Origin of the sequence: Neptunomonas antarctica (assembly GCF_001305295.1) — a bacterium.
Taxonomy (GTDB): domain Bacteria; phylum Pseudomonadota; class Gammaproteobacteria; order Pseudomonadales; family Balneatricaceae; genus Neptunomonas; species Neptunomonas antarctica.
The window spans coordinates 57,672-115,342 of the sequence record NZ_LJSI01000044.1; the positions used below are offsets into that span (position 1 = coordinate 57,672).

General features: G+C 47.0%; 48 protein-coding genes and 1 riboswitch (2 of these 49 cut by a window edge). Of the genes, 18 read left to right on the plus strand and 30 right to left on the minus strand.

Features of this window, described 5'->3' with window-relative positions:
* The 4 genes from Nant_RS11225 to Nant_RS21060 all read right to left on the minus strand — a co-directional run.
* Positions 1–58, minus strand: partial view of an ATP-dependent zinc protease family protein gene (locus tag Nant_RS11225; protein WP_054341741.1) — the start only. It extends 407 nt beyond the left edge of the window; the window shows 58 of its 465 coding nt (coding positions 1–58); it begins with the start codon at positions 56–58; its stop codon lies beyond the left edge, outside the window.
* Between the two features lie 239 nt (positions 59–297).
* Positions 298–1,023 carry a substrate-binding periplasmic protein gene (locus Nant_RS11230; RefSeq protein WP_054341742.1) on the minus strand — a complete coding sequence of 242 codons (726 nt, stop codon included), beginning with the start codon at positions 1,021–1,023 and terminating at the stop codon, positions 298–300.
* Complete coding sequence (locus tag Nant_RS11235; protein WP_054341743.1) at positions 1,020–1,751, minus strand: HAMP domain-containing protein; 732 nt, start codon at positions 1,749–1,751, stop codon at positions 1,020–1,022. Before Nant_RS11235 ends, Nant_RS11230 begins: the two co-directional genes overlap by 4 nt.
* A gap of 139 nt (positions 1,752–1,890) precedes the next feature.
* The gene (locus Nant_RS21060; protein ID WP_076495979.1) at positions 1,891–2,163 is read right to left on the minus strand and encodes a GIY-YIG nuclease family protein; all 273 of its coding nucleotides are present in this window, start codon (positions 2,161–2,163) and stop codon (positions 1,891–1,893) included.
* A 127-nt stretch (positions 2,164–2,290) separates the two neighbouring features.
* On the opposite strand from Nant_RS21060, the gene nhaD reads away from it, so the two are divergent.
* Entirely contained in the window at positions 2,291–3,535 is a 1,245-nt protein-coding gene (nhaD, locus tag Nant_RS11240) for a sodium:proton antiporter NhaD (RefSeq protein WP_054341744.1), read from the plus strand.
* Positions 3,536–3,787: 252 nt separating this feature from the next.
* Complete coding sequence (locus Nant_RS11245) at positions 3,788–5,962, plus strand: sensor domain-containing protein (RefSeq protein ID WP_054341745.1); 2,175 nt, start codon at positions 3,788–3,790, stop codon at positions 5,960–5,962.
* A gap of 52 nt (positions 5,963–6,014) precedes the next feature.
* Here Nant_RS11245 and Nant_RS11250 read toward each other — a convergent pair whose 3' ends face one another.
* Positions 6,015–6,797, minus strand: coding sequence for a CLCA_X family protein (locus tag Nant_RS11250; RefSeq protein ID WP_054341746.1), 783 nt, complete (start codon positions 6,795–6,797; stop codon positions 6,015–6,017).
* Positions 6,798–6,825: 28 nt separating this feature from the next.
* Positions 6,826–7,716, minus strand: a complete 891-nt coding sequence (locus tag Nant_RS11255; RefSeq protein ID WP_054341747.1) for a LysR substrate-binding domain-containing protein — start codon at positions 7,714–7,716, stop codon at positions 6,826–6,828.
* A 105-nt stretch (positions 7,717–7,821) separates the two neighbouring features.
* On the opposite strand from Nant_RS11255, the gene Nant_RS11260 reads away from it, so the two are divergent.
* Positions 7,822–8,997: a TauD/TfdA family dioxygenase gene (locus Nant_RS11260; RefSeq protein WP_082400216.1), complete on the plus strand. Its 1,176-nt coding sequence runs from the start codon at positions 7,822–7,824 to the stop codon at positions 8,995–8,997.
* A 37-nt stretch (positions 8,998–9,034) separates the two neighbouring features.
* Here the strand turns inward: Nant_RS11260 and Nant_RS11265 are convergent, their stop codons facing one another.
* The 3 genes from Nant_RS11265 to Nant_RS11275 form a co-directional block, all read right to left on the minus strand.
* Entirely contained in the window at positions 9,035–9,907 is an 873-nt protein-coding gene (locus Nant_RS11265; RefSeq protein WP_054341748.1) for an urea carboxylase-associated family protein, read from the minus strand.
* Between the two features lie 82 nt (positions 9,908–9,989).
* Positions 9,990–10,850: a formyltetrahydrofolate deformylase gene (purU, locus tag Nant_RS11270; RefSeq protein ID WP_054341749.1), complete on the minus strand. Its 861-nt coding sequence runs from the start codon at positions 10,848–10,850 to the stop codon at positions 9,990–9,992.
* 70 nt (positions 10,851–10,920) lie between these two features.
* Complete coding sequence (locus tag Nant_RS11275; protein ID WP_054341750.1) at positions 10,921–13,362, minus strand: GcvT family protein; 2,442 nt, start codon at positions 13,360–13,362, stop codon at positions 10,921–10,923.
* Between the two features lie 366 nt (positions 13,363–13,728).
* On the opposite strand from Nant_RS11275, the gene Nant_RS11280 reads away from it, so the two are divergent.
* Positions 13,729–14,595 carry a LysR substrate-binding domain-containing protein gene (locus Nant_RS11280; RefSeq protein ID WP_238377128.1) on the plus strand — a complete coding sequence of 289 codons (867 nt, stop codon included), beginning with the start codon at positions 13,729–13,731 and terminating at the stop codon, positions 14,593–14,595.
* 250 nt (positions 14,596–14,845) lie between these two features.
* Here Nant_RS11280 and Nant_RS11285 read toward each other — a convergent pair whose 3' ends face one another.
* The 7 genes from Nant_RS11285 to Nant_RS11315 all read right to left on the minus strand — a co-directional run bounded on the left by Nant_RS11285 (position 14,846) and on the right by Nant_RS11315 (position 22,714).
* On the minus strand, positions 14,846–16,180 hold the full coding sequence (locus tag Nant_RS11285) for a ferredoxin reductase family protein (RefSeq protein WP_054341752.1): 1,335 nt from the start codon (positions 16,178–16,180) through the stop codon (positions 14,846–14,848).
* Positions 16,181–16,683: 503 nt separating this feature from the next.
* The gene (locus Nant_RS11290; RefSeq protein WP_054341753.1) at positions 16,684–18,426 is read right to left on the minus strand and encodes an ABC transporter substrate-binding protein; all 1,743 of its coding nucleotides are present in this window, start codon (positions 18,424–18,426) and stop codon (positions 16,684–16,686) included.
* A 70-nt stretch (positions 18,427–18,496) separates the two neighbouring features.
* Positions 18,497–18,769, minus strand: coding sequence for a DUF2160 domain-containing protein (locus Nant_RS11295; protein WP_054341754.1), 273 nt, complete (start codon positions 18,767–18,769; stop codon positions 18,497–18,499).
* A gap of 14 nt (positions 18,770–18,783) precedes the next feature.
* On the minus strand, positions 18,784–19,590 hold the full coding sequence (locus tag Nant_RS11300; protein WP_054341755.1) for a carbohydrate ABC transporter permease: 807 nt from the start codon (positions 19,588–19,590) through the stop codon (positions 18,784–18,786).
* Positions 19,591–19,657: 67 nt separating this feature from the next.
* Entirely contained in the window at positions 19,658–20,524 is an 867-nt protein-coding gene (locus Nant_RS11305; RefSeq protein ID WP_054341756.1) for a carbohydrate ABC transporter permease, read from the minus strand.
* Positions 20,521–21,621, minus strand: coding sequence for an ABC transporter ATP-binding protein (locus tag Nant_RS11310; RefSeq protein WP_054341757.1), 1,101 nt, complete (start codon positions 21,619–21,621; stop codon positions 20,521–20,523). Before Nant_RS11310 ends, Nant_RS11305 begins: the two co-directional genes overlap by 4 nt.
* A 1-nt stretch (position 21,622) precedes the next feature.
* The gene (locus Nant_RS11315; protein WP_054341758.1) at positions 21,623–22,714 is read right to left on the minus strand and encodes an ABC transporter ATP-binding protein; all 1,092 of its coding nucleotides are present in this window, start codon (positions 22,712–22,714) and stop codon (positions 21,623–21,625) included.
* 384 nt (positions 22,715–23,098) lie between these two features.
* Between Nant_RS11315 and Nant_RS11320 the strand changes: the two genes are divergently transcribed.
* Positions 23,099–25,015, plus strand: a complete 1,917-nt coding sequence (locus Nant_RS11320) for a sigma-54-dependent Fis family transcriptional regulator (RefSeq protein WP_054341759.1) — start codon at positions 23,099–23,101, stop codon at positions 25,013–25,015.
* Between the two features lie 52 nt (positions 25,016–25,067).
* On the opposite strand, the gene glpK is transcribed toward Nant_RS11320, so the two are convergent.
* Positions 25,068–26,546: a glycerol kinase GlpK gene (gene glpK, locus Nant_RS11325; RefSeq protein ID WP_054341760.1), complete on the minus strand. Its 1,479-nt coding sequence runs from the start codon at positions 26,544–26,546 to the stop codon at positions 25,068–25,070.
* A 234-nt stretch (positions 26,547–26,780) separates the two neighbouring features.
* Between glpK and Nant_RS11330 the strand changes: the two genes are divergently transcribed.
* The 5 genes from Nant_RS11330 to Nant_RS11350 all read left to right on the plus strand — a co-directional run bounded on the left by Nant_RS11330 (position 26,781) and on the right by Nant_RS11350 (position 30,226).
* Positions 26,781–27,539 carry a DeoR/GlpR family transcriptional regulator gene (locus Nant_RS11330; protein WP_054341761.1) on the plus strand — a complete coding sequence of 253 codons (759 nt, stop codon included), beginning with the start codon at positions 26,781–26,783 and terminating at the stop codon, positions 27,537–27,539.
* Positions 27,540–27,744: 205 nt separating this feature from the next.
* Entirely contained in the window at positions 27,745–29,259 is a 1,515-nt protein-coding gene (glpD, locus tag Nant_RS11335) for a glycerol-3-phosphate dehydrogenase (protein ID WP_054341762.1), read from the plus strand.
* A gap of 87 nt (positions 29,260–29,346) precedes the next feature.
* Positions 29,347–29,607 (plus strand): pyruvate kinase alpha/beta domain-containing protein, encoded by a 261-nt coding sequence (locus tag Nant_RS11340; protein ID WP_054341763.1) that lies wholly within the window; start codon positions 29,347–29,349, stop codon positions 29,605–29,607.
* Between the two features lie 91 nt (positions 29,608–29,698).
* Positions 29,699–29,941, plus strand: coding sequence for a hypothetical protein (locus Nant_RS11345; protein ID WP_143773514.1), 243 nt, complete (start codon positions 29,699–29,701; stop codon positions 29,939–29,941).
* A 30-nt stretch (positions 29,942–29,971) separates the two neighbouring features.
* Positions 29,972–30,226 (plus strand): hypothetical protein, encoded by a 255-nt coding sequence (locus tag Nant_RS11350; RefSeq protein ID WP_054341765.1) that lies wholly within the window; start codon positions 29,972–29,974, stop codon positions 30,224–30,226.
* Positions 30,227–30,281: 55 nt separating this feature from the next.
* Here the strand turns inward: Nant_RS11350 and Nant_RS11355 are convergent, their stop codons facing one another.
* From Nant_RS11355 to Nant_RS11365, 3 genes are read right to left on the minus strand one after another with little or no spacing between them, the layout of a single operon-like run.
* On the minus strand, positions 30,282–33,434 hold the full coding sequence (locus Nant_RS11355; RefSeq protein ID WP_054341766.1) for an efflux RND transporter permease subunit: 3,153 nt from the start codon (positions 33,432–33,434) through the stop codon (positions 30,282–30,284).
* Complete coding sequence (locus Nant_RS11360; RefSeq protein ID WP_054341767.1) at positions 33,431–34,723, minus strand: efflux RND transporter periplasmic adaptor subunit; 1,293 nt, start codon at positions 34,721–34,723, stop codon at positions 33,431–33,433. The genes Nant_RS11355 and Nant_RS11360 overlap by 4 nt, the downstream gene beginning before the upstream one ends.
* A 36-nt stretch (positions 34,724–34,759) precedes the next feature.
* The gene (locus Nant_RS11365; RefSeq protein WP_054341768.1) at positions 34,760–36,139 is read right to left on the minus strand and encodes a TolC family protein; all 1,380 of its coding nucleotides are present in this window, start codon (positions 36,137–36,139) and stop codon (positions 34,760–34,762) included.
* Between the two features lie 153 nt (positions 36,140–36,292).
* On the opposite strand from Nant_RS11365, the gene Nant_RS11370 reads away from it, so the two are divergent.
* Entirely contained in the window at positions 36,293–36,982 is a 690-nt protein-coding gene (locus tag Nant_RS11370; RefSeq protein ID WP_054341805.1) for a response regulator transcription factor, read from the plus strand.
* Positions 36,975–38,351, plus strand: coding sequence for a sensor histidine kinase (locus tag Nant_RS11375; RefSeq protein WP_054341769.1), 1,377 nt, complete (start codon positions 36,975–36,977; stop codon positions 38,349–38,351). The genes Nant_RS11370 and Nant_RS11375 overlap by 8 nt, the downstream gene beginning before the upstream one ends.
* Positions 38,352–38,488: 137 nt before the next feature.
* Here Nant_RS11375 and Nant_RS11380 read toward each other — a convergent pair whose 3' ends face one another.
* The 9 genes from Nant_RS11380 to thiD form a co-directional block, all read right to left on the minus strand.
* A complete protein-coding gene (locus Nant_RS11380; RefSeq protein WP_162224940.1) occupies positions 38,489–39,799 on the minus strand; it encodes a sensor domain-containing diguanylate cyclase in 1,311 nt (436 codons plus the stop codon).
* 41 nt (positions 39,800–39,840) lie between these two features.
* Entirely contained in the window at positions 39,841–40,710 is an 870-nt protein-coding gene (locus Nant_RS11385; RefSeq protein ID WP_054341771.1) for a TIGR02285 family protein, read from the minus strand.
* A 464-nt stretch (positions 40,711–41,174) separates the two neighbouring features.
* On the minus strand, positions 41,175–41,804 hold the full coding sequence (thiE, locus tag Nant_RS11390; protein ID WP_179078924.1) for a thiamine phosphate synthase: 630 nt from the start codon (positions 41,802–41,804) through the stop codon (positions 41,175–41,177).
* Positions 41,805–41,812: 8 nt separating this feature from the next.
* Positions 41,813–42,616, minus strand: coding sequence for a hydroxyethylthiazole kinase (gene thiM / locus Nant_RS11395; protein ID WP_054341773.1), 804 nt, complete (start codon positions 42,614–42,616; stop codon positions 41,813–41,815).
* Entirely contained in the window at positions 42,613–43,290 is a 678-nt protein-coding gene (gene tenA / locus Nant_RS11400; RefSeq protein ID WP_054341774.1) for a thiaminase II, read from the minus strand. Before tenA ends, thiM begins: the two co-directional genes overlap by 4 nt.
* Before the next feature lie 44 nt (positions 43,291–43,334).
* Positions 43,335–44,285, minus strand: a complete 951-nt coding sequence (locus Nant_RS11405) for an ABC transporter substrate-binding protein (RefSeq protein ID WP_054341775.1) — start codon at positions 44,283–44,285, stop codon at positions 43,335–43,337.
* Between the two features lie 45 nt (positions 44,286–44,330).
* A complete protein-coding gene (locus Nant_RS11410) occupies positions 44,331–45,158 on the minus strand; it encodes an ABC transporter permease (RefSeq protein ID WP_054341776.1) in 828 nt (275 codons plus the stop codon).
* On the minus strand, positions 45,151–45,966 hold the full coding sequence (locus Nant_RS11415; protein WP_238377129.1) for an ABC transporter ATP-binding protein: 816 nt from the start codon (positions 45,964–45,966) through the stop codon (positions 45,151–45,153). Before Nant_RS11415 ends, Nant_RS11410 begins: the two co-directional genes overlap by 8 nt.
* Positions 45,956–46,816, minus strand: coding sequence for a bifunctional hydroxymethylpyrimidine kinase/phosphomethylpyrimidine kinase (gene thiD / locus Nant_RS11420; protein WP_054341777.1), 861 nt, complete (start codon positions 46,814–46,816; stop codon positions 45,956–45,958). Before thiD ends, Nant_RS11415 begins: the two co-directional genes overlap by 11 nt.
* A 76-nt stretch (positions 46,817–46,892) precedes the next feature.
* Positions 46,893–46,993: riboswitch (TPP riboswitch) on the minus strand.
* A gap of 496 nt (positions 46,994–47,489) precedes the next feature.
* Here thiD and Nant_RS11425 point away from each other — a divergent pair.
* Entirely contained in the window at positions 47,490–50,465 is a 2,976-nt protein-coding gene (locus Nant_RS11425; RefSeq protein WP_054341778.1) for a DUF3857 domain-containing protein, read from the plus strand.
* Between the two features lie 145 nt (positions 50,466–50,610).
* Here the strand turns inward: Nant_RS11425 and Nant_RS11430 are convergent, their stop codons facing one another.
* Positions 50,611–50,802: a hypothetical protein gene (locus tag Nant_RS11430; RefSeq protein WP_054341779.1), complete on the minus strand. Its 192-nt coding sequence runs from the start codon at positions 50,800–50,802 to the stop codon at positions 50,611–50,613.
* A gap of 318 nt (positions 50,803–51,120) precedes the next feature.
* On the opposite strand from Nant_RS11430, the gene Nant_RS11435 reads away from it, so the two are divergent.
* The 5 genes from Nant_RS11435 to Nant_RS11455 form a co-directional block, all read left to right on the plus strand.
* Positions 51,121–52,860, plus strand: coding sequence for a HAMP domain-containing sensor histidine kinase (locus tag Nant_RS11435; protein ID WP_162224941.1), 1,740 nt, complete (start codon positions 51,121–51,123; stop codon positions 52,858–52,860).
* Positions 52,860–54,215, plus strand: a complete 1,356-nt coding sequence (locus Nant_RS11440) for a sigma-54-dependent transcriptional regulator (protein ID WP_054341781.1) — start codon at positions 52,860–52,862, stop codon at positions 54,213–54,215. The genes Nant_RS11435 and Nant_RS11440 overlap by 1 nt, the downstream gene beginning before the upstream one ends.
* The gene (locus Nant_RS11445) at positions 54,212–55,456 is read left to right on the plus strand and encodes an ABC transporter substrate-binding protein (RefSeq protein ID WP_054341782.1); all 1,245 of its coding nucleotides are present in this window, start codon (positions 54,212–54,214) and stop codon (positions 55,454–55,456) included. The genes Nant_RS11440 and Nant_RS11445 overlap by 4 nt, the downstream gene beginning before the upstream one ends.
* 273 nt (positions 55,457–55,729) lie before the next feature.
* A complete protein-coding gene (locus Nant_RS11450) occupies positions 55,730–57,019 on the plus strand; it encodes an ABC transporter substrate-binding protein (RefSeq protein WP_054341783.1) in 1,290 nt (429 codons plus the stop codon).
* A 79-nt stretch (positions 57,020–57,098) separates the two neighbouring features.
* Positions 57,099–57,671, plus strand: the 5' portion of a protein-coding gene (locus Nant_RS11455; RefSeq protein WP_054341784.1) for a branched-chain amino acid ABC transporter permease. The gene runs 324 nt beyond the window's last position; only the first 573 of its 897 coding nucleotides appear in the window; its start codon is at positions 57,099–57,101; its stop codon lies off the right edge, out of view.

Sequence of the window (57,671 nt, forward strand, 5' to 3'; positions counted from 1 at the left end):
CCCACTCTCGCCAGCCGGCCACTAACAGTTTTTTCTGAGGCTGAAGTTTATCTTTCAATGCTGTGTCCCCAACAAGGCCATTATCCAAAAAACATAAAATTAAGTTTTACTACAAAAAAGTAAGGCGGGATGTAGATTTTCGGCGATTATAATCCCGTTACTCCACATTAAGATAGCGGTTTTAGTTAATAAAAATAATAATTTTAAAGCACGTTTTGAGCAACCTTTTTTTACTCTTAATAAGCTCAAATCAGAAGACTTTCATAGGCGTGATTATCCAGGCCTTACTCAAATCAATTATCGATACTCAGCATAAATTTTTCCGATAGTTCCGTCTTGATACATTGCTTGCAAAGACTCGTTGAGCGCATCAATCAAGGCTGACGACGTATCTGGATGAAAGGCCAGGCCCATCGTGGTTTCCTTAAATGTGAGGGATGTGACCACTCCCTCCACGCCCTGCTCTTTGGCAATATAAGCGCCTAAAAGATGCCCTGTTGCCCACAGATCAATTCGTTTGCGTGCCAGCTTTAATGCGTTCAAATCATCACGGCTTACTAAATCAAGCTTAAAACCCTGTTTCTCAAGATACAACGCAATAGCATCCCCACGATACCCACCGATGCGGTACTGTTTTGCATCTTCAAGAGAATTTAACTGGATATTCCGTGCCTTCATCGACAATAAAACCCAGTTATTAAGTGTCAGAGGGCTAACCCACTTAAACAAAGCTTCACGATCGGGAGTCCGCGTTGTAGAAAAAACACCCGTTCCCGGTACCTCTAAGGCTGCGACATAGGCACGGTTCCAAGGCAGCAGTGTTATTTCATAATCAAGACCGTTACGGGCAAACAGTTCCCGAACGATGTCTGTTGATATACCCGATACCTCTCCCGTACTCGCCATCATATTAAAGGGAGGATAAGACTCTGTTGTCAGCTGAATGGTTTCAGACCACGTCGTTTGGCTGAATAAAATTGACAAGGATAAAAATGCATACCTAATAACGTTCAGCCTCTTCATGACTGAGCATCCTTTACCTTATTGTTCTGTCGGATCTTCTTAAAGGTAACAATCAGACTTTTCTGCATACGGGTCATAGAGTCTGCCAACATACCGATCTCATCGTCACTATTCACGTCAATCACCGTGTTTAGCTTGCCCTGACTGATCTCACTCGCCTGCTCGGCCAATCTGCGAATAGGTGTAATCAGAAACTTACCCAACAACAACATCAGAATAGTGAAAATCGCAGCATTCAATAATAAAACACGTATAACTTCTTTAATGATCAGTGACTGAATCTCTTTATGCATAAAGCGGTCACTGACAAATACTTTAACTTGGCCAATAACCTGGTCACTCGTTTTGACATCGGAGACCGATGTTGCGAAAGCTCCTTTAATATTGCCTGTTGAAACCGAAACGTCCCATTTTTGGTCCCGTTCTTTAGCACTCATGACCGTTGTGCCATTTTCGTCATAAACCGTAATACCAAGCAAATGATTTTCCAGCATCTCAGCTTCTATTGCGCTGCCCACCCCTTCGCTGTCCAGATCCCAAAGAGGGGTAACCAAATGCTGCGCCAAGCGCTCTGCCGTAACCTCTGCTAAATTTCTCAGCTGATTTTTTTCATTCTCGATGACTTTAAACGTATCAAAAATACCGACAGCTACCAAGATTGCCGTCGTGCACAAAAGAGTGATCAAAATAACTTTATTACGGATAGACCCCGTATATTGCTTACTCATTGTTTTGCCTTTTGGTTTTTGATTATTCATATTGGGCAATAATACTTTCGTATCATTAATTTGACAATGCCAGTTCTGTTATCAGGACATTCAATTCGCGACCTGCATCAAGACAATCTGCATTGCGGATATCCAGAAATCATAAACCGCCGACGAGGGCGAGCTTCTTGGCGCGGGATAATTGCTTAATCGCACATTCACGCCGGCCGGCCAAAGAACGGCTCGCAACATCTTCACACCACACCATACTAACCGGGCGTCGGGTTCGCGTGTATTTCGCACCTAGGGAAGGACTATTGTTATGCTCTTTCAAACGTCTTTCACAATCAGTCGTAATACCTGTATACAAGGTACCATCTGCACAAAGCAGGATATATATATGCCATAAAGGAGACTTTTTTAATACAGGCAAGAACTCTGAACTCCTCCAAAAATTTTCAATATGAGAAATATAAAAATTAGATTAGATTAAAAAAACAATGCACGCTCAATAATCACCCCTTAGAATACGGCTTTCTTATTCTTGTGGAGTCGTGCTGATGCACACTTTTCTGATCATTCTTACAATCATTGCTTTTTTAATGATTGTACTTGAAGACGTGATACATCTGAACAAAGCGAAAACTACTCTTTTTCTGGGTACGCTGTCATGGTTGGTTCTGTTCCTTTTCCCTGCAGATGATGTAACTCCTAAGCAAATCCAGGGTATGTTAAACGAGAATCTACTCGAAATTGCCAGTTTATGGTTATTTTTAATGGCTGCGATGACCTTTGTTGCGTTTCTTAACCATAAGGGCCTGATTGAAACCCTGATCTATCAGTTCCTGCCTTCAAGAGTTGGCGAAAAAACACTCCTGTTTATGGTCGCCATTTTTTCATTTTTATTTTCGTCACTATCAGACAATATTACAGCGACATTGGTATCTGTAGCCTTGGTACTTTCGCTACGATTACCCCCTAATAAAACCTTAAAATTCGCTGTAATGGTAGTATTCGCCGTCAACTCCGGTGGCGTCTCGCTGATCACGGGTGACGTAACAACGCTGATGATATTTCTTGCAGACAAAGTCGCTATACAAAACTTACTGTGGCTTGCTCTCCCCTCTTTTATCAGTGTTATGTTTCTTGCGGGCTTACTTTCTTTTGGGCTCAAAGGAGAGCTGATCATCGACGGCGGTGAGCGAAGATATGACCGCGTAGGAATGAGCATAGCGATACTTTTTCTGTGTACGATTTTAGGGACTATCGTCCTCAACATAGTAGCCGGCATTCCACCGGTACTCACCTTCCTATTTGGTTTGTCGATCATGTTTCTGATAGGACGTTTTTTCCATACCGATGATGATCGTGAAAATATGCTCGATTATATCCGTGTTATTGAGTTTGATACGCTCTTATTCTTCCTCGGTATTTTGCTACTCGTCGGCATGCTGAAAGAGATAGGGGTGCTTGATAATCTGGTAGAAATTTACGATATTCTCCCGCCATTACAGGCAAATTATGCGATGGGCTTACTCTCATCACTGGTGGATAACGTACCTCTTACTGCCGCATTATTAAAAGCTAATCTGGATATGCCTCCCGCCAGTTGGTTATCGCTGACCTACGGTGTGGGTGTAGGCGGATCATTACTGATTATAGGTTCGGCAGCCGGTATCGTCGCGATGAGCAAAATCAAAGAAGTTACTTTTTTGAGTTACATGAAATACTCGTTCTTTCTGTTACTCGCTTATACCATGGGTTTTGCTGGAAGCTATGGTATGGGGATGGTTCTGTTCAGCTAAGATACGTCAGCTAAAAAGCTCACCTCTGGAATATAAAGCCAGCGTCAGACTTACTATATGTGGCGATCCGCCACATATAGGTTTTATCCACTGATGAGCATGTTGAGCCCCCTCATAAGAATCGATAGTTATTTCCTCTCCTCCCACCAAAATATCATTACATACCCTATACTTTCTGTATTACTCTACATTTGATCTATAAAATTCAGACACATAGCCAACAGTCAGCCCCAAAATCGGATATACGTGTAAATGAGTTTATCGTCAAAGCAGCAGCATGATCAGCAAACCATAGCCGAACTACGCAGTGAGATAGAACGACTCCGTGACTTTGCCAAATTCTCGTCTGACTGGTGTTGGGAGCAGGATAGTGAGCTGAAATTTATCGCTTTTTCCGGCGCAGGGATCGGAAAATTACACATTGATCAAGCTCACATAGTGGGTGTATGTCGTTGGGATATGCCCATCGGGCCGGCGTCTCTCAGTGATATGAAAAGACATAAAACGTGCTGCGAGCAACATGAAAACTTCTACGATTTCGAATACGACATGTTCGATAACCAAGGAGTCCTTCATCGTATTGCGATATCTGGTTCACCTATTTTCGACAACAATAGAAATTTTTGCGGGTATCGGGGTGTTGGCTCCAACATTACTGAATTACATCTGGCACGAAAAGCATTTAAAGAAACCCAACAACAGCTTTCACAAATTGTGGTGGGTAGTCCCATCCCAAGCTTTGTTATTAACGCCAAACATGTGATCACTCACTGGAATAAAGCCTGCGAGGTTCTGACAGGCATTCCTGCCACCGAAATTATCGGAACAAAAAATACCTGGTCAGGTTTTTATGATACCCCCCGACCTGTGATGGCCAATCTGGTTATGCAGGGAGGCTTTGGCGATGACTTTGAAAAGCATTATGGGAAAAAATTCAAACCATCCACGTTGATCCCCGGAGCCTTTGAAGCCCAGGATTACTTCCCCCATATGCAGGGCGGAAAGTGGCTATTCTTTACGGCAGCCCCCCTGCTGGATGAGCAAGGGCGAACGATTGGAGCGATAGAAACACTGCAAGATATTACCAGCCAGAAGGTTCAGGAAGAAAAAATCCTGCATCAGGCACATTTTGATAGCTTAACCGGACTCCCTAATAGATTTCTGGCACTGGACCGACTTAAGCTGCTGATAAAAGAAGCCAAACGGGAACAACAAAAATTGGCGGTGCTGTTCATCGACCTGGATGATTTCAAAAAGATTAATGACACCTTAGGTCACGCATTTGGTGATGAATTACTGATTCAGGCTGCCAACCGACTTCAAAAAATGATTCGCAGCAGTGATACGATTGGCCGATTAGGGGGAGATGAATTTATTGTCCTCATTAAAAATCTGGATGATGCTTATGATGTACGACCTGTTGCTGAAAAATTACTGGAAAGCTTTCGCGATATTTTCAAGGTCAAAAAACGTGAGCTGCTTATTACGACCAGCATAGGTATTGCTATTTATCCTGAAGACGGACTAACACCCAACAAGCTTTTGCGTAACGCTGATTCTGCAATGTACCACTCAAAAAATCAGGGGCGTAATGCCTATCATTTTTTTACAGAAGGGATGAATGCAGGCGTAAAGCGACGCTTAATGCTTGAAGAAAAGATGCATGGGGCCATCAGTCGTGATGAGTTCTCCCTGCACTACCAACCCGTTATAGAAGTAAACACGGGGAACATCATTGGTGCGGAAGCCCTGCTGCGCTGGAAAAACCCTTCTTTAGGCCAAGTGTCTCCTGAGGAGTTTATTCCAATTGCCGAACAAACCGGTTTAATTGTACCCATCGGCTATTACGTGCTCAACGAGGCTTTAAAGGCAACATCAACGTGGATTGTTAAATATCGAGGTCCGTTCAATATTGCAGTCAACTTATCCCCACTACAATTTAAAGACCCTAAACTTATCAACACAGTGAAGCGATTACTGGATCAATACAATCTGTCTGGAAACAGCCTTAGTCTTGAAATCACTGAAGGGGTATTACTCGGCAGCAAGCACTATATCCGCCAGGCTTTTGCAGACATCCAGAGTATGGGTATCAAAATATCAATGGATGACTTCGGCAAAGGATATTCATCACTCAACTATCTGCGCCAGCATACATTCAATACACTCAAAATAGACCGCAGCTTTATGCAGGATTTTGAGCGTGATAAAACGGCGCCAGCCTTGATAAATGCCACCATTGCCATGGCGCATGCGCTGGATGTAGAGGTCATCGCCGAAGGGGTTGAGACGCAAGCCCAAATTGATTACCTGACAGAAAATTCCTGTGATTACGCACAAGGCTATCTGTTTAGCAAACCACTGCCCCATGCAGAATTTGAACAGTTACTTTGCTTAGATGAGTTCTCCGACGTCCTGACTTCCTGACTTCCTGACTTCCTGAATAGTTAAATCAGAGTGACTGCTTACATTGTCAATTTTAACGAGAGCTCTCATTACTTAATGCAGCACCTAAGCGATAAAAGTACTCCCGAAACGCCAGATTAATACGCTCACGCTGTTCTTCCATCGGGTATAACCCTTGCCTGGCTTCAGCTGTGGCTTTCGTGCCCGATACTAAAAAATTATTACTGATACCCGCATCCTGAATAAAAGCTTCAAATGCACGGGCACATAATTCTTCAGGTTGACTGTAGTAAACATGACCCATCGCTTTATCAACCTTAGCGGATACGCGAAACAATTGACTCGGCGAGTCCCCATCGTCATCCAACATAATATTTCTGAAACAGGCGAACAACGCATCATTTAACGGATGAACAACAGGCGTTGCGTCCGATAGCCAGGCTTTCGATGCAAACATCCCTGAAGGCGCATCACTAAAAGCGGTAGCGCCCAGGTAATGATCCAGCGCATGAAACCATTCATGCGCAATGCTTCCAGGACCCGCATTCTTCGCTAATGAAAAGCATCTCATAGAGGGCTGATAATGTGCGGCCACCCCAGGACGACCGCCAATTCCGTATTGCAACGAAAGGGTCCCACGCAGCGATATTAACGTTTCCGGACTCTGTAAAATGGCCATCAGATCAGCTAATGCATCATGAAATAACCCAGCCGCACGTGCTTGTTCTTGCGGTGTCACCCAGCGACCGATTCGGATAGACCTAAAATCAAACCGCTTTCTAACGTCAACGAAGCTGACGGGCAGCCCCTCACGGAGGTCTGGGCCACGGCGATAATACTCTTTTGATAATGTCATGATATTTTAAATGGTATCCACACTACTCTCATACATATCCCAATTCACTCAGTAACCATTCGTTGAAGACGGCTGCAGACTTAGACAGAGGCCTTCCTTTTGGATAGGCCAGATAATAGTTATCTTCCGTTTCAAGACATATATCAAAAGGAGACAGTAGTTTTCGACTGTTCAGTTGATCAGTAAAGAAGTCCGGATAGCCCAGAAACACACCCAGACCCGCTTCACCCATCGACATTCCTGCAGCCAGATTATCTGTCTTGTGATAGAGAATATCGGCATTAGCCGTTTCAACCGAGGCTTGTTGAAACCACTCCTGCCATCCTTGACGGTTACCTACAATTTCAAGGAGAGGTAATGACAACAGGTCACCAGGATCACTCAACTGACTAGCGAGCCTGGGAGCGCAATAGGGTTTTAGCTCAGGAGTAAATAACGGATGGAGCTGCATTCCAGACCATTCACCATTACCATGCATTATGCTGATATCAGCAGGACTGCGATTAAATTCATTATCCCAGTTGGCGTGCACAAGCTGTAATTTCAGCCCCGGATACTGTTCGCAAAAACGGCTTAATCTGGGTGATAGCCACATCATCGAAAAGGCGATATTTACCTCTATCACCAAACGACCTTTACCCAGTGGAGAAAAAATTTCCGAGGTATTACGCTGTAAATTGCTAATTGCACTCTGTACAACGGGTAAATATGCCAGACCACTGTTCGTTAAATATACGGTGCGATGTTCCCGGATAAACAACGCCTCACCCAGATGGTGCTCCAAAAGCCGTATCTGCTGGCTTACTGCAGACTGCGTCAGATACAACTCTCTCCCCGCCGCGCTAAAATTGAGCAATCTTGCTGCTGCTTCAAATGTTTTTAGCCAATTGAGTGGCGGAAGATCAGTACGCTTTTTCATTAGATATTCTTATCAAGTAGGCCATAATTCATTGTTTGAATAAGTAATCATGGCAACTTAACATGGAGCAGCTTTTTACTCCATGTATATGCAGGGCCCGCTTAAATGAAAACGCTTCAATCAGAACCAACCTCAGATTTTTCAGCAGTAACCGATTTTTACATAGCATCCGTTGCGCAAAGTGATCGTGCCATTCAAGTCCGCTGGAGTGACGGCAGCAATACTACCTATCACAACATCTGGTTGCGTGATAATTGCCCAACAGCATTTCACCCGCACACAGGTGAGCGTTGCTTTGATCTGTTGAGCGTCTCGCAAGATATCCATCCATTATCCGTCACTTTGGATACAGGAACTCTTATTATTGAGTGGTCTGAACAGGGGCATATCAGCTGCTTCGAGCAAAGCTGGCTACGCGAATTCTGTTATTCTGGTGAATTAGCCAAAGATCATAGCAGTAGTTATCAGAGCTGGAGCTGCGAATTTATTGACCATATTCCGGTGGATAATCAGCAAGACATTTTGACCAGCGACAGGGCATTATATGAGTGGATGAGCGCTCTGGATAAGTATGGGCTAGCCATTATTAACGGTATGCCGAATGAACCTGAAGCCGTTGTACAAACGGCAAACCGGATCGATTATCTTCGCCAGACTAATTTCGGGGTTACGTTTGATGTGGTATCAGAAAAAGTGCCTATTAACCTCGCTTACACGTCTCTCTCATTACCATTACATACAGATTTGGCCAATCAGGAAATACCTCCGGGATATCAATTCTTACACTGTCTGAGCAATGAAAGCATGGGTGGCGAATCGACTTTTGTGGATGGTTTAAAAGTACTGGAAGGGCTGCGTGAAGACCAGCCTGAGTATTTTCGTCTGCTTTGTGAGTACGCCATCCCCTTCCGTTTTCACGACCAGGCACACGATATTCGCGAGCACCATCCGGTCATCAACCTGGATAATTTTGGTAATATTGTTGAGATCAAATACAACGCTCATCTCGCGGATATCTTTGATCTGCCTGGCGAAGTTATGTACGACTACTACATCGCTTACCGTGAGCTAATGGGCCGGCTAAAAGATGCTCGCTATAAAATTGAGCTTAAATTGTCTGCTGGTGAAATGGTGGTATTTGATAACCGGCGAGTACTGCACGGCCGTAATGCATTTGATGACAGTGCGGGCAAACGTCATCTCAGAGGTTGCTATGTTGACCGTTCAGAATTTAAAAGCCGTTTAAGGGTACTGGGTAAGCAACTGGCTAAAGTGATTTAATTAATTCAGAAAATCACTTCAGCCAGCAACGGAGCATTTAAATCCCATGCTTTCCGCCATAGCTATTCGCTGCAGGGGATTGCCAACCCGTCAGCGCTCCGTCTGCTGGTTTATAAATCTCCACCAAGAGTGGATAGCAAGAGGTGCTGTCATCAGAGTGGCTACTGCCACAATCACCGCCCGGACAAGCCGACAACGCGCCAAGAAGATCAATCTCGGCAAAGAATTCAATAAAGTCTCCCGGACGAACTGGACTGGCTTTCATGAAATACTGATTTGTATTACGCGTGAAACCTGTACACATAAAGACATTTAGCACGTCGTGCACATGAGGCTCAGCTTCACTTACTGCCATTGCTTTTGACGCAGCTAACGCGCGGGTCAGATTTGAATGACAGCAGTTATTATAGTCCAGACCTTTTAACATGGCATTTGTGTAAGGATCACAACGGGTACCGATAACATCGTGTACACCCGCACCATCTTCATCAAAACCGTACCAGCCCAATGTATCGTGGGTGATGGTTGCCATGGGACGCAGACTGGGAAGAGTACTCCACAAACGATCACCTGTAGTCACATGGCTGGCATGCAACTGTCGAGTCTTGCCACTGAAGAAACGCTCTGATAGGTCTGCAGCATTCCACAGGTTAAGATCACCTACTTGCGGCCCCTCAACACTTACAATACGGAAGAAATGTCCGGCGGGTACTGTAAATGAAGCTGCATCGCGGGGCGGTACTATCACTTCAGCGACTTTTTCCATGTTTTGTCTGGCGTGTTGGTAAAGTGCCTCATCATACGCTGGCAGACAATCGACGTCGTAACAGATGACAGGCCGGGCAGAGCGTCTTTTTTTTGCATCTGCAGGAGACGCTATATTTGGTGTTATCACATCAGGTCTGTTCATAGTCGAATTCCGCGTTACTCATCAAATTAATCGTTACGCTTATTCAAACACATTAGTGTAAACGCCGCATACCCTCTGTACCTTAAAAGACCACCGTGCGTAGTCCATTCTGGAATACACGCTGACCAACGTGATGCTTTACTGCACGGGCCAACGTTTGTGCTTCAATATCACGACCGACCTGAGTCAAGTGCTGCGGGTCGTGACTGTGTGAGGCGCGTTCAACCATTTGATCGATAATGGGTCCTTCATCAAGGTTCGCAGTGACATAGTGCGCGGTAGCCCCGATAAGCTTAACGCCACGCTCGTAGGCCTGAAGGTATGGCTTAGCTCCTTTGAAACCAGGCAAGAAAGAGTGATGAATATTGATGCAGCGTCCCGCCAGTTGCTCACACAAAGTGTTGGAAAGCACTTGCATGTAACGCGCCAGCACGACCAGTTCAGTATTGGTTTCTTTGACAATTTCCAGAAGCCGAACTTCCTGTTCAGGTTTATTCTCTTTGGTCACGGGTAAGTGTATATAAGGAACACCCTCGCGCTCCGCCAGATTCCGTAAGTCTTCGTGGTTGGAGACGACTGCGGTGATTTCTATATTCAATTCGCCTGTGGAGCGACGGTACAACAGATCACGCAAGCAGTGATCATACTTAGACACCATGATCAACACCTTAGCCGGTTTGTCAGCATCGCGTATTTCCCATTCCATATCGAAGCGCAACGCGGTCACTTCGAAAGCAGCCCGAAACTGATCGACACTGGGGTTCTTGTTTCCTTCAAAGACGAACTCTATGCTCGAGAAGAAACGTCCCGAGTCCAGATCATCGAACTGATGAAATTCCTTTATGAAACAACCGCGATCGGCCAGAAAATTGCCTAGCGCGGCAACGATCCCACTACGCCCGGGGCAGGAAACTTTTAGGATAAAAGCCGGTTTGCTTTTCATATTGACACCCAATTCTGATAGAGATATTAATAATGGTTTTATACTTCGCTGAGCGATGTATCGAGTGCGGTTAAATCTTCATACGACTACCAGAAGGATCGTAGAGGGCTCGCAAAGATGCTTGAGCGCTAAATCGTTGTTTGGCAACTTCAATCTCAAAATTCGCCGCCGCTATTCGATCCTTGGTCAAACCAGAAACGTCAACATAGCCCATCCCTATCGCTGCACCCACACTGTGCCCGTACATACCTGAGGTCAGATAACCTACGATGCCGCCATCCATCACAATCGGTTCGTTGTGATAAAGCAGGGGCTCAGGGTCGTTCAATTGGAACTGCACCAAGCGTCGATCGACTATGCCTGGAGCTTTAGCCAGCAGAAATGCATCACGGCCCATGAAATCACTTGCATCAGGTTTTGCCGCAAAACTGAGTCCGGCCTGGAGTAGATTATCCTCGGAGCCGATATCATGACCCCAATGGCGGAATCCTTTCTCAAGACGCAAGCTATTGAGTGCATGCATACCCACGTTTCTAAGCTCAAAGGCGGCGCCTGCTTTTTGCAGTTCCCGATAGAACCCCGTTGCTTTTGCTGCAGGCACAAAAATTTCCCAGCCAAGCTCTCCAACATAGGAAAGCCGCTGCAACCAAACGTCAACACCTGCGACTTTGGCAAAACGCCCTGTACCGAAGACAAAACCCTCCGAACTAATATCAGTGTCGGCCAGCGTTTCCAGAACCGCACGAGCATTAGGGCCCTGAAGCGATAAGCAGGCATAGTCGGCGCTGATATCGCGAAGTTGCACATCCCCCTGCAAATTCTTTTTAAGGTGCCACCAGTCCCGGTTCAAGGAACTAATTCCCGTTGTCACCATATAACGATCTGTGTCGAGCTTGGAGAGCGTGACGTCGGCTTCGATTCCTCCGCGCGGATTCAACCATTGGGTGTAAACCAGCGAACCCTGTTCGACAACAACATCTCCCGCGCAGATCCACTGCAGGGCCTTCTCGGCATCCGGGCCTGAAACCTCAAACTTACCGAAAGATGAGATGTCATAGACGCCAACATTTTCACGTATCGAACGATGCTCTGTCGCGGAAAACTCAAACCAATTCTGGCGCTTGTAGCTGTATTGATACTTAGCTTCAGCGCCATCTTGAGCGAACCAGTTCGGACGTTCAAAACCACCCACTTCGCCAAAACACGCATTTTGCGCTTCTAACACCTCATGCAGGGGCGAGCGAACCCGATCCCGGGCAGTCTCATACTGATAGAACGGCCAGTGCATGGCGTAGGTGTGACCCAATGCTTCAGGTATACGCTCCTCAATATAAGATTGCGTTCTTTGTGCAGGGTTATGACGACGCACGTCGCACTCCCAAATATCACCCGAAGGGTGGCCGTCGATAATCCAGTCGGCCATCAGCATGCCTAAACCACCACCCGCGCCAATCCCTTTAGAATTAAGGCCACAAGCCACATAAAAATTATCGACTTCTGGCGTGGGGCCTAACAAATGGAGATTGTCAGGGGTAAAACTCTCAGGGCCATTGAAGAAGGTACGAATGCCGGTTTCTTCCAGCGCAGGGAATGCTTCCATGCTACGCATCAGGTACTCTTCGATGTGGTCTATATCGCAAGGGAATTCATCAAAACAGAAATCTTCCCGGATTCGATCCATAGAGCAACCACGCGCATTGTGCTCAAACCACCCCACTAGCATCTTGCCGGCGTCTTCTTTGAAATAGACACCTTTGTCAAAGTCCCGAAGGACCGGACGCTTCGTCAACCCATCCATCTCCTCGGTAACGACATAATAATGCTCACAGGCATAAAGCGGCAGATCAACGCCAATGTTGGCTGCAATGTCCCGAGACCAAAGCCCTCCGGCCAGCACAACCTTATCCGCAACAATAGAGCCTTGCGCTGTCTTCACCCCAACAGCTTGCCCCCCTTCCACCAGAATCTCTTCAACCTTGACGTTCTCAATAACTCTGGCACCCCGCATGCGCGCGCCCTTAGCGAGCGCCATGGTGGTATCGACAGGATTGGTCTGGCCATCTTTTTCAATATACAAGGCACCGGCGATACCATCGGTATTAATACCGGGGTAGAGTTCAGCCAAGCGCTCATTATCGATCATCTCGGATTCCACGCCGAAAACCGCAGCCATCGAAGATGTCCGGCGAAGTTCCTCCAAACGCTCAGCGGAACGAGCAACAGAGAGACTGCCGATCTGCCGGTAGCCCGTGGCCTGCCCGGTCTCCTCTTCCAATGAGGCATAAAGCTCATGGCTATATTTGGCCAGACTAGTCAGGTAAGGCGTAGGCCACAGCATGCTGACCAGCCCTGCAGCGTGCCACGTAGTACCGCACGTTAACTGCTTACGCTCCAACACCACCACATCTTTTATTCCACGTTTCGCCAGATGGTAAGCGATAGAACAACCTACAATTCCACCACCAATAATGACCACGCTCGCCTTAGCCGGCAGTTGGTTTTTATTCGTCATAACTTATAACCCTTTTATGGCTAATCCCCGACCATCCGTCGCGGTAAATGCAAAAGATAACAATCCGGCCTTTACGGCCCCTAATAACAGACACAAAAGGAGCCCGGCCATCCGTGCATCCACCCATGCAAAGCTTGTAATTATGCTTTTCACATAAAGGAAGAGATATCTGACGAACGCGCCATACAAGCCACTATTCAGCAAATATTCACATCTGGCAGCACAGAGCACAATTGACATTTTTTTTCTAACCGGTAAGTTTACTTACCAACCAGACAGGCTTTTGATACTAAATAGCAGGATTATGGATAGGCAGCAGTTAAGAGTCATTCTTTTGATTTTAGAAAGCTCCCCCCGCTGAAGGCATTGAAAGGGTTTGAGAGCACGGCGCGGCTGCTTAGTTTTCGCAAAGCAGCGGAAGAACTTAACCTGACCCACCCTGCCATCAGCCACCAGATACAGACACTTGAAGAAAGCCTGGGTTGTAAATTATTTGTACGGGAAGGTCGCTATAGCGTGCTCACCGATGAGGGCACACGATTCTACCCGGTAGTTCGGGAAGCATTGGAATTATTAACTAACGGCAGCGAATCGATTCGACGTAGCGCCAGCAAACCTATTTTACGAATACAAACCTACATATCCGTTTCTATCCGCTGGCTATCGCATCGATTGCCGCGCTTCCAGGCACAGCACCCGGATCTTGAATTGCACTTGATATCCAGTATTCAGGAACAACATTTTGATGAAATCAACGCCGACATCGGCCTAATATTTTGCCGAACACCACCCGAACACCACCTGCACTGGACACCTCTGATACCATCAAAACTGTTCCCTGTCTGCAGCCCGGGCTTGATTGATAACAACCGCAAACCTCTACAACCACAGGACATACTTGACTATCCACTTTTGACCGTCACCTCAGAGGCCTGGCAGTGGCAAGACTGGTTTGATTCTGCAGGGTTAAGTGAAATACATACTGCTCACTCAATCAGCGTCGACAGTACCGCCATTGCTCTGGAAATGGCGATGGATGGGGAAGGAATCACCTTGGTTAACGGCCCTTTTGCAGAAAAAGACATAAACGCTGGCCGACTGATCCAGCCGGTGCTTCATTGCGCGGAAGGCTTGGGAGAGTGGGGGCTCGTATGCCGTAAGGACAGGCTCGATCAACAGCATGTGCGAACCTTTATCGAATGGCTGCAAAACGATATGACCCTACACAGGTAGACGTTACCCATCAACGCGGGCACACCCAAAAGGCCGGGGGTACCAAGAGCTATGCAGATACCATACTAATGGAGTCGTTCAGGTTTAAATTGGCAATCCTGACCATAATTTCGTCAAAGTCATCACGATAAAAGCTGACATGATGCTCAATATTTAGCTCGAACAGACCACTCGACGACCTGTTTAGTAGACAACGTTTAGTACAAGAAACTTAGTACAAGACGCCGAGTGAAGGAGAGATAATCTACGCTCAACGCATCTGAAAAATTTCCTGATGGTAATGCTTCGCAGACAAACCGTTGGCGATAAAGCCTTTACGTAATGAGAACCCAAACCCTTGTGGACCACAAAACCAAATGCTGGCTGACGACCATTCCGGAACGCTAGCTCGAATTGCTCTGTGATCCAGACGAGCGCCTTTGCCACTGACCATAACATGTAATTTGACCCCTGCCGCCTTAGCGTCGGCGGTCAGCTTATCGATGGCGGCCTGATTGTAATCCGCTGTGGGATGAAACAGGTCAATTGGTTTTTCTCCCGGCGTCTTCGCTAACTCTTTAAGACGGGCCACAAAAGGAGTTATACCGATACCTGCCCCTACCCAGATCTGACGTGGCTGATCATCGTTAAAATCAAAACAGCCATAAGGCCCTTCTACTGTGACAGGCATCCCTGTTTTCAGCTGTTCACGTAAGCGACCGGTATGGTCACCCAGCGCCTTAGCTATAAAGACGGTGCGTAGATCTTTCGGATCCCAGGCAGAAGCAATGGTGTAAGGATGCGCCCCTTCCTTCTTATTCGATGTCACAAAAGCAAATTGGCCGGCACGGTGACCACGCCAGCCGTCCTGTAGCACTACGCTGACCTCAAGCACGCTCAGAGAATCATAGTAAGTCAGGCTATCAATACTTCCTTTAACTTTTCGGCCTTTACCTATGCGCCCCGTCAGCGCCAGCACCGCGGCTATCGTGCCACCTAATAACAATCCCGCCATCAACCAGCCGACTGGCTGCATCCAGTATTCGAACTTAATTAACACAACGCTATGATAAGCCAGTGCCAGATAAGCAAGGGATATCAGTTGATGAATTTTAACGAACAGGTGATAGGGGAAGCGTTTAATTAAAGCGAGGACCATCAGAGCGGCGGCCGCATAAAATGCCCATTCGCCAACAGATTCCGCAAAGCCGCGCTGACTATGCAACAAATCTTCTATAAATCCGAGCGTTTCAGTGCCACGGGGGCCACGAGCAGGCTTGTCCAGCCATCCCCAGCCGACCATCCATTTAGTACCCTGTGCCATCCACCAGTGAAGCACTGTAATAATTAATGCAGTAACACCTAACCACTTATGCAGCCGGTACATCTTGTCCAAACCATCCAGATGAGGCTCCAGCCATTTAGGACGAAGCGCTAGAAACATGGCGATACTCATCACGCCGATGGCAATAACACCACTATATTGAATAAATACAGTACGAAAACTGAAGTAAGTAAACGGCTCCGGCATCAAGGTATCCGCGAATAGCCATAGCGCAGTAAAAAGTAGTAGCAAGGCGACAAAGGAAATTTTAATCTGTTTCATATTCAATATTCTTTAGCAGTTTGAGATAAGAATTCCATTCCCTATAACTCCGATATACACATCTTTATATTATCCGAAATCATTAAGCAAACAGTCCAATGGGAATACCATTAAGCAAATAACTATTCAAAATAGTGGGTATAGAGGAACCACTAATTTTCATAGTTATCAATACTATATTGTATACAGCCAGGCCAAACTGAAGAAGGTCAATTGATGTAATCTTGTGTAAAGTTTTGCAAAGAACACAATCATTGATATGAAAAACATTGCGTTGTAGCAGAGATTTTAATTTGCTCAGGCATGAGCCTTTGCCAGAACAGTTTATACTCTTTCAGACAAATAAAAATGCCGACCTTAGAAAGCGAAAGCAAAAATAATGCCGGCATAGGTCAAGAAAACCGATAACCTCTTTCATACTATTTAATCGAAAGAGGTTATCAGATCAATAATGCAGCAGCGCGTGCCCGCCCTAAATCATAGGCCGGACAGGCGTTTCATCTTTACTTAACGGCGGCATCTTTCCAGCTTTTCAGCAGGTCTTTATAAGCCACGGTTTCACCCTGCGGTTTCTCGTTAGCCAATTTTGCTTTCGGTGCACCTGGCTGACTCAGCCACTCCTGAGGATCAATTTCAGGATTCAGCTTAGGACCACACTCACCCTGTACATCGGCACGTTCCAGACGATGCATCACCTTATCCTGAGCCGCTGCCAAACCATCCAGTGCTTGCTGTGGTGTTTTCTCGCCACTCGCAGCTTCAGCAATATGCTGCCACCATAGTTGAGCCAGCTTTGGATAATCGGGTACGTTAGTACCCGTAGGCGTCCACTGTGTACGCGCCGGGCTGCGATAAAACTCAACCAGACCACCCAGTTTTGGCGCTGCTTCAGTCATGGCATCGGAGAAGATATCAGACTCACGAATAGGCGTCAGACCTACCAGAGTTTTCTTCAGAGAAACCGTTTTCGATACGGTAAACTGTGCATACAACCAGGCCGCCAGGCGACGCTCTTTCGGCGTGGACTTCATGAATGTCCATGAACCGGTATCCTGATAACCCAGCTTCATCCCCTCTTCCCAGTAAGGGCCTTTAGGAGAAGGAGCCATACGCCACTTTGGCGTTCCATCTTCGTTTACCACCGGCAAACCTTCTGATGTCATACTCGCCGTAAAGGCCGTATACCAGAAAATCTGCTGCGCAATGGCTCCCTGAGCAGGCACCGGACCCGCCTCAGAGAATGTCATACCCTGAGCTTCTGGTGGCGCATATTCACGCAGCCAGTCAACGTATTTAGTCGTTGCATATACAGCAGCAGGCCCGTTCGTTGCTCCACCACGTGAAACACTTGAACCGACAGGCTTACAACCATCGACCCGGATACCCCACTCATCAACCGGCAAGCCGTTTGGCAGACCCTTATCACCGGCCCCCGCCATTGAGAACCAGGCATCCGTGAAACGCCAGCCAAGGGAAGGGTCTTTCTTACCGTAATCCATATGACCGTAGACACGTTCGCCATCAATCTCTTTTACATGTACAGAGAAAAATTCGGCAATATCTTCATAGGCAGACCAGTTCACTGGCACACCTAATTCATAACCGTAGATATCCTTAAACTGTTTTTTCAAGTCCGCACGCTCAAACCAGTCGGCACGAAACCAGTACAGGTTGGCAAACTGCTGATCTGGCAGCTGATACAGTTTTCCATCAGGGCCCGTTGTGAAATCAAGACCAATGAAGTCCTTAAGATCAAGCGTCGGCAAAGTAACATCTTTACCATCACCCTCCATCATATCGGAGATAGGGACGACTTTACCGTAGCGAAAATGCGTACCGATCAGATCAGAATCATTAATATAGGCATCGTAGATATTTCTATCAGACTGCATCTGAGTCTGAAGTTTTTCAACAACATCACCTTCCTGCATAAGATCATGTACGATCGTAATTCCGGTTAACTCCGTGAATGCCTTAGCCAACACCTGCGACTCATACTCATGCGTCGCAATAGTTTCAGAGGCAACATTGATAGTCATACCACGGTAAGGTTTAGCAGCCTCTGCAAACCATTTCAGTTCTTCCAGCTGCTGAGCTTCAGTTAAAGTAGATGTCTGGAATTCATTACTTACCCATTTTTTTGCCGCATCACTATACTGGTCAGCCTGTACATAGGCACTCATCGTCACGGCTGAAACCGCCGCACTGAGAATCAACAGTTTTGGCCATTTATTATTTTTTTTCATATGAACCTCATATTCAAGATTGCTATTTATTGTTGCGATAACCGATCCGTCAGACCTGTCATTGCAGTCTCTACCCCCACCGTAAGACTATCGCCAGCCATACAAAGGAAATTCCTAATGCTATAAAAAGACTCATTTCTGATAAACCGACAAACACCAGGTGAATATAACCACTGGCCAGTAGACCTATAAATAAGCGGTCCCCGCGGGTTGTTTCGATGGGTAAGAAACCCTTCCTTTCAACGCAGGGCGATTTAATTTCATACACAGTCATACAGATCAAAATTACGGCAATAAAGGAGAAAAAAAGTGCCGTAGGTAGTGTCCAAGCCATCCAGTTCATAACTAATACCTCTATTACACACGTCCGAGAGCAAAACCTTTTGCTACATGATTTCGTACAAACCAGACAACCAGCAACCCTGGAATAATGGTCAGCACACCCGCCGCCGCCAACACACCCCAATCGATACCGGTTGCACCGGAGGTACGGGTCATAATGGCGGCAATAGGCTTAGCTTCTACCGATGTCAGAGTTCTGGCTAATAGCAGCTCAACCCAGGAGAACATGAAGGTAAAGAAGGCAGTAACACCGATACCTGAACCGATCATCGGTATAAAAATCTTGATAAAGAACTTGTGAAAGCTATAGCCATCAATGTAAGCCGTTTCATCAATCTCACGGGGTACTCCGGACATAAAGCCTTCCAGAATCCAGACCGCCAGCGGTACGCTGAACAGACAGTGAGCCAGCGCGACGGCAAGATGGGTGTCAAACAAACCTACTGATGAGTAAAGTTGGAAGAAAGGCAACAGAAATACGGCGGGCGGAGCCATACGGTTAGTCAAAAGCCAGAAAAACAGATGCTTATCGCCAATAAATCGATAACGGCTGAATGCATAAGCAGCAGGCAGTGCAACAACGAGTGTAATCGCCATGTTCATCATGACGTACGTCATTGAGTTCACATAGCCCATGTACCAGGTCGGGTCAGTAAAAATGACCGCATAGTTATCAAACGTGAAGCTTTCAGGCCAGAGCGTCAGCGCCCCCAGAATCTCTTCATTACTTTTGAATGACATATTCAGAAGCCAGTAAATAGGCAGCAGTACGAAGAAGAGATAAACACTGATACCCACGTTTTTCTTTGTTTGCTTATTCATACATTTCTCCTACTGGTCGTCACAGAGCCAAGTACGGATGGTCCTATTATTGAAGTCATATCCACCCCTACTTAGCTTTATCCATATGAGAAATAGTTGTAAAGAACAACCAACTAACCAGCAGCACTATCAGAAAATAGATAAGCGAGAAGGCAGCAGCAGGCCCCACATCAAACTGACCAATAGCCATCTGTGTCAGGGTCTGACTAAGGAAGGTAGTGGAGTTACCCGGACCGCCGCCGGTCAGTACGAAAGGTTCGGTATAGATCATGAAGCTATCCATAAAGCGCAGTAGCACGCCGATCACCAGCACACTTTGCAACTTAGGTAACTGGATATACCTGAAGATGGCCCAGCCAGACGCCCTGTCAATGCTAGCGGCCTGATAGTAAACATCAGGAATCGCACGCAGCCCGGAATAACACAGCAGCGCCACGAGAGATGTCCAGTGCCATACATCCATCAGCAATACAGTAAACCAGGCATCAATCGGATTTGAGGCATAGTTGTAGTCCATACCGAGATGGGTCAACGTCCAGCCAAACAGACCAATATCAGTACGTCCGAATACTTGCCAGATAGTCCCTACGACATTCAGCGGAATCAACAGAGGAATCGCCAGCAGGATCAGACATAACGATGCGCGTGCACCTTTTGTTGGCATCATCAGTGCCACGGCAATACCCAGAGGTATCTCGATCAGCAGGACAAAAAAAGAGAAGATAAACTGGCGAACCAGCGAATCCTGTAAACGCGGATTCTGTAAAATGTCACGGTACCATTCGGCACCCACAAAATACGCGTTATTTACATCGAAAATATCCTGAACGGAGTAGTTAACTACGGTCATCAATGGAATTATTGCCGAAAAGGCAACTAACACAACAACCGGCAGAACTAAAAACCAGGCCTTATTATTCACCACTTTCTTCATTCTGAATCCCCCTCTATCAGGTATTCATCGACATAAAGCTTTAGCCACTGTTTAGGAAAGCTGACGTATACTTTATGTTCAGGTATCTGTTGATCTTCATCTATACGGGCTTTTAAGGTGCGACCCTTTAAGTCCAGGGTAATTATTTTATAGGTACCTAAATCTTCAATATGCTTGATATCGCACTCAAACGAACCTTCGATTGATTCAGCACAGACATGCACAAATTCAGGACGGATACCAAGTTTCAGATTATCAGTGGGCACCTGATCAAGAATATCCTGGATGCCGGCATCCACCGGGAAGGTAATTCCAGCAAACTCAACCCCACCAGCACAGCGAGCCACTTCAATAAAGTTCATACCCGGGCTACCTATAAAATAACCAACAAACGTATGATTGGGTTTCTCAAAAAGCTCACGAGGGGTACCAAACTGGACAATATTTCCGTCATACATCAGTGCAATTTTGTCGGCAAAAGTCGCCGCTTCTAACTGATCGTGGGTCACATAAACCATGGTGATATTAAACTGCTCATGAATCTGCTTGAGCTTACGACGGAGCTTCCACTTCAGATGCGGATCAATGACTGTTAGCGGCTCATCAAAAAGAATCGCGGAAACATCATCCCGAACCAATCCCCGGCCCATGGATACTTTTTGCTTCTCGTCAGCGCTTAAGTTTTTAGCTTTATTATGTAATACGTCCTGCAACTCAAGAATTTCGGCAATTTCAAAAACCTTCTTCTTCACTTTTGATTCAGGAACTTTCATATTGCGTAGCGGAAAGGCCAGGTTATCGAACACCGTCATTGAATCGTAGATAACAGGAAACTGAAAAACCTGTGCAATATTTCGCTGTGAAGGGGTCAAATCGTTGACTCGTTCACCATCAAACAGAACTTCTCCCTCGGAAGGAGATAGCAACCCTGATATGATATTTAGCAGCGTACTCTTACCACAACCGGAAGGCCCCAACAGAGCATAAGCCCCCCCCTGTTCCCACACATGATCCATTTCCCGAATAGCGTACTCAGATGTAAACTTCGGATTAGCACTGTAACTGTGCGCCAGTTTTTTAAGATGAATTTCAGCCATATCATGCCCCCTTATGCAGGCGGCCAGGCGCCTGAAGCGTCGTGCCATTGAGACCAAACATAAACAGCTTATGGGTCGGAAGATAAACTTTAATCGGCGTATCTATGCGATATTCATGCACCCCAGACAACTGTAGAACCAGACTGCAATGGTCATTCTTCACATGCAAAAATGTTTCAGAGCCACTGATTTCAGCAACTTCCACCCGCACAGAAATTTCCAGATCATCATCAGCATGTGGTACCAGACCAATATGACTTGGACGCACACCACAAACATAAGCGCCTGGTTTGAAACCACGCAGATCCTGATTGAGGGGGAAATGTACGAATTCATCGAAAGTCATTTCAGATTCAGAGACAAAGCCAGGAATCAGGTTGATCGGAGGCTCACTAAACAGTCCGGCGGCATCAATATTGACCGGAAAGCGGAATACCTCTGATGACACACCACTTTGAATGATTCTACCTTCGTGCAAAAGTGTCGTCGTGCCACCTAGTGCCAGTGCTTCGCTGGGCTCTGTGGTGGCATATACCGCAAGAGAGTTTCGTGCTTTAAGCAGCTCACGAATCTCCTGACGCAGTTCTTCACGCAGCTTATAGTCAAGATTAACCAAAGGCTCATCGAACAGAATCAGACTCGCGTCTTTCACCAGCGCTCTGGCCATTGCCGTCCGCTGCTGCTGACCACCCGATAATTCAAGAGGGCGACGTTGCAAAAAGTCCTCTATATGCAGCATTTCAGCTGTTTCATGGACGCGTCTTATAATTTCAGATTCAGCAAGCTTTTCCAATCGTAACGGAGAGGCGATATTTTCGAAAACAGTCCAACTTGGATAATTAATGAACTGCTGATAAACCATAGAAATATTTCGTTTCTGTACGGACACTCCTGTTACATCAACGCCATTCATCATAACGCGGCCTTCGGTGGGCTTATCAAGGCCCGCCATCAGACGCATTAGCGAAGTTTTACCGGCAAGGGTACGACCCAATAGAACGTTAAAAGAACCTGACTCAAGCGTCAGATTCGCATTATCAATGTAGTATTCGCTATCGGCAATCAGCGATACATTTTGAAGAGAAAGAGACATTATGTTGTCCTTTATTATTTTTATTCTTATTCAGTTTTCTCACCGGCAATAACACTTACTCAATACCGGATGCAAATTCGAAACGTGGAACCTAGAAGCTAGGACATGGAACCCGAAAACTAGATATTCGATAACGAACTTACATAATGACAGAACACTGATGGAAATAAAGAAAAAAACAATAAAATTATCAAGCTATTGTTATATAAGAACTTATACAGATACCAAAGATTCTTTTCCGCACAAGGAAGTTTCTTTTTCGAACATACATGTTCATAATATTTAAAAGACTGAACAGTTTTGAACACTTTACATGAACAACAATCACTATAAAGTGAGTCATTAATCCACTAGACTCTGCATAAAAGAAAATAAAGAACCCGCATGAATAATAATAAGAATACGTCCACAGAGCATATTCAGGTTGTCAACTCATCATGGCAACGCTGCGACCTCTATGGCCTTAATCACACGTCAGAAGCAGACTATTCAACGATGCCAACAGGTGAAATTAAAGACCTGCAGGCAGAGCACCGGTACCTGCTCGGCACTACTGACCGGGAAGTACTTCCGTATTATGAAAACATTCTTGCCAACTCAAGCTGCCTGATAATGCTTACCGATCAACGCGGGCAGGTATTGAATTGTTGGGGTGATAAGCGGTTTATAAATAAGGAACAACAGCACGCCCTCGCTGAAGGCACCCACTGGTCCGAACGAATAAACGGCACTAATGCTATCGGCACCGCTATTGCTACGGGGCAAGCTGTGCAAATCCAGCGGGATGAGCATTACTTAAAACACAACCGATTCATGATCGGGTCAGCCGCTCCTATCTATGACACAAATAACCAGCTATTAGCTGTTCTGGACGTATCCAGTGATGCATATCTGCCTCAGGCTCATACCTTTGGCATGGTTAAAATGATGTCACAATCTGTTGAAAATCGCCTTATCCACAGTAAGTTTAGTGATGATCATTTTCTGATGAGCTTTAACACCAGTAATAATAATCTGGACAGTCAATGGATCGGTCTGATCGCGTTCAATGAAAATGGCAGCATCATTTCAGCTAATAAACGGGCAGAGATGCTCCTTAGATTCGAACTTGCACTGAAAAACGTCGAAGATATTTTTGGTTGTCCTTTGTTTGAACTCAAAAACCAACCAAAAGGACAACCCATTGCCGTCGTCGCTCTTAATAAATACACTATGTATGCCACCATTCAGCGACCACTTAAAGGCTACATGGCTGCGCCAGACTATCGCGAACGGCAGCCAGTACGCCAAGAATCCCGACCTCAACCCGGACAGGAATCTGACGCGAAGATATCGAAAATAAAAATCAGCTATGGCGATCCGCAAGTAGATCGCAGTCTGAAAATGGCAACCGCCATATTTGAAAAAGATATTCCGATCTTATTACAGGGAGAGACCGGTGCAGGTAAAGAAGAGTTTTGCAAAGCACTTCACGACAGCAGTAACCGGCATCAACATCCATTTATCACCATAAACTGCGCGGCAATATCTGAGCAAACCATTGAAGCAGAACTGTTTGGCTATGACTCAGACGACCCGGATAGCATAGGTTTAATTCGTAAAGCAGATAAAGGCATATTATTTCTGGATGAAATCAGCGAAATCCCTCTATCAGTGCAAAGTAAATTCCTACGTGTTTTCGAAGAGAAAAAAATATCCCCTCTGGGCTCAAACAGAGCGGTTCCGGTGGATATCAAAATAATGTCATCATCCAAACGGGATCTCAAGAAGCTAACTGAAAACGGACTGTTCAGGGATGATCTTTATTTCAGAATCAGTGGCCTGAATATACAACTCCCTGCACTCAAGGACCGCACCGACAAACATGAACTGATACAAAATATACACAGCCATCTCTGTGAGGGCCAGCAACCAGAAGGGCTCTCTGAAGAAGTGGTAATCCTGCTGGCTAACCATCCGTGGCCTGGTAATTTCAGACAACTGAAGAATGTCATATTGATCGCGCTGTCAATGGCCGGCGACGATAGCGTTCAACCATGGCACCTGCCGGATGATTTTTTTAATGATAGCGACGAGCACAAAAATTCAGAGAAGACAAAACGCTCAACACCTGTTGCAGGTTACTCTCAGTCTATTATCAACGCATCATCAGTCCGCATTCTCGCTGAAAACAACGTTAATCAAGATACATTAAGGGAATACAATCTGAATAAGGGCAACATTTCACGCACCGCAAGAGCTCTGAGCATCAGCCGAAACACTCTGTATAAACGTCTGAAAAGTATTGGTATACGACTCTAAGCACCAGGATCAGACTCCCGGTGCCTGCATTGTCATCCAGATAGGAATCCGCTTAGTTCTGTACACGTCTGACAGCATCCTGCCAGCCCGCATAAAAATCGTCACGCGTTGATTTAGACATCACTGGTTCAAAACGCTTATCGCAGCGCCACATAGCCTGCAACGCTTCCAAAGACTCAAAAACCCCCGCTTTCAAGCCTGCTAAATAAGCTACACCCAAGGCCGTAGTTTCTATAATTTCCGGCCGGTCTACATTCGCCCCCAGAATATCCGCAAGAAAAGTCAGGACCCAGTCATTTACCGCCATACCACCATCAACTCTTAATGTGATAGGCCTGACTCCGTCACTTTCCATCGCTTTTTGCAGGTCCTTCGTCTGATAACAGACCGCTTGCAGACCCGCCGTCACAATTTCTTTAATACCTGTATCCCGGGTAAGTCCGAAGATAGCTCCGCGCGCATTTGGGTCCCAATAAGGCGCCCCCAATCCGGTAAATGCAGGCACCATATAGACACCATGATCCAGTGGAGTCTGCTGAGCCAGCAGCTCAGCATCGGAGGCGCCCTTAATAAGTTGCAAACCATCACGCAGCCATTGAATAGTCGCCCCTGCTATAAAAATACTTCCCTCTAACGCATAGGTTGGCTTACCGTTAAGCCGATAAGCCACGGTTGTCAGCAATCGGTTCTTTGAAACGAGTGCCTTATCGCCGGTATTCAACATCAGAAAACAACCTGTACCGTAGGTGCTTTTTGCCATCCCCTCCTTGAAACAGGTCTGGCCAAACAACGCCGCTTGCTGATCACCGGCCATACCCAGAATGGGCACTTCCTCGCCCAGCAACCCTTTACATGAAACACCGAAGTCAGCAGCACAATCCATCACTTCAGGTAACATTGAAGCGGGAATACTAAATAATTCCAGCAGGTCTGGGTCCCACTCCTGAGTATGAATATTGAATAGCAAGGTACGCGAAGCGTTGGTTGCATCGGTACGGTGCTCTTTGCCATCGGTCAAATGCCACAACAGATAACTGTCGACGGTACCAAAAACCAGCTCGCCACGTTCTGCCCGCGCTCTTACGCCAGGCACCTCATCTAATATCCAACGAATTTTCGTCGCTGAAAAATACGGATCGATCAACAATCCAGTTCTGACGCTAATAAGATCTTCGTAACCCTGATCCTTCAAAGACTGACAATACCCTGAAGTACGACGGTCCTGCCAGACAATCGCATTGTAGACAGGCCGTCCTGTTTCCCGATCCCAGACAATCGTTGTTTCCCTTTGATTGGTAATACCAATAGCGATCAGATCACTTGCGGATACTGAATTTTCACTCAATACATGCCGACATGTATACAGAACCGTATCCCACAAATCATCTGGATTATGTTCAACCCAGCCATCATTTGGAAAATGCTGTGAAAACTCCTTTTGAGCCAACGCATGCACCCGCCCTTGTGTATTGAACAGAACAGCCCTTGAGCTTGTAGTACCTTGATCAATGGATAATATGTAACCTGACATGAACAAACCCTACTTATTATTATATATGTTCTTTATTGTTCGATAATGCATCAAAACGAATGAACGAACAACGAATTAATTTCATATTCGAACCTTTCGCTGTGAACTTAAATGAAACTCCGTCAACAAATTCAACCGCTATATGCGATAATTTCCTACATAGTTAATTGCCCATATAATGGCCTGAATCAGCCGGCGAGGCAAAGCCAAGATAGTTACCGAAAGGATGTCCACATGTCACAAAATCGACGTCAACTGCAAATTATGGAGCTAGTCCAGCAAAAAGGCTTTGTCAGTATCGATGAGCTAGTTACCCACTTTAAAGTCACACCGCAAACGATTCGCAGAGACCTTAATCAACTCGCTGAAGCGAAAAAGCTACGCCGCCACCACGGTGGAGCCGGATCAGATTCCAGCACCGTTAATGTTTCTTACCAGTCCCGTAAAATCATGAACCTTGAAGCCAAAGAACGCATCGCAATGGAATTAGTAAAAGTGATTCCTGATGGTGCATCCCTGTTTATTAATATTGGTACTACAACAGAAACCATTGCCCGGGCGTTACTACAGCATCGCAACCTTAAGATAGTCACCAACAATATTCATGTGGCAGCCACACTATCAGCAAAGGAAGATTTCACCGTCATTATTGCGGCAGGTGAAGTTCGCTTTAGAGACGGCGGAATTGTCGGCGAAGCAACCAGCGAGTTTATTAGCCAATTCCAGATGGATTTCGGCATTATAGGTATCAGCGGCATCAGCCCTGAGGGATCACTGCTCGACTTTGATTATCGTGAAGTAAAAGTGGCTCAGGCAATAATCGAACATTCTAATAATATTATTCTCGCCGTTGATCATTCAAAATTTGGTCGTAGTGCCATGGTAAAGCTAGGCGACATCTCTCAAATCAACCAGGTATTTACCGATAAAGCACCACCTGAAACTATCACCGACATCCTCAACGCCAACGATATCGCCCTGCATATCATATAGCACCTCCTGATTCTCATCCGGCCCTTGCGGCCGGATCAAAAGCCTACATATCTTCGATATTAAGTTCGCAGGGAAGATTTTTATCCTAACATGTTCGTTTTTGATTGATTTTGTTCTACAAAGAACATTATAGTGTTTGGAAACGAATCATAAGAACTTAATACAGCGGTATTCCAGCAGGTGTATCCGTTGAGGAGAAACACAGATGAGCCTTAAACATGGCGTTTATGATCTCCTCGTCGTAGGCGGCGGTATTAACGGTGCCGGCATTGCAGCAGACGCCGCTGGACGAGGCCTATCGGTAATACTGAGTGAAATGAATGACTTGGCTTCTGCGACTTCTTCGAATAGCAGCAAACTGATTCATGGCGGTCTTAGATACCTTGAATACTACGAATTCCGCTTAGTCAGAGAAGCGCTGGCCGAACGTGAAATACTGCTAAAAAATGCGCCGCATATTATCTGGCCACTACGTTTCAGACTGCCTCACCGTCCTCATCTGCGACCCGCACTGATGATCAAAGCAGGACTGTTTCTCTACGATCATCTGGCAAAACGCGTAACTCTGGCTGGATCTAAAAGCATTAAATTCGGCAATGAAAGTCCGCTAAAAGAAGTGATGAAGCGCGGTTTCGAATACTCAGATGGCTGGGTTGATGATGCTCGCCTTGTGATATTGAACGCCCTGGCGGCCCAGTCCAAAGGAGCCGAAATCAAAACCCGCTGCAAATGTATTAATGCAAAACGTGCCGATGGACTATGGATAGTCACGCTTCAGGACACCTTCAGCGGCGCGACCGAAACACTGCAAACCCGCTCCATTGTAAATGCGGCCGGCCCTTGGGTTTCCAGCCTGTTCAACGAAGTCATGAGCACCACGCCACCGAAGAAAATCCGTCTTGTAAAAGGCAGCCATATTATTGTTCCCCGGATACATAATGAAGCTGAAGCCTATATGCTGCAGAATGAAGATGGCCGGATTGTATTCGTGATTCCTTATGAAGATAAATTCTCTCTGATAGGAACCACTGATCAGGAATACTATGGTGACCCTGCTAAGGTGACGATAGATCAGGGGGAAATTGACTACTTAATCAATATTACTAATCAGCATTTCCGTACTCAGATCAGTGCGGCTGATATTGTCAGAACATATTCCGGTGTAAGACCTCTACTCGACGATGAAGCAGGTTCTGCTCAGGCAGTCACCCGTGACTACAGTTTCGAAGTGGATGCACCTGAAAATCAGGCTCCTCTTATCTCCATTTTTGGCGGTAAAATAACCACCTACCGAAAACTGTCTGAAGCTGCCGTCGATAAACTCTGCGAATACTTCCCTACCTCCGGAGAAAAATGGACCGCTAATGCACCCTTACCCGGCGGTAATTTTAGTAACCAGAACAGCCTGCAAAAAGAGTTCACTAAACAGTATGGCTGGTTGCCTACACCGTTACTCAGACGTTTTGTCAGAACCTACGGCACTCTTACTGTAGATCTGCTGAAGAACACGACTCAGCTGAGCGATTTAGGTCATCAATTTGCTGAAGGTTTCTATGAAGCGGAGATTCTTTACCTAATAAATAATGAGTGGGCTTTAACGGTTGAAGACATCATATGGCGCAGAACCAAGCTGGGCCTGCACATGAGTGATAAAGAAGTCGACGTTCTCACCCAGTATATGGAAAACCACTTTAATCAAAACATCAAAGCCGTCTCTTGATTTAATAATATGACTGCTTTACTAAAAAAAATAATTCTCATAACAATAAATAGCTAGGAGATTCTATGATAATCCGTGTCGCAATTAATGTCTCGTTTACGCTCATCACTGCCAATCTTTGCCTTTTCTCGTCATAAAGAAACACAGCGTCGGGTGGCGCTCTATAGAGACGTACATACGATTCCTTTTGATTCGGTGCTACTCGACCCTGAAACGCTTAACCGCAACGCTATTGATGAACTCATCAAACGCGACATAGTTGCCAGCGGTGATCTGGTTATCATCACCAAAGGGGACTACCTGAACGCACAAGGCGGAACCAATACGCTGAAGGTGTTGCGTATCTGAAATAAACCTCCCGGGAAGTGTTAGATAACCTCCTACATCTTCACCGCCCGAGTATACGGTTTCACATTGTCTTCACATTCCGGGCGAGCTTATGAGTTACTCTGATCTCAAATCAATGTTCGGAGATACAAGGATGATGAGTGGACTATCAGGCGCCGCCATGGCCCTCCCTCAGTCACAATCTAACAATAACTCTTCTCTATTACCTGCAGATCGGCGCCCGCTGATGGCGGACACACTGGCAAAATTTGAGGCACGAACAATTGAAGACCTCGCGGTGGAAGAGCAGGAATCAACGAAGAAAGGCGTCAAATGTCTTTTCTACAATATTTAAAAGATTAATAAAGCACTAAAAGGAAATTCAATGAACAAACAACGAATGCTTACCCTAATGCTGGCTACTACTTTACTCGGGCTAGCACCGGTAATCAGCCTCGCCGCACAACAAGAACGACCAAAAGGGCCGCCCCCTGAAGCTATTGAGGCGTGCAAAGGTAAACAGGCGGATGACAAAGTGAGCTTTGAAGGTCGTGGAGAAATTCTTGACGGTATTTGTAAGGAGCATGACGGTAAACTAGTCGCTATGCCAGCATCAGGACGCCCGCCTAAACGAGAATAGCAGGCAGTCCGTACCTCATTCTATTGAGTGAGGCGGACTGATAACCCAAACAAGTTTACCCTTTAGCTAACCGCCCTCCCATTCGCTGCTTAATTAGATCAAAGCCAACGGCTACAGAGTCCTGGAAACTTAAGATAATGGGCAGCGCATACAGTGTCGTAAAGGTGGCAAATAGAATACCAAAACCAAGCGACACCGCCATAGGGATCAAAAACTGCGCCTGACTGGAATCATCCAACAACAGTGGAGTCAATCCGGCGAATGTCGTCAACGACGTTAACAGAATGGCCCGCAAGCGCGTTTTACCCGCCTCCACAATCGCTGACGCTGTACTCATGCCCTCGTCTTGTAACTCAGTAAATTTCGATACCAGCACCAGGCTGTCATTCACCACCACGCCGCATAACGCAATGGTGCCAAACAAAGAGAGAATACCGATATTGATGCCCACGATCCAGTGACCGAGAATACTGCCTAAGACACCGTAGGGAATAATACTCATGATCACGAGGGGTTTAGTATAGGAACGTAGCGGAATCGCTAATAACGCATAAATAATCAACACCGCCACCACCAGCCCCTGCGATAGTGACGAGGTACTTTTACTCTGCTCCGATGCCTCGCCTTTTAATTCGATTTTCAAATCGGGATAGGTCTGCAATAACCGTGGGATAGCATCGGCCTGCAACTGGCGAATCACATCTCCGGAAGAGATCTGTTGCTTGTTGACTCCGGCAATCACACTGGCCGCGCGATAGCGATCCAGACGGTCAATCTGCGAAACGCTATCCGCATAAACGGTTTCTGCTACCACATAAAAAGGGATCACGGCGCCATCCGCTGTATGAATCATCAGATTATCAATGTCGCTTAGATATTTTCGCTCTTGTGCCGGGTAACGCACCATCACTTTTACTTCATCGCTACCGCGCTGAATCCGTTGCGCCTGAGATCCATACAGGGCGGTCGACACCTGCTGCATAATATCAGTATTGGTTAGCCCCAGGCCGTAGGCCGCCGGTTTAATTTTAATATTTAACTGTGGCTGATGGACCTTTAAATTGTCGTGTATATCCGTCACCCCCTCAATCTCGGCCATCGCTTGCTGCAGTGTCGCTGAAGCGGTGGCCAGGGTGCTCATCTGTTTGGCTTTCAATTCAATCCGGATCGCTTCCGGCCCTTTTCTGGCACCATCGAAATCCAATACGGTGATGCCTTCCAACGCTCCGGTTTTTTCACGCCAGAGACTACTAACCTCATCGGCGTCAAAATCCCGTAAGCTATCCTCTGCCAGTTCACCGGTGACGCTGCCTGACGTATTATCACTGGAGTTAACATAAATCGCCGTCACCGGATCGATGGACATCTGGTATTTTTTCTTAATCTCTTGATTAGTTTCAATTAAGCTTTGCTCTAATTTATCGATAATTTCATAGGTATGCCCCTTTCCGAAAGAGTCCTGCACTTCAAAGCTGGACATCACCACTGAGGGTTCGATATCCGGAAAAAAACTAATCCTCACCTGACCGGCAGGGATCAAGCCGACCACCAGTATAAAAATAACCACGGAGCCAACCAGGCTAGTACCACGATGTTTAATAACCCAGTGAATACTCGGCACATAAAAATCATCGATCACTTTCTGCAGACCGTTTTGAAAAAACGACTGAACGCGACTCCAGTAAGTGCGTTTCTGGCTAGTTTCTAGTTTGATATGAGCAAGGTGGGCAGGCAAAATCAGCTTGGATTCAACTAGCGCAAAAATCAGTACCGCAATCACCACCATGGCCTGCTGACCAAAAATATTACCCATTCGACCGTCGATAAACATTAACGGATAGAACGCCGCTACCGTCGTTAACACGCCAAACGTGGCGGGTATTGCCACCTTCTTTGCACCCTGAATAGTCAGCGCAATGGCATTGCTACCCTGCTTACCCTCGCGCGAGGCCTGTTGACGGGTTGAATAGACACTTTCTGCAATAACAATGGCATCATCCACTAAGATGCCCAGTGCGACCAGGAACCCCGACGTAGTCAGTTCATTTAACGACAGATTAAGCCCCAACGGCCCCATAGCCAGCATTGCGCCAGCAAACGCAATGGGGATGCCGACCGCCACCCACAGTGCCAACATGGGATGCAGAAACAGGGCCAATAGTATGACCACCAACAACATACCAATAAGGCCGTTTTCCACCATAGTATCGAGCCGTTCACCAATAAAAACCGACTGATCTCCCATAGTGTCCATGTGAATATTTGCTGGTACGTTATTGTTTTTTAAGTACTCCGTCATCACCGTTTTCGCGGCATCCGCGGCATTGGTTAAACTGGTATCACCCGTCACCACAACCTTTAACATAATGGCGCTATCGCCATTAAATCGGGAAACAACCATTTGCTCAGAAAAATTATCACTAACACTGGCGACATCCCCTAAACGGATTAACGCGCCATCCGTATTTGCCTGTACTACAATGCTTTCAAAATCAGATTGATAATAACTCTGAAAGTCCCCCCGCACCGTGATCTCCCCTTCATCGCTGCTGAGTTCGCCGGCATATTGGTTGACCGATTGAGCCTTAACCTGGCCGGCGATATCCGCCAGTGTCCAGCCGTAGCGCTGTAATACCTGTTCAGAAACAGCGATACCTATCTCTTCCGTGGGCTCACCACTGACATCGACCTGCTTGATGTCGTCATCGTCCAGCAGTTCGCTGCGAAGATCCTCCGCCACTAATTTCAGATTTTTAGTGTCTGCATCGCCATACACAGCGATCCAGATGGCGTCAGATTCACGCTGCGCCGCTTCAACAACCGGATTATCTGCCGCGGTTGGAAAGTTGCTGATGGCATTAATTTCAGCGTCGATATCATCTTTTAAGATCGTTAAATCGTAGCCATCTATCCGAGTAACAACCACCGAAGCACTTCCGTTTTTAATCGTGCTTCGCACGCTATCAATGCCCTGGACTTCTTGTAGCGCTTCTTCAATTTTCAGTACGACACCTTCCTCGATATCCTGAATACCGCCGCCACTGACCGATACAGAAATCGACACCTTCTCCGGCGGAAAAGCCGGAAAAGATTCGGTGCGAAGCCCGCTCATGGTGAAAAATCCGGCAATCAGGATAATCATCATCAGTAAGTTGGACGCCACCGGGTTTCTGACAAACCAGGCCACGATGCCTTGTTGTTGGTTCATGCACCGTCTCCTAACGAAATCAACTGCTCTTTCACGGCTGTCGTCTGTTCGGTTTCACTATCAGTCAAATTAGTACTAACCGATTCCGCGTTAACCGCCTGACCGGGGAGGAATGCTGATTGAGGATATCGAACCACCTGTAGGCGGCGTTGCTCTCCTTGCCCTCTTACCACCAGATAATCATCTTTTCGGTAGGCTATATCCGCTTTAAAACGCTGTAAAACACCGGCTTCCACATACCAGATGTAACCCTCTCGCGACAGCGCACTTGCCGGTAGCTTTAGCAGATCATCAAGCGCTTTTCCCGGTATCGAGGCTTTTACAAAGGTGCCTGGCATTAAATATTCAGCGGCCTGATCACGACTCACGACCAGTACCAGATTACGTGTCCGTTCAGCGCTATCGATATGGTATTGAAAACGCGCTATCCTGGCGGTCCATTGCGTATTAATGTCAGCGGTATCAATCAGATTAACGGACCTATTGATGGCCTGCTCTTCACTACCGATTAAGGCAAACTGTTGTTCATTTAACGCGATATTGATTTCCACACTATCGGTGGCGAACACCTCCCCAATAGTAGTGCCCGCTGATACATAGCCCCCTGGATTAATAGTTCGCGAACTTACCCGTCCGTTAAACGGGGCAATAATGGTGGTTCTCGCCAGGTTTTTTTCTGCCTTGATTAAGGCGGCCTTGGCTGACGCCAAAGACGCCAGTGCTTCAGCCAACTGAGGCGTTTTCAACGTTAAGGCGGATGGCTTGCCCGACAAACCACTGAGCTCCCAGCGCTCTTTCGCCTGCCGGGTTTCGCGCTGCTGCTCAAGATAAGTCACGTTTGCCGTGGCTACAGCAGCCTTAGCCGCCGCCAGTTCGCTTTCATAATCGACGCTATTGATGCGGGCTAACACATCTCCTTTTTTGAATGAGCTACCCGCCAGCATTTTGTCGCTGACCTGATCGACCCGACCACTCACTTCGGCGGTTAATTCGGTAGTCCATCGGGCAGCCACCTCACCATAACCGCTAACGAGTGGTGTTTGCGTCAGCTTCAGCACCTCAACTACGGTCACTAATAGCTGAGTGGACGCCCCGCTATTGTCCTGAGCTGAAGCACCTTTTGTCCTTGTTATACCTGTATCCTTCTGAGTCATCTTTTCTCCAGCAGCTTCTGCCAACATACCCTGAAAAGGAAGACGCGATTGCACTGCGGGTAGCGATACGACACCAACGATAACGACAACACCAACGCTGGTAATAATCGATTTTTTATAAGACATAAAACTCATACTTAACCTCTTGGACTCTTGATTCCCTGACGACACTTAAACCCCCAAACCCAGCGCCAGCCCTAAGCTAACTCTGTTTTGTAAACGCTGATTAAGCGCATCAATCAGTGCGGACTGCTCATCAAAATAACTTCGCTGGTAGGTAAGCCAGTCGGAGATGTCTATCAAACCGTCGCGGTAGTCCTGCTCGGCATTGGCGAGTAGCAGGCTGGCTTGCACGACAACCTCCCGTTGGGCACTCTCAAATTTGTAATAGGCTTGCTCCGTATCGAGACCGGTTTCCACTTCATTAAGCGCGGTAAGCAGCGTTTCCAGATACAGATAATAGCTCTGTTCGGCCAGGCTTTGACTTTGCGTCACCTGGGCTTTTAAGGCGCCACTGTCGAACAAGGTGTAACCGATGGACGCGGCAAGATTCCAAATAGTATCGCCGGTGAGAAGATCTTTTAGCGATTCGCTAGAATTACCCAGCGTCGTCGTCAACGAAATATCCGGCAATTGCGCCGCCTCTTTAGCGGCGACCGTCCAGGCAGCACTTTGCACTGAAAACCACGCGGATTGCACGTCAGGGCGGCGCGCCAGCACAGTGGCGGGCACGTCCGCATCAGGGGGCGACAGCATGACAGGCAGCGTGCTACCCACGAAATCCATACCATCGGGGTAGCCTCCCGCCAACACCTGTAAGGTGCGTATCGCATTACGCTGCAACAGTTTGCTTTCGACACGATCGGCTCTCGCACTGGCCAGATTTTGTCGCGCCTCGGTGAGCTCGTCGAGATCAGCCGTTCCCGATTGATATTGTGACAACACGACAGTTAAGGTTTTTTCAAAGCTGAGGTATTTCTCGTCACTTAACGCTGCCAGCTGAGATTGACTGACCGCATCAATGTACGCTTGCATGGTTTGAGCCGCGATGGAATCCTTTAGCGACAGGTAAGTTGACCTCGATGCCTCAAAATCCATTAACACAGCGTCTGACTCGGCACCCCAACGCCCCCATAGGTCGAGCTCCCAGCTAACATCCAGTGTTAGACTGTGGTTCTGTGAAATACTGCTACCAGTGTCCTGCCGACTGCTAAGGAGTGTGCTGGAAACCTCCGGATAGAGTGCCGCATCGGCTTGAGTCAGCGTCGCCGCCATCGCTTGCATCGCCGATTTTTGCTGTAGTAACGACAGATTGCGCTGCTGACTCTGCTTAACCAGCTGAGTCAAAGACGCGTCGTCGAACAAGGCCAATAAGCTTTCGGTGAGTGTCAGCGTCGATGCTTGAGTTGAGGTTTGAGTTGAGATCCAGGTCTCTTTCAGAAGCGGGCTTTGCTGTGGTAATTGTTCAAAAGTTGGCGGTGTTACGGCACAGCCCGCGAGTATTATTGCGGTGCCGATAACGACAGTGCCAGTTAAAAAAGTCAGCTTCATGGTCGGGTATTACCAGATATCGTCTACGTGGGTTCAAATTGCAGAGGAATGATATCTTGACCCAGGTGAAATGAAGGTGAAAATGCACGTTTCCATTATCGTATAATGGGCGCCATACCGTATCTGCCGAACTACATTGAAAAGGTGAACCCCATGCTGGTGTTATTGGTTGAAGACAACCGACCCTTAGCTGCACATATTATTGAGTACCTGGAACTGGATGACATTGAGTGCGATTACACTGAGCGCGGTGATCACGGGTTAAAGCTGGCCCAGCAACAGCACTTCGACATTATCGTACTGGATATCAATCTGCCCGGCATGGACGGTCTTAGCGTTTGCGAACAACTGCGGGCAGAAGGCAACCTTACGCCGGTACTAATGCTTACCGCCCGGGATTCCCTGGAAAACAAACTGGAAGGCTTCAATGTGGGTGCCGATGACTATCTGGTCAAGCCGTTTGACCTGCCGGAACTCGTGGTTCGCATTAAAGCTCTAGCCAAACGCGCCGTTGCCGCGAAGCCGCAATTACAGGTCGCCGACCTAACACTGGATTTACCCTTACGTGAAGCCTATCGCCAGGAAAAACGGCTAACCCTTCATCCTATCGGCTGGAAACTGCTGGTTGCACTCGCTAAGACAAGTCCCGCGCCACTTACACGCAGAGAGCTGGAGCAAGTGATCTGGCAGGACTCCCCCCCGGACTCAGACGCATTAAAATCACATTTGTATCAATTACGCAAAGCGATCAATAAACCGTTTACAACACCCTTGCTGCATACGCTAAAAAATGTGGGCGTTGTACTTCGGGCAGCCACAGAAACGGATAGCAATAGTGAATAAACAAGCAGATTCAAAACGCGACAGCCTACGTTCTTTTTTACGTAACCAATTATTGTTGCTGACCGGCTTTATCGTCGCAGGCTTCGCTAGCCTTATCTTATATATCTATGTAGATGCTCTTGATATCGCGACGCGAAAAGGGTTGCTCGTCATTGGCGCCTACTATGCGCAACTTCATGATGAGGGCTCGCTTGATAAAACCATCCTTGAAAGCGACGAATTTTCTATTTTTGTGGGCCAGGAAAATTTGCCGATCTCGGTATCTTTGCGGTTTCCGGAAAACGTTTTTAACAATTATGAATTATACAAAAACCGTATTAATAGTGACGAAAAACAACCCGGAGTAAGCCCCTTTATCATGCTCACCGCGATGCCGATTGAAAAGGGAGAGCGACAGCTATTCGCCGTTTATCATTTTCACAACAACACAGCCGTTAACACACGGCCTCCTGTATTAGAAACCGTATTAATCGCGTCCTTCGTCGTCTTTTTTATATTATTGGCTGCGGTTTTCTGGATGGCCCGACGCTTTAACCGCAGAGTGCTTGAACCGATGGAAGCGTTAGCTGATATGGCCCACAAAGCGGATGAAACCAGCCCTGTACAGGCGCACCCGATATTGCAGGATCGAACAGAAATTGGTCTGGTGGCCCATGCTCTGAAGCAGGCAATGGAGCGCATACATACCTTTCATCAGCGCGAAAAAACCTTTTTACAAAACGCCAGTCACGAACTGCGTACCCCCATCACAGTGGTAGGCAGTGCGCTGGATATTATTGAACGTCGCTTAGCCATGGGAAAACAAGATATCAGCCAACCTTTGCTACATATTCGCCAGGCCTGCGTCAATATGAAAGAAACCACCGAAGCGTTACTCTGGCTCTCCCTGGAAGCGCCTCCCGGCGACCGTCAAGCTGATCAGCCACCAGGGCAGTCATTAGAGAAAAGCCCGATAAAAGCCGACGATTTACAGCAAATACTGACCGAACTAGTCGACCAATTGGGATACTTGATTGAAGGTCGCAAGATCAACGTCAGCATCTCGATGAACACTCAAAATATACCACTGTATGACCCTGCTCTGGTGCGAATTCTCCTTGCAAATCTTATCCGAAATGCCTTTGAACATACATTTGAAGGCCAAATTGATATCGATGTAAACAACAGCGGTATTTGCATCACCGATACCGGCATAGGTTTAAGCGGTGACACTAACCTGGTTAAAAGAGGGCAATCAGGAAGAGATAGTTTTGGCCTAGGACTGGATATTGTATCGCGTATTGCCAACAGAAAAGGCTGGAAACTCACGTTAAACAGCAACGCTAATGGAGGCTGCAGCGCAACCTTAAACTGGGCAATCCGACCCTGATACGAGTGCTTACTATTTTTTTGATAAATAATCCTAATGAAGATTGAGATGCACGTTAAGGTTTCAACCTTGTTGCCAGCTAACCAGAGAAGTGATTAACGAAGTTGTAACATCCATACAAGAGTAAAGCAGGCATTTTATCCAATATTTCGGGGTGCTATTTCCAAACGGTTACGACCCAATTCTTTTGCCTTATAAAGCGCCATATCAGCTACCTTCATTAAATCATGCATGTCATAACCGCTATGAAATGGGGCCATTGACAAGCCAATACTGACGGAAAAATTCACGTCACTACCTTCATGGAAAAATGTCATTTCGTTAAAGCTACTACGCAAGCGTTCACCCATTACGCAAACATCTTCCAGTGATATTTCACTTAACAGGATAACAAACTCCTCTCCACCATGACGGGCAAAAATATCACTCTCACGGATAATCGATGAAAAACACGAAGCAAATCCCCGTAAGACTTCATCCCCCATTGCATGCCCGAAACTGTCATTTACTTCTTTAAAGTTATCCAGATCACAACTCAGTATGGCAACGGTGCGCTCATAGCGTTGCATATTATGAACTATTTTTGTGCCGAATTCCTCGAAAAATCGTCGATTGTAAACACCCGTTAAAGGATCGGTTGTTGCCAAAAGTTTTAACTTTATATTCGCATCACGCAACTCTGTAGTGCGCTCTGCGACCATATTTTCCAGTTTATTATTTTGATCAACTAGCGCTTGCTCTGCACGTTTGAATTTATTTTGCACATCTTTCAGTCTTTTTAATAACAGGTTCAACAACCCCGCCATTTCACCTAATTCGCTTTTTTTATGAAAGGCATCAACGACCAGTTCTTTATCAGGATTGTTTGGATCAATTTCGTTTATTTGACGTCCTAAATGGATCAAGGGACGGGTCAGCGTATAATAAAATAGAATTAACAGGCCGGCACTCAGGATGATGTTACGTAAGAAACTACCAATGATTGTGCGAAAGGAGCGTTGAAAAAACTGTTCCGCTACAAGGTAACTATCCAAGCGCACTTCAACGCGTCCAATCTCACCTTTGACACCAGGAAAGGTAAGTAATACGACAATTGGTTTTTCAGAACTGAACAACATATCAGCAATCCCTGATAAAACCGACTGGATGGGTTCTCGTTCAATTTTATAAAGGTCTTCACCTAAATCATCAATAATGCGCACATTTTTGAATAAGTCATATTCTCCTAACCCTTGCACCACAGTTCTGGCTAATGCCGGATCAATATTAAATACAGCCTGAGCAGCTTGACGGCGCATTGCACTGGCCACTTCGCTCGCATTGCGACGAGCCATCACTTGTTCATCAAACAAATCAAGCGCAATGGTTACAATGCTTAAGGTCAGTCCTAAAAAAAAGGTGAAGCAAAGCGTGAAAATAGTTTGACGAAACCAAATTTGATCTCGCAACAGTGCTTTACTTTCTGAAGCCGCGAGCTGGGAAGTCACTCTCATTTAAGTTTAAAATATTCAGCATAAATTTTTCGATAACGTCTTTTCGAATCTTCATCCAAAAAGTCTTCATAGAAACGTCTAAAATCATCACGCTTCACCGCTTCAACTAACAAAGCATCAATCTTTTTTATCACAGCCTCACCCCAAGGGGTTTTAGAACAGCCAATATAGCCGACCGTATACTCTTTAATTTCCTTGATCGGCAGTTGGACGATATCAGATGCAACACCGATGGAACGACCATGGAACTGGGCCTCAACCGGTTGAGCAAACATGGCATCGATATTACCTTTGGTTAACATCGTTAACAGGCCTTTTGGCCCTTCATTGCCCAATCTTTCGATCAGCTTCTCAGACCCTTTATATTTGGCCAGGAGGGCATCTATCGGTTTGGTATAAGAACGACCATTTGAGTATCCAATGCGCACAGTTCCAGATTGAATTATTTTTTCAAGCGAGATACGCCCCGACTCATCTTTGAAGTGATTGAATTTAGACAGGTCAGCTTTACGTACAACAAGATCATTGGGTAACAACAGCCGTGCAGGTTTGGTAAAGGCAATAAATTCTGATCGTGCAGGTGTTTTAAGTAAAGTTACCGAACAAGCGTTCAAACCCTTTTTCATATCACGCAACGTACGTTTAAACGGTGATACTAATATGACATGGTCAAAACTACCCATTTCCTGAATCAGGTAATTTTCAATCCGGTCTGAATACCCTTTCCCCGCATCAGACCCATTAACAATACTCAAAGGTGGGAATTCTGGTTTATACCATGTAATGGTTTTATCGGTATTCGCTGATACCTGCCCTACGTATAAAAAGACAACTAACAGCGCATATACTTTTTTATGAATAGTCATTCCAGCTCATCTTTTTAAGTTTTTTATTATTTTTTGCTTCTGGTTATGATGGATGCAAGCAGTCATTGCCATACTGAACTTGTATCGTAAAAAAGCACTTTATTCTATTTATAGTACCTTAATTTCTTTGGGTTTATGTTACTAAATATTTAAGGTCGACATTTGGAATCAGTGTAAAAACTAGCGTTGGAATTAACCGTTCATTCTAAGGAGTAATTGACCGTCCAGTGTAGATCTGAGCGTAGCGGGATTTCAGGTAATAAGTGCAACACTCATAGATGTTCAGGCCTTCGTCTTGTGCCGACCATTACGGGGGTTTGATGTCCAACGGTACGAAAAGCAGCGCTAACCGACAATATGTCAGGCTAATGACTAGACGCTTGAGATTAAGTGTCAAAAATTTAAATAACAACTCTAAACTAAGGGATACTCAAATTTAACGGTCATAGCACTAGCCCATATGGTCAAACAGGATGCCCACTTTTCATCAAAGCTCTAAATTTTCTTGCTGCATTTTTGGGGGATCTTGCATGACAAATCGCCGATACCAACGCAACGCCATCAACATCGGTGGCGATAATAGCATCGAGATTAGCAGCATTAATACCGCCTATAGCTACAATAGGAAAAGAGCTTTGCGCAACGGCTTTCGCCAGTCCTTCGATGCCCCATTCTTTCTTAATATTGGTTTTTGTGGGTGTTGAAAAAATGGCACTCAACCCTAAGTAGTCGACGGGCAATGATTCGGCTTCGATGAGCTGCTGTTCATTTTCAATCGACAGGCCCAGTAATTTATCCTTACCCATCAGTCGACGCGCTGTTTCTGCCGGCATATCCGATTGACCAAGATGCACGCCATCAGCATCAATCGCCAACGCTACATCTACCCTATCATTAATGATTAAAGGCACGCCGGTTCCTTGTAAGATAGCTTTCACTGCCAGCCCTGTTTCGATAAAACAGCGAACATCGCCCTGCTTTTCTCGCACTTGCACCATAGTCACGCCACCGGCAACGGCCTCTTTAACGACATGTTTTAATGTTGCCAGATCTTGTTTATCGTCCGTGACTAAATATAAACGGTATGGATTCACTGTTACGCTCACGATAATTTTAAACGTTGAATGAGTGTTGCTTCATCCATCTGATACAAGACGTCCACTATGTTAAGTTGTAAGCTCCCCGGGCCTTTTGATTGCTCGGCTGCAATCTCGCCAGCCACACCAAAAATCGCGGTCGCCGCTAATCCAGTCTCTTCGCCTACGGCGGCAAAGGCACCCGTCAGCGCACTCAACGAACATCCCATTCCGGTAACATATGGCATCATTGCATGGCCATTATGCAGCTGAAGCTGACCCTCAGGTGTAATTACAAAATCAGTCGCACCGGAAATAACAACGTTGCATTGATAAGTTTTAACCAAATATCGCGCAGCGCCAACGGCCGCATCGCTACTATCCAGCGCCTCAACGCCTTTGCTCTGTCCCTTTTCTCCTGCCAGAGCGATGATCTCTGAAGCATTACCCCGAATAATCAATTTATTCGCGGCTTGTGCAATCTGACGTGACGTTGCCGTTCGCAACGCACTGGCTCCGCATCCTACAGGGTCAAGTACAACCAGCTTATTATTAATATTTGCCTGTTCAATCGCAAACCCCATACGTGGTATCCACTGGCTGTCTAAGGTGCCGATGTTAATCACCAGTGCACCCGCAAAAGACATCATTTCAGCCATTTCTTCACGGGAATGCGCCATGATGGGCGACGCGCCCATCGCAAGCAACGCATTAGCGGTATTATTCATCACCACATAGTTAGTGATATTCACCACCAGCGGTTTTTGCTCACGTAGCGCATGTAACGCTGTCACAATCGTTTTAATAGGGGAGTCTAAGTTCTGATTCATATTTCGTCCTTAGAGAAGGCATCTAAGCCTTGCTGCCAAAAAGCAATTTCCATCCGTGTTGCGGTTCGAAATACGGTGATCAGATTTCGGCCACGCTGGCTATCCAGGTCAATTTCAGCGAGTAACGTATCTATATGCGCGGTACCTTGAGCGACACTTTGCTGGAATTCATCACCCGCATAGAGGGTAATCCAGTCTACAAATGGATTGCCTTGCAGTTGGGTGTTTTCATCTGCGCTAAGGTTGCGTCCTATTTCTGCATACCCTATAGAACAGGGTGCTAACGCCGCGTATAAATCAACAATATCCCCTTTCATGCCGGCATCCAGTACATAACGCGTATAGGCAACCGTACCAAAGTCTTCGTCTTCTGCTTCCAGGTCAGATTCAGTCAGGCCCCAGTTAGCGCAATAACTCACATGGTGGCTTATTTCTGAATCCAGTAATGCATTGACACTGGGTAGCGCTTTACGCATATCAGCTAAGGTGTGTGCTTTGTAAATTGCCAGCGCATAGGCACGTGCATATTGTTTTAAAAACAAAAAGTCTTGTTTAAGGTAATGCAGGTAACAGGGCTGCGCTAACGTGCCTTTTGCCAACTGTTGAACAAAGGCATGCTGGGTGTATGCATCCCAATCTTGACGACAGGCATTGATTAAATCTTGATGGTTCATATAACAACTCGTTTTATTACTGTTTATTGATAGCAGAAGACAATTTATTGAAACGTTGGGACGTAATTCTGTGCTTTTGGCAAGGTCGTAATGATCTTTTGCGCATACATAAATTGGGCATAGTCATCGTAGCGTTGCAGATCGGCCGCGGCAGGATGCAATGAAAAATGCATGAAGGTATCGTTCCAGGCCCGTTTATTAAGCTCATTATTTAAGGTGTCTGGTGCGTACGCCACAAACTCTTCCCATGCTTTTTGCGGGTGATTAACAATATAAAGGGTCGCTTGCTCTATGGCCTTATTAAATCCAATGATCGCGGCTTTATCATAGGTATTTGCATTGGCCACAAAGATCAGTTCGTCATAGACAGGTACACCATAGTCTTCAGGGAAAAAGGTCTTCGCTTTAAAACCTTCAAGGGCAAGTTGGTTCGTTTCAAAGTTACGTAATCCACCCCAGATAGCATCGACCCTGCCAGAAGCCAGTGAAGAAGAAAGCGCCCAGCCTACATTGATAATCTCCACATCGTCATAGTTAAGACCGACCGTTTGCAACATAGTACCTATGCTTGCCTCTTCGTTACCGGCGATAGAGATACCTATTTTTTTACCTTTCAGATCAGACAGATCATTGATCTTATTATTATCTAGCACCATCAAGGTATTCAACGGTGTCGCAATCAAGGTTGCCGAGCGGATCAGGGGTAAACCCGCCGCTACATCAATCGTCAAACTCGGCTGATAAGAGATAGCTAAATCGACCTTGTTAGCGGCGACCAGTTTTGGCGGCATACTCGGGTCTGCGGGCTCTTGAATGTCAACGTTAAGACCCTGAGCTTTAAAATAACCGCGCTCTTTCGCAATAATCACAGGACCATGATTCGGATTGACGAACCAATCCAGCATCAGGGTCAGTGTTTTAGTGTCAGCCTGCGCCGTCACCGACAGCAGGCTTGAGGCAAGCGCTAGTGCCGCCAAGATAATGTTCTTTTTCATTAAACTTCCTTTTTGATTAAGTTGTTTTTTTATTAAGCTGTTTAATTAAGTCTGCCAGGGGATGAGTTTTTTCAGCAACTTGTCTGCCACAAAATAAAGCGTGATAGACAAGGCCGATAAGATAAATAGGGCGGCAAACATCTCGTCTATCATCATGCGCGCGTTTGCTTGCAACATCAGATACCCCAGGCCTTCGCTGGAGCCAACCCACTCCCCCGCTACCGCGCCAATGGGCGCTATAACGACCGCCACACGAATCCCTGATGCAAGGGCGGGTAACGCCGCTGGAAATTGAATATGGCGCAACATTTGCCATTTTGTCGCGCCCATTGTTTTTGCCAGATCCAGATAACCCACGGGAGTATTGCGTAAGCCGTCGTAGCAGCAAGTGGTAATAGGAAAGAAGATGATCAAGGCCGCCATCACAATTTTGGATGAGATGCCGTACCCCAACCACAACATCAGTACCGGCGCGATGGCGAAGACAGGGATGGCCTGGCTAGCAATCAAAAGAGGTAGCAACCAGCGTTTAACAGGTTTGAACAACAACATTTGTAACGCGAAGAACAGCCCCATGGTTAAACCGAACAGCAAACCCAATATTATTTCCTGAGCAGTGACCCAGCTATGCTTAAGCAAGACCTGATGTCTTTCGATCAGCCTTTCAAATACATCAAAAGGGCTGGGCAAAATGAATGAAGGCATCTCAAAGATAACCACGACAGCTTGCCATAAGCCAATAATCACCGCCGCACTGATCAGCATACGTAGCAGTGGATTAGAGAAGCGTTGTTTGCTTTTGATCTCACGTGATACTGCATTAACCTGAGCTGTATCTACCTGATGTGTATCTAGCTGGGTGAACTCACTCATAATCCTGCTCCAGGCGATCCATAATGGTTTGCTGAAGTTCGGCGCACTCGGCATCAAAATTACGTGGCGTCACAGAGGCGGGCACGCTCAGAGACTCGGCATAAGCAGGCCTGCCTTGCATGATGTAGAGTCGGCTTGCTAAGCGAATGGCTTCTTGTGGATCGTGGGTAATCAAGACCACCGTTTTGTCTTGAAGCAATTGGTAAGCCAGGTTTTGCAAACGATAGCGTGTTACTGCATCTAACGCAGAGAAAGGCTCATCCATTAATACGATGGGCTTGTCTTGCATGAGTGTTCTTGCCAGCGCGACACGTTGGCGCATGCCACCCGACAATTGCTGTGGCAGGTAGTTTGCTTTGTCTCCCAGCCCCACTTTTTGCAATAAGGCGTGTGCTTTATCGAACAGTAAATGGGTTTTCTTTGTTGAAGAAGCGGCAACGCCAAATTTAGTGCTTAACATGACGTTATCTAACGCCGATAACCAGGGCATCAGCAGGTCTTGCTGTGCCATATAGGCGATCTGATCTTTGCTATCAAATGCAGGTTGTGTGTTGACTGCACCCGCCCAGTCAACTTTATCTTCAAGCAAATTAGCAAGGTAGCGAAGTAAAGAGCTTTTACCGCAACCGCTGCGCCCCAAAATACAGGTCCACGCCCCGGCCGGGATGCGAATATTAAGCCCTGCTATGGTTGCCTCAGCGCTGTCGTGATAGCGCAGGTAACCACCGGCTATATCTATACTGACGGCGCTCTTGAGGGCCGGTACCGGCTGTCTATTAACAGACATCAACGGGGTATTAGCTGACATCAGCGTGGCCACTGAAGAAATGATGGACCGGTCCATGCCCTTTCCCTATATCTAATTCATCAGCATGGGCAATGGCCTGAGAGATATACTGTTTACCCAGCTGCACCGCCCGCAACAGGTCATGCCCTTGTGCTAAATAAGAGGCGATAGCCGACGATAGCGTACAACCCGTACCGTGAGTGTTGCGAGTCTGGATACGTTTCGCCGTTAAGTGGTGAACATCTTCCGGGAAGATAAGCAGATCGTTACTGTTTTCATCGTGTTCTAAGTGCCCCCCTTTAAGTAATATTGCTTTTGAACCCAGCTGTCGAAGGCCGGTAATCATTTTAAGCATATCAGCTTCGTTGTCTGGCACTTCACTGCCAATAAGGGCGGCACCTTCCGGTAAGTTTGGCGTGATAAGATCAGCAAGCGGCAGTAATTCAGATTTGAGTATACTGATTGCAGATTCTTGTAACAGCAAGTCGCCACTGGTCGCGATCATGACGGGATCTACCACTAAAAATGCAGGTTGATACTGTTTTATTTTGGCAGCGACTATTTTGATGATGTCACAATCGGCTAACATGCCGACTTTAACGGCAACCACGTTCAGATCGGTAAAAACGGCATCAAGCTGCTTTTCGACATATTCAAGCGGTATAGGAAAAATAGCGGACACCCCGAGGGTGTTTTGAGCGGTAATGGCGGTGATAACTGAGCAGGCATAGCACCCCGTTGCCGATATCGCTTTAATGTCGGCCTGGATACCTGCGCCGCCACCGCTATCGGAGCCTGCGATCGTTAGCACGATAGGTGTCGATGCAGTAATGGGCGTTGCTGTATTAGGAGTAGCGGTAATATTGGACATAAAAGTTCCTAACGCTGACATACAGGAACTTTATCGAGCTGAAGATTTCATGACATTTGGAGGGATCAAATCATACAAAGCAAGACGTATAGTTCCCTACGTCAGTGTTAACTGAATCAGGTTCAACGGGTCTCGAAAAATGCAATCTCAGCCTAAAAGGCTCCCCGACTATATTTTCAGATGATAGCAAGTTTTATTAAAAGAGCAATATAACAATGCTAATTGTTTATTTATTCTTGAATTTCAACCTGTTGATCTCGCGAACTAGCGGGAATATCCGTTATTGTCAGTTAACAAACTCTGTAGAAACCTAAACCGGATTCGAAGCGAAAATACACAGTGAACTTATATCACCCTATCAAATCTCCTGAGCCGGATAACATTACCGCCGGGGTATGAGTAAAAATATGACAATCAGGTTCACCGGTCTCGAAACATGCAATATCAGCCTAAAAAGCTCCCCGACTCTATTTTCCGGTACTAACAAGCGATAGCGAATAGCGAGTCCACAGCCAACACAGAATAATGGAATTTGCGCCCCTGAAGCATAACCTATAGGATCAAAGTTTACCCGTTATGCGGGTGAAAACTCAGTATGCTACGTGCACTGGATTTGCAATAATTGGTTCGGCCAGTTGGCATCATTTTAATGGATTAATAAAGTAGCAAATAAATGGAAAGCACTAATAAATTCTGGATAAAGTCCTTTTTCGTCCTCTATTGTCTGATTTTTGCCAATGTTAGCTGGAGCAGCAATGCAATCATCAAGGCCCCGACGCCTGGCTGGGTGACCCCGGTGGCGTTGCCTGAAATTAATGGATTCCCTCAGGAGCAGATTCAGAACGGTGTCTACTACCTACTGGTAGATACTCAAGTGATGGTTGATCAGCAGCAAGAACCTCAGTTTTACCTACACAATGCAAGCTATATTGCGAACCAGGCGGGTGTAGAGGGAAGCTCCCAGATTAATATAGGCTATGACCCCAGCTATCAACGCTTAGTGTTGCACTCACTACGTATAATCCGAAGCAACAAAACATTCGACAAAATCGACTCAGCACGCTTGAAACTGATTCAACGTGAGGAGGATATGGATGAGCTGATTTACAATGGTCGGATGACGCTCAATATTATTCTCGACGATGTCCGAGTGGGCGATACCATTGAATACAGCTTTTCTCGTCAGGGCATGAACCCGGTCTATCAGAACATTTTTGCCTACACTCATGATATGAACTGGACCGTGCCTGTTGGCAGGCTATCGCTACGGTTACTATGGAATAAACCGTTACCCCTTCAGTACCGGCTGGAAAGAAGCGATCTGAAGTTGATCCGCACCGAAACAGCTAACGGTAGTGAATACCTGATCCAGGGTGACCAGGTGGAGCCAGTCAAAATAGAGAGCAATACCCCAGCGTGGTTCTCCCCGTGGGGAATAGTATATTTCAGTGAGCTGAAATCCTGGGAAGAAGTGGCTAGCTGGAGTAATCCGCTCTACCGCGATGTTGTTATTGCAGACGACAATATCGATCAGTTAGTCGCCGATATCAAGTCGCAGAACTCAGGTATAAAGGCACAAATTTCAGCTGCGTTACGCTTTGTACAGGATGAAGTACGCTACCTGGGAATGGAGTTGGGTCAGAACTCTCATATGCCAACACCCGCGTTCGAAACACTACGCAACCGCTACGGTGATTGTAAGGACAAAACTGTACTGTTGCTGTCTCTACTCAAGGGACTAGGGGTTGAGGCCTATCCGGCGCTGGTCAACACCGAGGTAAAGCTAGACACTGTTATTCCCAACATCCATGCTTTTGATCATGTAATTACCTATATCGAGCACCAAAACAAGCGTTACTGGGTAGATCCCACCCGCCGCTACCAATACGGTGGAATTGATAGTATTCAACAACCGGACTATGGACATGCGCTGGTGCTACGCCCGGGTACTCGCAGTTTGACAGCCATGTTGCCAACACAATCGAAATACGGGGTGTTCGTCAAAGACACTTTTATGCTGCCTGCCAAGGGTGAAGCAATTTTTCACTCAGAATCAAAGAGCTACGGATGGAATGCTGAACTCCAGCGGCAGCGATTTGAGGACAAGGGACGTGATCAAATACAACGAGAATATTTAGAGTTCTACCAGTACTATTATCCAGGTACGACAGTGCAAGAACCTGTCGAATTTAAGAATAATACCCGCGACAACATATTGATCACCACTGAGCGGTATAGAATCAACAACTTTTGGCAGGATAACCCCGAACAAGGACGTCATGAGGCAGATTTCTACGCCAATGACATTGCCTCCTTGTTAAGTATGCCGGGCGAACTGAACAGGGTTCATCCCTTATACCTGCCCCACCCGAAGCACCTGGAGCAGATATTTGTACTGAATTTTGAGGAAAATGACTGGCACTTTGACGACGATAATTTTGTGGAGGATAACGACTTCTTCCACTTCAGTCATGATGTGAAATTCGACAATACCAAACACCAACTTACCTTGCGATACACTTACCAAAGCAAGACTGACTATGTAGCACCTGAGAACTATGCGGATTATCTAGAGGCCCTTGAAAAAGTGAGCAACGGCCAGAGCTATGGCATTTACAGAGAGTATCCCTCTGAGACAACATCCGCAGAAGGCGACCCCTGGTATTTTTATTTCCTTAATACCACCACAATATTGCTTATGTACGGGAGCCTGTACCTACTGGTGTTCTTGTTGTGGAGAATGGACTCTGGACGCAAGTCCGATGAATCGGATTCAGTTTTTTTCCCGGTGTCGATAGCAAAGTTATCTGCCATGTGGATTCTCACGTTTGGAATCTACGGCGCATACTGGTTCTATAAGAATTTTCAGTATATTAAGAAACAGAAAAATAGCGCTTCCATGCCGATGGCTCGGGGCATCTTCTATAGTTTCTGGTACTACCCTCTGTGGCGCGAACTCAAGGAAGACTGCACTACACGCTTTGAACATTCCCACCTGCCCGGCAAGATGCTAGCGGTGCCAATGGCTCTGGGATTTTTGGTAATCGTTACGACAGGGAATCGCTCTGATATCTGGTTGCTTCCCTCATTACTGCTCAGCGCACTGCTAATCTTGCCTTTAGCTAATTACATTCTGTTTGTGAATGGCCGTGAATCTCAGGCACTGGCAAAAAACTCTACGTGGAGTTTTCGTCACTATCTATTGGCGCTATTAAGCACCCCACTGTGTATTCTGTCGGCAGGTTCTGAAATCGGCATTATGCCAAATGAAGCTGTCGTAACAGGTAGCCGGATTCTGGAGTACGACATCACACTTATGCAGAGACGCGGCACCATCAACCCAGGTGATGAAATTGATTACTTCTACAGTAACGCCTTTCTGTTTATAAGTGACGATGGCAACGGCTTTACTCAGCGTCACGTATTTTCTTATTGGAAAGATGACGATGATTCGCTTGAACAGGAGCAAGCGACGTACAGTGAAGTACAGGATATTAAGGTCGATTGGCAAAGTGAGCTCGGGGCAAAGTCCACCGTGACTATCGTCAGGGAAGACGGTAGTCAATTCCTGCTGTATGTGTCGAATACGGACAAAAAGGATAAAGTATTTGTGAATGCCCTCAAAGAGCGCTGGCAAAGTCAGCGCTAGCGGTTTCACCGGTGGCAACGCCTCGCCCCCGGCGCTTTACCTTTTCCCGCGTGCCGGCGGTAACTATATATAATTTTTTGCTATATTTTTATGACAAACCATGTTGAAAATAGCAAAAACTCTGGAAGCTTTCTGTGCTGAAAGGTTACTCCGGCGGAGTACCTGCTACACCCCCTTCTTGATAGGTACGATGCCGGGTTATGTAACCCTCTATTAATTGCGCTGTTACATCGTGCGGTAGGTTTAGCATTTCGCTGAAGGTTAGTATGTCTTCAATGCTCCAGCCATTAAGGGCCATCAAAGCACTTGGATGGTGGCTGTCTTGTTTACTTTTCATATCTCTTCCTTGAATGTTTAAAGGCTTCCTGCCTGCACCTATGTATCTCACAATAGCCTAGAATCAGGGAAGCGTAAATCGCTATGAAATTCTTTTACCTGCGGACTGGACTAATGGTTTAGCCAATTGTATGGATGAGCAGACATTTCCGGAGCGTTTTTCGCTCATCCGCTCAATCATAATGAGCGATAACCGCTCCGAACATGCTATTTAGGTTACCATTAATGCCTTATTTTATAGTCTCGCCGGTATGGCTCTTTTTTTGCATTAAGAGTTTGTTATTACGCGATAAAACAGACGAGTATGAGGTTAGCCTTATTGAACATTGATCGATCTTCAGTACGACATCTCGGGTCCCTGGAAAGTGAATGTGCTGGTGAAGAAGACGTGCCGCAGAATCCGGTCTCGAGCAAACGCCTGACCACAAAATACTTATGGCTGTCCCTTTTGGTCGCGCTGGTCCCTTTAGTCGGATTTGCCAGCCTTTATGATTCCTATTTTTCGCAGCTGGTCGCCCGCCTGACGGAAGAACAGCTCGCGACACGTATGGCCGCCACCCAAAACGAATTTCGCGTATTTTTACGAGAAAGAAAATTCGAACTGGAAGCGCTCGCTGACCAGTTTGATAATCCGGAGTTCTTTACCCGCAAAGGACGACAGGAAATTTCCTCAGAATTAGAGAGCCTGTTAAGACTTCAGGTCGATGCGAGAAGTGTTTACGGCGTTGTTTTCTATGATCGCCAGGGCAACATCGCCTGGACGTTTCCAAAAGAGAGAGGAACCGCCCCTTTTTCCGCTAATATTGCCAACTTCGAGGGTGCCGAATTAATAGGACCTACACCCTACTCCATCGAGCAACCCGCCTGGGTTATCCTTCGCCAATCTCTCTTGCCGCATGCCAATAAAGACCGGATAGGACTGATCATTCGGTTTAACTCCCTCACCGAAACGCTCCGCGGATTGGATCAAGGCAATATCTTCCGCGCTTTTCTTCGCGCCGGTGACGGCAACGCTTATGACGTCGTGGGACAGCCGGTCAGCATTACACAAACCTCAACTCAGCAGTCCGCTCTGCTGCCCAATTGGTCACTGCATGTTATACAAATACCCAATCTGGTAATGTCTTCTGTTGAACGCATGCGCTATTGGCTTATCGTGCTGATGGGGTGTACCGTTGCAGGCTTGTTGTGGCTGCATATGAGCATTTCCCAACGCTTGAATCGACAGGTCGAGTCGCTGATACAGAGTGTAGAGAAGGTGGCTCTCGGAGATCTGGACACACCTGTCACAGCCGTTCAGGGTATGGAGATAAATCGTCTGACCCACGCTATCGAACGTATGCGACTGCAGCTCAAAACTTTTATTCGTTCCACACTAAAGATCGAGCGCCAGGCGACGCTGGGGCAGTTGGCTGCCGGCTTAGCACACGAGATCCGTAACCCTCTCACCACCATACGAACGACCGTCGTAGCCTTGTCTCGCCGGGAATCAAACCCGGAACACAGGGAGATGATGGCCGTCATTGAGGAAGAAATAGACAGAGTCAACGATGTACTCGAACACCTGCTTAATTTTGCCCGCCCCAGAGAGCCCCATGCCAAACGAGTTGAGGCGCTGAGCTTACTCAACAGCATATCGATACTGGGAGGAGCATCCGCACGAAACCAGGGAATAGAGCTCACTACCCAAAGCCCTGAAGCATTACAACTCTGGGTCGATGAAGGCCACGTTCGGCAGATATTGATGAATTTGATTATCAATGCCTTACAGGCCATGTCCGTGCGCGGCAGCAGCATTTGTTTGCAGGCCATAAGACATGACAATGAGATTGAACTGTCGGTGACTGATGACGGCCAGGGTATGTCGGCGGCGATAAAGGCTCATATCATGGAGCCCTTCTACACAACCAAGCCTGCTGGTACAGGTCTGGGCCTGGCAACCTGCGGCACCTTAGTGAACAGCAATGGTGGCAGGATGAGCATCGACAGCGTCGAAAACGAAGGCACCACCGTCACTTTATTTTTTCCCATCGCACCACCCATCAAGAGTAACGCGTAATGGACAGTTCTATATCAGTTCTGGTGATCGATGATGAACGGAATCTGGTGCGCAGCATCAGTTTTTCACTCCGCGATGAAGGTATGGATGTTACAGGCGCTTATACCGGCGCAGAGGGGCTTGCACAGGCTAAGATCCTGAGCCCCGATGTCGTTTTGCTGGACCTTGGACTGCCGGATATCCCCGGGCTTGAAGTGCTGGTAAAGCTTAAAGCTCAGCAGCCAGACCTTCCGGTTATCATGATATCTGCACACGGGGATACTCGCACGGCGGTCAAGGCCGTCAAAATGGGAGCCATAGACTACATCACCAAACCCTTCGACCTGGATGAACTGGTGTTGCTGATTCGTCGCAGCACAGAGCACATGCGTACCCTGCGTGAAATCAAATTCCTGCGCGAGAAGAATAGCGGTACCGGCCCATTGGTCGGCAACAGCCACGAGATGGCCGCGCTTCGTGAAGCCATGGAACGGGTCGGTAACAGCTCTGGCAAAACAGTGTTGATCACCGGCCCCTCCGGAACCGGCAAAGCCCTCGTGGCGCGCGCCCTGCATGACATTCGTTTTACGGATGCACCCTTTATTGAAGTGAACTGTGCAACGCTGCCCGAACAACTGATTGAAGCTGAATTGTTTGGTGCAGAACGCGGTGCCTATACCGGCGCCAACCAGCGTCGGTCTGGCCTGATCGATCTTGCTAACGGCGGCACTCTGTTCCTCGACGAGATTGGCGAAGTCCCCATCAACCTCCAGGCAAAGCTGCTCAGCTTTTTAGAAAACCGGAGCTATCGACCGATAGGCGCGGGACGGGAACGGCAGGCGAATGTTTTTGTCGTGGCGGCCACCAACCGCACCTTAAAGGATGAAGTCGCCGAGGGGCGGTTTCGGGCCGACCTGTTTTACCGTTTAAATGTTCTGCCGGTGGAAATACCCGCGCTATCAAAACGCGACCAGGATGTAGAGCTGTTGACCGCCCACTTCATCGAAAAATCTGCCCGACAGGAAGGCTGTGAACCGATTCTGTTGAGCGAGGCCGTACAGGCGCTGCTAGCTGATTATGATTGGCCAGGTAATATCCGGGAATTGAAAAACCTGATCGAGCGGCTCACTATTCTTCACCCGGGCAAAACCATCAAGGCCGATATGCTCCCCACTGAATTCCGGCCACAAAATGCAAGCTTTCAGAACCTTGGAGGAGACTATCGCATCACCGTAGAAGATCACGAGCGACAGCTCATTCTAAACGCGCTCAAAGAAGCCGATTGGCGCAAAGGATTAGCGGCAGAAAAGTTAGGAATATCCCGTCATGCTCTGAAACGCAGGATACAGCGATTACACCTGGAGAATTGCGAATGATCTTTCGACTATTCTGGATATTGATGATTCTGGCTACGCCAATAGAAGCGGCGAAAGTTTCATTGGGAGCGTCTGAGGCAGAGGCTCAGACAGTGGTCGGCTGCCTGTTCCCCATGAGTGGAAGAGGCGGACTATACGGCCGCGATAGTGTAGTGGGAATTCAGCTGGCCTTTGAACACCTGGAACAGCAACAGCAAGCCTATCCGCCGATACGCGTTTTAGTCTCTGATAGCAGTTCTAAGGCGTCAAAAGCGGTACGTCAGGTGCGAGATTTCGTACGCAATGATAAGGTTCGCTTTATTTGTGGTGTGGTTAATTCTGCCGTCGCCCTGCAGGTTGCCCAAGTCGCTGAAGAGGAAAAAGTATTCTTTATCGGTACCGACCACGCCTCATCACGCTTAACCCAAGACGGACCTCTTCCCTATTATTTCAGGGTCAACAACAACAGCGCACAATCTATGCAGGCCGCTGCTCGCTACATCAAGGAAAAATTCGGGCAAGGCAACGCTCAGTCGCCGCTAAGTATTGCCTATATCGGCCCGGATTATGACTATGGCTACCAAGTATGGAAGGACCTGCGGCAAGGATTGAACCGCGCGCAGGTCAGCTACCAGATCGAAACCGTGCTCTGGCCAAAACTTTATGAGCCAGACTATTCTCCCTATCTGCGAGTGCTGGCTGAGAAGAAGGTGGATCTCGTTGTGAATGCACTTTGGGGGGGAGACCTTGTAGCCTTCATTCAGCAGGCTAATCAGACAACACTATTTCAACACACACGTTTCGCCAACTTCGACACGGGAGGCAACTACGAAGTACTCGCCGCCTTAGGTGAAGATATGCCTGCAGGACTTATTCTTTCCTCCCGTCACCATAATAACTGGCCAGAGACGGAGGAGAACCGCTGGTTTGTGGAGCGTTTTTTTGCAATCAGTGGACGCTATCCCTCATACGCGGCTGAAGGTGCTTATTCGGGTATTCTGGCCATCGCAGAAGTGCTACGCATAGCCGGCTCTGAGGCAGGTGACGCGACTATGCGCAAAGTCTTCTCGACATTACAGCTAAAACTACCGGAAGATCCGCACGGCTTTACCTCTTTCATGAACCCCGTCAATCATCAATTACAACAAGTCATCGCCATCGGCGAAACCATTCCTGACCAACGCTTCGCGCCGGCACGCATGATGCTGGGTCACTGGCGGATTTACCCGCCGGAGAGCCATGCGGCTAACGCGACAGAGTAAACTAAAACACCCCTCAAACCTCACACCTTAAACGCTCCTCAAAGACACCACAGACAGCCGCCTAACAGCGCACGAGCGCCAGGCGCTCGTGCGTCGCGAGCGCCCTGATCGGATTCCGATCAATAGAGCAAAACCACTTCTTGCTATAAAATAATAAACCAATAAAAACAATGACATAAATCGATATAGCTATTTGGCATAGCGGTTGCATTAGGTCTTGTATGTCGGGGGTACCCCGTCCATAAAAACTATAAGACGATGAGGCAATAAACGATGTTCAGATCCTTTGCTAAAAAATCTACGTTAACAGGATTGATCCTGGTATCGGCTGCGGCTCAACCAATACTGGCCGCCGATGATTACAAACTAGGCCTGGTCACCTTTCTTTCCGGCGGTGCAGCCGGCCCCTTCGGCATCCCTGCCCAAAACGCCGCCAAACTGGTATTGGAGACGCTGAACGCGGGGCAGCTTCCGGCTCCCTACAACACCACAGGCATTAACGGCCGTACCATCGTTCCGGTGTTTATGGACGAAGCAGGCGGTGCCACCAAGCAGGCTTCAGAATACCGTAATCTGGTCGAGCGCCAGGGTGTCGACGCTGTAGTCGGTTATATTTCTTCTGGTGACTGCCTGGCAGTGCCTGCGGTCGCCGAGCAACTGAAAACCCTGACGGTACTGTTCGATTGCGGTACACCACGGGTTTTCGAAGAAAACGACTTCAAATATGTGTTCCGCACGGGCCCCACCGCCACCATGGATAACGTCGCCGCCGCTCATTACATCAATGAAACCGTTGAGGGCCTTAAGAGTGTTTCGGGGATCAATCAGAACTACTCTTTCGGGCACGAATCCTGGGCTGACTTCAACGGTTCTCTGAATCAACTGAAAGCAGGCGTTGACGTCACTACCGAACAGTTCCCCAAGATCTATGCAGGCCAGTATGGCGCGGAAATCTCGGCGCTGATGGTCAATTCTGCTAATGTGATCCATTCCTCCTTCTGGGGCGGCGATATGGAAGCCTTCCTGCTGCAAGGGTCTGCCCGAGGACTGTTTGAAGATCAAACGGCACTCCTTACCACCGGTGAAAGCGCCATGTACCGTCTGTCCGACCAGATCCCCGAGGGAACCATTCTTGGTGGTCGAGGGCCCTTCGGCGTGTTCGCACCCGACACAGCGCTCAACCGCTGGTTCCGCGAGGCCTATACCTCTGAATTCGGCACCCCGCCGACTTATCCTGCCTACAAGATGGTACAGGGTATCCTCGGCCTGAAACTGGCAACAGAAAAAGCAGCACTAAACGTTAACGGTCAACCCAGCACCGAAGATGTAGTCTCCGCATTCGAATACCTGGAATATGAAGGTCCTGGCGGAAAAGTTTCCATGAACCGTGGTAAGGGTCATCAGGCCACCATGGAAATGGTTTACGGACGCTATGCGCTGCAGGATGGAAAACCGGCAGTAACCGATGTTCGTCATTATGCAGCCGCTTGCGTCACGCCTCCTGAAGGAATGACCTCGGTCAGCTGGATTGAGAAAGGGATGCCTGACGCCCAGTGCGACTAATCGACTCCTAAAAAGATCGGCGGTTAACAGCCGTCGATTTTCTCCCTTTATTCTCTTCTACCTATCCGGAGCGATATCCATGAAACTGGTAATTGCGATGCTGATGGACGGCATGATTTATGCTTCTTGGCTATTTTTAATCGCAGCAGGCCTTACTCTCATCTACGGTGTCATGCGAATTCTTAACATGGCACATGGCAGTTTCTACGCCATTGGTGCCTATGCCGGTGCATCCTTGGTCGGCTTCTATCTGGCAGGCGGCTACCCACCTTGGGGAGCCTATTTAGTACTACTGGGTGCCGCCATCTTTAGCGGTATTATCATCGGCCTCCTGGTCGAACGCGGCTTGCTGCGGTTCATGTACGGACGTGATGAAGTGGTGATGATACTGGTGACCTACGCCATCCTGCTGATCCTGGAAGATGTAATCAAACTGGCCTGGGGGGTTGATGCCTATTTTGCTTACCAACCCTACACACTGCTAGGACGCACCAAGCTAGTCGGACTTTCTTACGCCAACTATGACATTGCCTTGATCTTTATTTCGGCAAGCATCTGTTTTCTGCTCTGGTGGGGGCTCAACCGCACTCGCCAAGGGAAGCTGTTGCAAGCGGTTATTCATGACCGTGACACCGCCGCGTTCCTGGGGATC

Excerpts from the sequence above, each read along its gene's own strand:
- Nant_RS11345 (WP_143773514.1), top strand. The coding sequence starts at position 29,699 with ATGAGTTACTCTGATCTCAAATCAATGTTCGGAGATACAAGGATGATG.
- Nant_RS11350 (WP_054341765.1), top strand. The coding sequence starts at position 29,972 with ATGAACAAACAACGAATGCTTACCCTAATGCTGGCTACTACTTTACTC.
- thiM (WP_054341773.1), bottom strand. The coding sequence starts at position 42,616 with ATGAATCAGAACTTAGACTCCCCTATTAAAACGATTGTGACAGCGTTA.
- Nant_RS11285 (WP_054341752.1), bottom strand. The coding sequence starts at position 16,180 with ATGAAACAGATTAAAATTTCCTTTGTCGCCTTGCTACTACTTTTTACT.
- Nant_RS11275 (WP_054341750.1), bottom strand. The coding sequence starts at position 13,362 with ATGACGAATAAAAACCAACTGCCGGCTAAGGCGAGCGTGGTCATTATT.
- Nant_RS11430 (WP_054341779.1), bottom strand. The coding sequence starts at position 50,802 with ATGAAAAGTAAACAAGACAGCCACCATCCAAGTGCTTTGATGGCCCTT.
- Nant_RS11425 (WP_054341778.1), top strand. The coding sequence starts at position 47,490 with ATGGAAAGCACTAATAAATTCTGGATAAAGTCCTTTTTCGTCCTCTAT.
- Nant_RS11360 (WP_054341767.1), bottom strand. The coding sequence starts at position 34,723 with ATGAGTTTTATGTCTTATAAAAAATCGATTATTACCAGCGTTGGTGTT.
- Nant_RS11440 (WP_054341781.1), top strand. The coding sequence starts at position 52,860 with ATGGACAGTTCTATATCAGTTCTGGTGATCGATGATGAACGGAATCTG.
- Nant_RS11415 (WP_238377129.1), bottom strand. The coding sequence starts at position 45,966 with ATGTCAGCTAATACCCCGTTGATGTCTGTTAATAGACAGCCGGTACCG.
- Nant_RS11370 (WP_054341805.1), top strand. The coding sequence starts at position 36,293 with ATGCTGGTGTTATTGGTTGAAGACAACCGACCCTTAGCTGCACATATT.
- Nant_RS11405 (WP_054341775.1), bottom strand. The coding sequence starts at position 44,285 with ATGAAAAAGAACATTATCTTGGCGGCACTAGCGCTTGCCTCAAGCCTG.
- glpD (WP_054341762.1), top strand. The coding sequence starts at position 27,745 with ATGAGCCTTAAACATGGCGTTTATGATCTCCTCGTCGTAGGCGGCGGT.
- Nant_RS11295 (WP_054341754.1), bottom strand. The coding sequence starts at position 18,769 with ATGAACTGGATGGCTTGGACACTACCTACGGCACTTTTTTTCTCCTTT.
- nhaD (WP_054341744.1), top strand. The coding sequence starts at position 2,291 with ATGCACACTTTTCTGATCATTCTTACAATCATTGCTTTTTTAATGATT.
- Nant_RS11365 (WP_054341768.1), bottom strand. The coding sequence starts at position 36,139 with ATGAAGCTGACTTTTTTAACTGGCACTGTCGTTATCGGCACCGCAATA.
- Nant_RS11230 (WP_054341742.1), bottom strand. The coding sequence starts at position 1,023 with ATGAAGAGGCTGAACGTTATTAGGTATGCATTTTTATCCTTGTCAATT.
- Nant_RS11300 (WP_054341755.1), bottom strand. The coding sequence starts at position 19,590 with ATGAATAAGCAAACAAAGAAAAACGTGGGTATCAGTGTTTATCTCTTC.
- Nant_RS11330 (WP_054341761.1), top strand. The coding sequence starts at position 26,781 with ATGTCACAAAATCGACGTCAACTGCAAATTATGGAGCTAGTCCAGCAA.
- Nant_RS11355 (WP_054341766.1), bottom strand. The coding sequence starts at position 33,434 with ATGAACCAACAACAAGGCATCGTGGCCTGGTTTGTCAGAAACCCGGTG.
- Nant_RS11250 (WP_054341746.1), bottom strand. The coding sequence starts at position 6,797 with ATGACATTATCAAAAGAGTATTATCGCCGTGGCCCAGACCTCCGTGAG.
- Nant_RS11235 (WP_054341743.1), bottom strand. The coding sequence starts at position 1,751 with ATGAGTAAGCAATATACGGGGTCTATCCGTAATAAAGTTATTTTGATC.
- thiD (WP_054341777.1), bottom strand. The coding sequence starts at position 46,816 with ATGTCCAATATTACCGCTACTCCTAATACAGCAACGCCCATTACTGCA.
- Nant_RS11340 (WP_054341763.1), top strand. The coding sequence starts at position 29,347 with ATGTCTCGTTTACGCTCATCACTGCCAATCTTTGCCTTTTCTCGTCAT.
- Nant_RS11310 (WP_054341757.1), bottom strand. The coding sequence starts at position 21,621 with ATGGCTGAAATTCATCTTAAAAAACTGGCGCACAGTTACAGTGCTAAT.
- Nant_RS11410 (WP_054341776.1), bottom strand. The coding sequence starts at position 45,158 with ATGAGTGAGTTCACCCAGCTAGATACACATCAGGTAGATACAGCTCAG.
- Nant_RS11445 (WP_054341782.1), top strand. The coding sequence starts at position 54,212 with ATGATCTTTCGACTATTCTGGATATTGATGATTCTGGCTACGCCAATA.
- Nant_RS11315 (WP_054341758.1), bottom strand. The coding sequence starts at position 22,714 with ATGTCTCTTTCTCTTCAAAATGTATCGCTGATTGCCGATAGCGAATAC.
- Nant_RS11450 (WP_054341783.1), top strand. The coding sequence starts at position 55,730 with ATGTTCAGATCCTTTGCTAAAAAATCTACGTTAACAGGATTGATCCTG.
- glpK (WP_054341760.1), bottom strand. The coding sequence starts at position 26,546 with ATGTCAGGTTACATATTATCCATTGATCAAGGTACTACAAGCTCAAGG.
- Nant_RS11320 (WP_054341759.1), top strand. The coding sequence starts at position 23,099 with ATGAATAATAATAAGAATACGTCCACAGAGCATATTCAGGTTGTCAAC.
- purU (WP_054341749.1), bottom strand. The coding sequence starts at position 10,850 with ATGAAAAGCAAACCGGCTTTTATCCTAAAAGTTTCCTGCCCCGGGCGT.
- Nant_RS11255 (WP_054341747.1), bottom strand. The coding sequence starts at position 7,716 with ATGAAAAAGCGTACTGATCTTCCGCCACTCAATTGGCTAAAAACATTT.
- Nant_RS11305 (WP_054341756.1), bottom strand. The coding sequence starts at position 20,524 with ATGAAGAAAGTGGTGAATAATAAGGCCTGGTTTTTAGTTCTGCCGGTT.
- Nant_RS11290 (WP_054341753.1), bottom strand. The coding sequence starts at position 18,426 with ATGAAAAAAAATAATAAATGGCCAAAACTGTTGATTCTCAGTGCGGCG.
- Nant_RS11385 (WP_054341771.1), bottom strand. The coding sequence starts at position 40,710 with ATGACTATTCATAAAAAAGTATATGCGCTGTTAGTTGTCTTTTTATAC.
- Nant_RS11245 (WP_054341745.1), top strand. The coding sequence starts at position 3,788 with ATGAGTTTATCGTCAAAGCAGCAGCATGATCAGCAAACCATAGCCGAA.
- Nant_RS11260 (WP_082400216.1), top strand. The coding sequence starts at position 7,822 with ATGAAAACGCTTCAATCAGAACCAACCTCAGATTTTTCAGCAGTAACC.
- tenA (WP_054341774.1), bottom strand. The coding sequence starts at position 43,290 with ATGAACCATCAAGATTTAATCAATGCCTGTCGTCAAGATTGGGATGCA.
- Nant_RS11265 (WP_054341748.1), bottom strand. The coding sequence starts at position 9,907 with ATGAACAGACCTGATGTGATAACACCAAATATAGCGTCTCCTGCAGAT.